The organism is Bradyrhizobium sp. UNPA324, assembly GCF_006658635.1.
GTDB lineage: Bacteria > Pseudomonadota > Alphaproteobacteria > Rhizobiales > Xanthobacteraceae > Bradyrhizobium > Bradyrhizobium nanningense.
This window is the reverse complement of the sequence record NZ_LFJD01000004.1, coordinates 3,538,067-3,592,610: the sequence shown is the minus strand read 5'-3', so window position 1 is coordinate 3,592,610 and position 54,544 is coordinate 3,538,067. Positions and strand designations below refer to the sequence as shown.

General features: G+C 64.8%; 60 protein-coding genes, 1 pseudogene and 1 riboswitch (2 of these 62 cut by a window edge). Of the genes and pseudogenes, 33 read left to right on the top strand and 28 right to left on the bottom strand.

The features are described from left to right. The 7 genes from UNPA324_RS17435 to UNPA324_RS17405 form a co-directional block, all read left to right on the top strand. A protein-coding gene (locus UNPA324_RS17435; protein WP_164936423.1) for a c-type cytochrome crosses the window boundary here: on the top strand, positions 1-363 show its 3' portion. The gene continues 330 nt to the left of window position 1, outside the view; only the last 363 of its 693 coding nucleotides appear in the window; its start codon lies beyond the left edge, outside the window; it ends in the stop codon at positions 361-363. A 26-nt stretch (positions 364-389) separates the two neighbouring features. Continuing rightward, positions 390-824: a DsrE family protein gene (locus UNPA324_RS17430; protein ID WP_164936455.1), complete on the top strand. Its 435-nt coding sequence runs from the start codon at positions 390-392 to the stop codon at positions 822-824. 15 nt (positions 825-839) lie between these two features. Continuing rightward, entirely contained in the window at positions 840-1,745 is a 906-nt protein-coding gene (locus UNPA324_RS17425) for an alpha/beta hydrolase (RefSeq protein ID WP_128920773.1), read from the top strand. A 10-nt stretch (positions 1,746-1,755) separates the two neighbouring features. Next, positions 1,756-2,199, top strand: coding sequence for a DsrE family protein (locus UNPA324_RS17420; RefSeq protein WP_128920774.1), 444 nt, complete (start codon positions 1,756-1,758; stop codon positions 2,197-2,199). Positions 2,200-2,294: 95 nt separating this feature from the next. After that, positions 2,295-3,386, top strand: coding sequence for a YeeE/YedE family protein (locus UNPA324_RS17415; RefSeq protein ID WP_128920775.1), 1,092 nt, complete (start codon positions 2,295-2,297; stop codon positions 3,384-3,386). Between the two features lie 105 nt (positions 3,387-3,491). After that, on the top strand, positions 3,492-4,043 hold the full coding sequence (locus UNPA324_RS17410; protein WP_128920776.1) for a YeeE/YedE thiosulfate transporter family protein: 552 nt from the start codon (positions 3,492-3,494) through the stop codon (positions 4,041-4,043). A gap of 10 nt (positions 4,044-4,053) precedes the next feature. Continuing rightward, the gene (locus tag UNPA324_RS17405; RefSeq protein ID WP_128920777.1) at positions 4,054-4,599 is read left to right on the top strand and encodes a YeeE/YedE thiosulfate transporter family protein; all 546 of its coding nucleotides are present in this window, start codon (positions 4,054-4,056) and stop codon (positions 4,597-4,599) included. Positions 4,600-4,641: 42 nt separating this feature from the next. Here the strand turns inward: UNPA324_RS17405 and UNPA324_RS17400 are convergent, their stop codons facing one another. Beyond that, positions 4,642-4,959, bottom strand: coding sequence for an ArsR/SmtB family transcription factor (locus UNPA324_RS17400; RefSeq protein ID WP_128920778.1), 318 nt, complete (start codon positions 4,957-4,959; stop codon positions 4,642-4,644). A gap of 103 nt (positions 4,960-5,062) precedes the next feature. On the opposite strand from UNPA324_RS17400, the gene UNPA324_RS17395 reads away from it, so the two are divergent. Next, a complete protein-coding gene (locus tag UNPA324_RS17395) occupies positions 5,063-5,884 on the top strand; it encodes a helix-turn-helix domain-containing protein (RefSeq protein WP_128920779.1) in 822 nt (273 codons plus the stop codon). Positions 5,885-5,953: 69 nt separating this feature from the next. Beyond that, entirely contained in the window at positions 5,954-6,619 is a 666-nt protein-coding gene (locus UNPA324_RS17390) for a DsbA family oxidoreductase (RefSeq protein ID WP_141935194.1), read from the top strand. Here UNPA324_RS17390 and UNPA324_RS17385 read toward each other — a convergent pair. From UNPA324_RS17385 to UNPA324_RS17360, 6 genes are all read right to left on the bottom strand, one after another. Continuing rightward, on the bottom strand, positions 6,597-7,796 hold the full coding sequence (locus UNPA324_RS17385; RefSeq protein WP_128920971.1) for a GNAT family N-acetyltransferase: 1,200 nt from the start codon (positions 7,794-7,796) through the stop codon (positions 6,597-6,599). The two genes, UNPA324_RS17390 and UNPA324_RS17385, sit on opposite strands and share 23 nt — an antisense overlap. Positions 7,797-7,901: 105 nt before the next feature. Beyond that, positions 7,902-8,393 (bottom strand): DUF6789 family protein, encoded by a 492-nt coding sequence (locus tag UNPA324_RS17380; protein ID WP_128920781.1) that lies wholly within the window; start codon positions 8,391-8,393, stop codon positions 7,902-7,904. Positions 8,394-8,412: 19 nt separating this feature from the next. Beyond that, positions 8,413-9,852: a cytochrome c oxidase accessory protein CcoG gene (gene ccoG / locus UNPA324_RS17375; protein WP_128920782.1), complete on the bottom strand. Its 1,440-nt coding sequence runs from the start codon at positions 9,850-9,852 to the stop codon at positions 8,413-8,415. 37 nt (positions 9,853-9,889) lie between these two features. Then, positions 9,890-10,093, bottom strand: coding sequence for a YgaP family membrane protein (locus tag UNPA324_RS17370; RefSeq protein ID WP_097658086.1), 204 nt, complete (start codon positions 10,091-10,093; stop codon positions 9,890-9,892). A 26-nt stretch (positions 10,094-10,119) separates the two neighbouring features. Next, complete coding sequence (trxC, locus tag UNPA324_RS17365; RefSeq protein WP_128920783.1) at positions 10,120-10,563, bottom strand: thioredoxin TrxC; 444 nt, start codon at positions 10,561-10,563, stop codon at positions 10,120-10,122. Continuing rightward, positions 10,560-11,846 (bottom strand): NAD(P)/FAD-dependent oxidoreductase, encoded by a 1,287-nt coding sequence (locus UNPA324_RS17360; protein ID WP_141935193.1) that lies wholly within the window; start codon positions 11,844-11,846, stop codon positions 10,560-10,562. The genes trxC and UNPA324_RS17360 overlap by 4 nt, the downstream gene beginning before the upstream one ends. 115 nt (positions 11,847-11,961) lie before the next feature. On the opposite strand from UNPA324_RS17360, the gene UNPA324_RS17355 reads away from it, so the two are divergent. The 4 genes from UNPA324_RS17355 to UNPA324_RS17340 all read left to right on the top strand — a co-directional run bounded on the left by UNPA324_RS17355 (position 11,962) and on the right by UNPA324_RS17340 (position 16,973). Beyond that, positions 11,962-12,261: an ArsR/SmtB family transcription factor gene (locus tag UNPA324_RS17355; RefSeq protein ID WP_430641897.1), complete on the top strand. Its 300-nt coding sequence runs from the start codon at positions 11,962-11,964 to the stop codon at positions 12,259-12,261. Positions 12,262-12,389: 128 nt separating this feature from the next. After that, on the top strand, positions 12,390-13,385 hold the full coding sequence (locus tag UNPA324_RS17350; protein ID WP_430641892.1) for an efflux RND transporter periplasmic adaptor subunit: 996 nt from the start codon (positions 12,390-12,392) through the stop codon (positions 13,383-13,385). Further along, positions 13,382-16,606 (top strand): efflux RND transporter permease subunit, encoded by a 3,225-nt coding sequence (locus UNPA324_RS17345; RefSeq protein ID WP_128920786.1) that lies wholly within the window; start codon positions 13,382-13,384, stop codon positions 16,604-16,606. The genes UNPA324_RS17350 and UNPA324_RS17345 overlap by 4 nt, the downstream gene beginning before the upstream one ends. Before the next feature lie 10 nt (positions 16,607-16,616). Next, entirely contained in the window at positions 16,617-16,973 is a 357-nt protein-coding gene (locus UNPA324_RS17340; RefSeq protein ID WP_141935192.1) for a carboxymuconolactone decarboxylase family protein, read from the top strand. Between the two features lie 80 nt (positions 16,974-17,053). Here the strand turns inward: UNPA324_RS17340 and UNPA324_RS17335 are convergent, their stop codons facing one another. From UNPA324_RS17335 to UNPA324_RS17325, 3 genes and pseudogenes are all read right to left on the bottom strand, one after another. After that, a complete protein-coding gene (locus UNPA324_RS17335; protein WP_128920788.1) occupies positions 17,054-17,386 on the bottom strand; it encodes a hypothetical protein in 333 nt (110 codons plus the stop codon). Between the two features lie 137 nt (positions 17,387-17,523). After that, a pseudogene (locus UNPA324_RS35735) lies at positions 17,524-17,778 on the bottom strand (PaaI family thioesterase); the annotation flags it as partial. Between the two features lie 81 nt (positions 17,779-17,859). Further along, positions 17,860-18,264, bottom strand: coding sequence for a hypothetical protein (locus UNPA324_RS17325; RefSeq protein ID WP_128920789.1), 405 nt, complete (start codon positions 18,262-18,264; stop codon positions 17,860-17,862). A 163-nt stretch (positions 18,265-18,427) separates the two neighbouring features. On the opposite strand from UNPA324_RS17325, the gene UNPA324_RS17320 reads away from it, so the two are divergent. After that, a complete protein-coding gene (locus tag UNPA324_RS17320) occupies positions 18,428-18,652 on the top strand; it encodes a hypothetical protein (protein WP_128920790.1) in 225 nt (74 codons plus the stop codon). A gap of 232 nt (positions 18,653-18,884) precedes the next feature. Here the strand turns inward: UNPA324_RS17320 and UNPA324_RS17315 are convergent, their stop codons facing one another. Beyond that, positions 18,885-19,127, bottom strand: coding sequence for a PilZ domain-containing protein (locus tag UNPA324_RS17315; protein ID WP_164936424.1), 243 nt, complete (start codon positions 19,125-19,127; stop codon positions 18,885-18,887). A 182-nt stretch (positions 19,128-19,309) separates the two neighbouring features. On the opposite strand from UNPA324_RS17315, the gene UNPA324_RS17310 reads away from it, so the two are divergent. After that, positions 19,310-19,603, top strand: coding sequence for an HdeA family protein (locus UNPA324_RS17310; RefSeq protein ID WP_164936425.1), 294 nt, complete (start codon positions 19,310-19,312; stop codon positions 19,601-19,603). Between the two features lie 103 nt (positions 19,604-19,706). Here UNPA324_RS17310 and UNPA324_RS17305 read toward each other — a convergent pair whose 3' ends face one another. Beyond that, a complete protein-coding gene (locus UNPA324_RS17305) occupies positions 19,707-20,171 on the bottom strand; it encodes a PaaI family thioesterase (protein WP_141935191.1) in 465 nt (154 codons plus the stop codon). Between the two features lie 361 nt (positions 20,172-20,532). On the opposite strand from UNPA324_RS17305, the gene UNPA324_RS17295 reads away from it, so the two are divergent. Together UNPA324_RS17295 and UNPA324_RS17290 are read left to right on the top strand one after the other, a co-directional pair. After that, a complete protein-coding gene (locus UNPA324_RS17295) occupies positions 20,533-20,832 on the top strand; it encodes a hypothetical protein (protein WP_128920794.1) in 300 nt (99 codons plus the stop codon). A gap of 104 nt (positions 20,833-20,936) precedes the next feature. Continuing rightward, positions 20,937-21,191: a hypothetical protein gene (locus tag UNPA324_RS17290; protein WP_128920795.1), complete on the top strand. Its 255-nt coding sequence runs from the start codon at positions 20,937-20,939 to the stop codon at positions 21,189-21,191. A gap of 26 nt (positions 21,192-21,217) precedes the next feature. Here the strand turns inward: UNPA324_RS17290 and UNPA324_RS17285 are convergent, their stop codons facing one another. Further along, complete coding sequence (locus tag UNPA324_RS17285) at positions 21,218-21,451, bottom strand: DUF6894 family protein (RefSeq protein ID WP_128920796.1); 234 nt, start codon at positions 21,449-21,451, stop codon at positions 21,218-21,220. A 169-nt stretch (positions 21,452-21,620) separates the two neighbouring features. Beyond that, entirely contained in the window at positions 21,621-21,887 is a 267-nt protein-coding gene (locus UNPA324_RS17280; RefSeq protein WP_430641893.1) for a hypothetical protein, read from the bottom strand. Between the two features lie 185 nt (positions 21,888-22,072). Between UNPA324_RS17280 and UNPA324_RS17275 the strand changes: the two genes are divergently transcribed. Further along, complete coding sequence (locus UNPA324_RS17275; RefSeq protein ID WP_128920797.1) at positions 22,073-22,381, top strand: DUF2798 domain-containing protein; 309 nt, start codon at positions 22,073-22,075, stop codon at positions 22,379-22,381. A gap of 606 nt (positions 22,382-22,987) precedes the next feature. On the opposite strand, the gene UNPA324_RS35180 is transcribed toward UNPA324_RS17275, so the two are convergent. After that, complete coding sequence (locus tag UNPA324_RS35180) at positions 22,988-23,155, bottom strand: hypothetical protein (RefSeq protein ID WP_164936426.1); 168 nt, start codon at positions 23,153-23,155, stop codon at positions 22,988-22,990. 149 nt (positions 23,156-23,304) lie between these two features. Next, entirely contained in the window at positions 23,305-23,505 is a 201-nt protein-coding gene (locus UNPA324_RS17270) for a hypothetical protein (RefSeq protein WP_128920798.1), read from the bottom strand. Positions 23,506-23,954: 449 nt separating this feature from the next. Between UNPA324_RS17270 and recA the strand changes: the two genes are divergently transcribed. Then, a complete protein-coding gene (recA, locus tag UNPA324_RS17265) occupies positions 23,955-25,043 on the top strand; it encodes a recombinase RecA (RefSeq protein WP_128920799.1) in 1,089 nt (362 codons plus the stop codon). A 50-nt stretch (positions 25,044-25,093) separates the two neighbouring features. Beyond that, positions 25,094-25,519 (top strand): hypothetical protein, encoded by a 426-nt coding sequence (locus tag UNPA324_RS17260; RefSeq protein ID WP_141935190.1) that lies wholly within the window; start codon positions 25,094-25,096, stop codon positions 25,517-25,519. Between the two features lie 137 nt (positions 25,520-25,656). On the opposite strand, the gene gcvP is transcribed toward UNPA324_RS17260, so the two are convergent. From gcvP to gcvT, 3 genes are read right to left on the bottom strand one after another with little or no spacing between them, the layout of a single operon-like run. Further along, the gene (gene gcvP / locus UNPA324_RS17255) at positions 25,657-28,542 is read right to left on the bottom strand and encodes an aminomethyl-transferring glycine dehydrogenase (RefSeq protein WP_141935189.1); all 2,886 of its coding nucleotides are present in this window, start codon (positions 28,540-28,542) and stop codon (positions 25,657-25,659) included. A gap of 18 nt (positions 28,543-28,560) precedes the next feature. Continuing rightward, the gene (gene gcvH, locus UNPA324_RS17250; RefSeq protein ID WP_128920802.1) at positions 28,561-28,929 is read right to left on the bottom strand and encodes a glycine cleavage system protein GcvH; all 369 of its coding nucleotides are present in this window, start codon (positions 28,927-28,929) and stop codon (positions 28,561-28,563) included. Positions 28,930-28,939: 10 nt separating this feature from the next. Then, the gene (gene gcvT / locus UNPA324_RS17245; RefSeq protein WP_141935188.1) at positions 28,940-30,085 is read right to left on the bottom strand and encodes a glycine cleavage system aminomethyltransferase GcvT; all 1,146 of its coding nucleotides are present in this window, start codon (positions 30,083-30,085) and stop codon (positions 28,940-28,942) included. A gap of 147 nt (positions 30,086-30,232) precedes the next feature. Further along, positions 30,233-30,323: riboswitch (glycine riboswitch) on the bottom strand. 247 nt (positions 30,324-30,570) lie between these two features. Here gcvT and alaS point away from each other — a divergent pair. Further along, entirely contained in the window at positions 30,571-33,252 is a 2,682-nt protein-coding gene (gene alaS, locus UNPA324_RS17240) for an alanine--tRNA ligase (RefSeq protein ID WP_181769422.1), read from the top strand. 4 nt (positions 33,253-33,256) lie between these two features. Next, positions 33,257-34,489, top strand: a complete 1,233-nt coding sequence (locus UNPA324_RS17235; protein WP_141935186.1) for a cyclic nucleotide-gated ion channel — start codon at positions 33,257-33,259, stop codon at positions 34,487-34,489. A 15-nt stretch (positions 34,490-34,504) separates the two neighbouring features. On the opposite strand, the gene UNPA324_RS17230 is transcribed toward UNPA324_RS17235, so the two are convergent. Next, the gene (locus tag UNPA324_RS17230) at positions 34,505-35,005 is read right to left on the bottom strand and encodes a DUF3455 domain-containing protein (RefSeq protein WP_128920806.1); all 501 of its coding nucleotides are present in this window, start codon (positions 35,003-35,005) and stop codon (positions 34,505-34,507) included. A gap of 104 nt (positions 35,006-35,109) precedes the next feature. Then, positions 35,110-36,324, bottom strand: a complete 1,215-nt coding sequence (locus UNPA324_RS17225; RefSeq protein WP_128920807.1) for an NADP-dependent isocitrate dehydrogenase — start codon at positions 36,322-36,324, stop codon at positions 35,110-35,112. Between the two features lie 349 nt (positions 36,325-36,673). On the opposite strand from UNPA324_RS17225, the gene UNPA324_RS17220 reads away from it, so the two are divergent. Further along, positions 36,674-37,873: a TrmJ/YjtD family RNA methyltransferase gene (locus UNPA324_RS17220; RefSeq protein ID WP_141935185.1), complete on the top strand. Its 1,200-nt coding sequence runs from the start codon at positions 36,674-36,676 to the stop codon at positions 37,871-37,873. Positions 37,874-38,011: 138 nt separating this feature from the next. On the opposite strand, the gene UNPA324_RS17215 is transcribed toward UNPA324_RS17220, so the two are convergent. From UNPA324_RS17215 to mddA, 3 genes are read right to left on the bottom strand one after another with little or no spacing between them, the layout of a single operon-like run. Continuing rightward, positions 38,012-38,761 (bottom strand): PaaI family thioesterase, encoded by a 750-nt coding sequence (locus UNPA324_RS17215; RefSeq protein ID WP_128920809.1) that lies wholly within the window; start codon positions 38,759-38,761, stop codon positions 38,012-38,014. Between the two features lie 10 nt (positions 38,762-38,771). Next, positions 38,772-39,749, bottom strand: a complete 978-nt coding sequence (locus UNPA324_RS17210; protein WP_128920810.1) for an NADPH:quinone oxidoreductase family protein — start codon at positions 39,747-39,749, stop codon at positions 38,772-38,774. Beyond that, positions 39,746-40,516 carry a methanethiol S-methyltransferase gene (gene mddA / locus UNPA324_RS17205; protein ID WP_128920811.1) on the bottom strand — a complete coding sequence of 257 codons (771 nt, stop codon included), beginning with the start codon at positions 40,514-40,516 and terminating at the stop codon, positions 39,746-39,748. The genes UNPA324_RS17210 and mddA overlap by 4 nt, the downstream gene beginning before the upstream one ends. 147 nt (positions 40,517-40,663) lie before the next feature. On the opposite strand from mddA, the gene UNPA324_RS17200 reads away from it, so the two are divergent. Then, complete coding sequence (locus UNPA324_RS17200; protein ID WP_141935184.1) at positions 40,664-42,205, top strand: bifunctional AfsR/SARP family transcriptional regulator/alpha/beta hydrolase; 1,542 nt, start codon at positions 40,664-40,666, stop codon at positions 42,203-42,205. 173 nt (positions 42,206-42,378) lie between these two features. On the opposite strand, the gene UNPA324_RS17195 is transcribed toward UNPA324_RS17200, so the two are convergent. Beyond that, complete coding sequence (locus UNPA324_RS17195; RefSeq protein WP_128920813.1) at positions 42,379-43,023, bottom strand: TetR/AcrR family transcriptional regulator; 645 nt, start codon at positions 43,021-43,023, stop codon at positions 42,379-42,381. 246 nt (positions 43,024-43,269) lie between these two features. On the opposite strand from UNPA324_RS17195, the gene UNPA324_RS17190 reads away from it, so the two are divergent. The 3 genes from UNPA324_RS17190 to UNPA324_RS17180 are packed head-to-tail and all read left to right on the top strand — an operon-like array spanning position 43,270 to position 45,912. Continuing rightward, on the top strand, positions 43,270-43,812 hold the full coding sequence (locus UNPA324_RS17190; protein WP_128920814.1) for an OsmC family protein: 543 nt from the start codon (positions 43,270-43,272) through the stop codon (positions 43,810-43,812). Positions 43,813-43,847: 35 nt separating this feature from the next. Next, the gene (locus tag UNPA324_RS17185; RefSeq protein WP_164936428.1) at positions 43,848-44,981 is read left to right on the top strand and encodes an acyl-CoA dehydrogenase family protein; all 1,134 of its coding nucleotides are present in this window, start codon (positions 43,848-43,850) and stop codon (positions 44,979-44,981) included. Positions 44,982-45,033: 52 nt separating this feature from the next. Further along, complete coding sequence (locus UNPA324_RS17180) at positions 45,034-45,912, top strand: sulfurtransferase (RefSeq protein ID WP_128920816.1); 879 nt, start codon at positions 45,034-45,036, stop codon at positions 45,910-45,912. Between the two features lie 117 nt (positions 45,913-46,029). Here the strand turns inward: UNPA324_RS17180 and UNPA324_RS17175 are convergent, their stop codons facing one another. Next, the gene (locus UNPA324_RS17175; RefSeq protein WP_128920817.1) at positions 46,030-47,979 is read right to left on the bottom strand and encodes a sigma 54-interacting transcriptional regulator; all 1,950 of its coding nucleotides are present in this window, start codon (positions 47,977-47,979) and stop codon (positions 46,030-46,032) included. Positions 47,980-48,139: 160 nt separating this feature from the next. Between UNPA324_RS17175 and UNPA324_RS17170 the strand changes: the two genes are divergently transcribed. From UNPA324_RS17170 to cynS, 4 genes are all read left to right on the top strand, one after another. Continuing rightward, the gene (locus UNPA324_RS17170; protein ID WP_128920818.1) at positions 48,140-49,519 is read left to right on the top strand and encodes a CmpA/NrtA family ABC transporter substrate-binding protein; all 1,380 of its coding nucleotides are present in this window, start codon (positions 48,140-48,142) and stop codon (positions 49,517-49,519) included. A 166-nt stretch (positions 49,520-49,685) separates the two neighbouring features. Next, entirely contained in the window at positions 49,686-50,525 is an 840-nt protein-coding gene (gene ntrB / locus UNPA324_RS17160) for a nitrate ABC transporter permease (RefSeq protein WP_128920819.1), read from the top strand. Positions 50,526-50,530: 5 nt separating this feature from the next. Then, positions 50,531-51,463 (top strand): ABC transporter ATP-binding protein, encoded by a 933-nt coding sequence (locus UNPA324_RS17155; RefSeq protein WP_141935183.1) that lies wholly within the window; start codon positions 50,531-50,533, stop codon positions 51,461-51,463. Positions 51,464-51,527: 64 nt separating this feature from the next. Beyond that, on the top strand, positions 51,528-52,010 hold the full coding sequence (gene cynS / locus UNPA324_RS17150; protein WP_128920821.1) for a cyanase: 483 nt from the start codon (positions 51,528-51,530) through the stop codon (positions 52,008-52,010). Between the two features lie 131 nt (positions 52,011-52,141). On the opposite strand, the gene UNPA324_RS17145 is transcribed toward cynS, so the two are convergent. Further along, complete coding sequence (locus UNPA324_RS17145; protein WP_128920822.1) at positions 52,142-52,465, bottom strand: DUF1476 domain-containing protein; 324 nt, start codon at positions 52,463-52,465, stop codon at positions 52,142-52,144. 311 nt (positions 52,466-52,776) lie between these two features. Here UNPA324_RS17145 and purC point away from each other — a divergent pair, with 311 nt between their 5' ends. Both purC and purS read left to right on the top strand, forming a co-directional pair. Beyond that, complete coding sequence (gene purC, locus UNPA324_RS17140) at positions 52,777-53,544, top strand: phosphoribosylaminoimidazolesuccinocarboxamide synthase (RefSeq protein ID WP_173015815.1); 768 nt, start codon at positions 52,777-52,779, stop codon at positions 53,542-53,544. Between the two features lie 12 nt (positions 53,545-53,556). Then, positions 53,557-53,796, top strand: a complete 240-nt coding sequence (purS, locus tag UNPA324_RS17135; RefSeq protein WP_014494125.1) for a phosphoribosylformylglycinamidine synthase subunit PurS — start codon at positions 53,557-53,559, stop codon at positions 53,794-53,796. Between the two features lie 148 nt (positions 53,797-53,944). Here purS and UNPA324_RS17130 read toward each other — a convergent pair whose 3' ends face one another. After that, positions 53,945-54,544: the 3' portion of a magnesium and cobalt transport protein CorA gene (locus UNPA324_RS17130; RefSeq protein WP_128920823.1), read on the bottom strand. Its footprint extends 417 nt past the window's final position; only the last 600 of its 1,017 coding nucleotides appear in the window; its start codon lies beyond the right edge, outside the window; it ends in the stop codon at positions 53,945-53,947.

The window sequence follows — 54,544 nt, the reverse complement described above, 5'->3', positions numbered from 1 at the left end:
GTGGGCTCGTACTGGCCCTACGCCTCCACCGTGTTCGACTACGTCCGTCACGCCATGCCTTATGGCAATACTAGCTCCCTGTCCGTCGATGAATATTATGCGCTAGTCGCCTACGTCCTCTATCTGAACGACGTCATTACCGACCAGAACTTCGAGCTGAACAAGAAGACCCTTGCCACGATCAAGATGCCGAACGAGCAGGGTTTCGTGATGGACGACCGCGCCACCAGCGAGAAGTCGTTCTGGCAGAAGGACCCTTGCATGAAGGATTGCATCGCGCCGGTGAAGATTACCGGGCGCGCTGCCGCCGTCGACGTGACGCCAGAGGAAGGCAAGGAGAAGAAGTCGCGGGGCGTGGAGTGAGAACCGGCCGGGCGAGCCGCCGCACGCTGCTGCATGCGGCCCTCGCTGCCGGCTTACTCGCCACAATCCATCCGACCGTGACCCAGGCGGCCGAACCTCACAGGCTCGCGCTGCAGATCAGCGACGACGATCCGGTCAAGATGCGCGCCGTTCTCGATGTTGCGGCCAACGTCTCGCGGCATTATTCCGGGCAGGGCGAGGACGTCGAAATCGCAGTGGTTGCCTTCAATGGCGGCCTCGACATGCTGCTCGAGGACCGTTCGCCGGTGAGGGAGCGCCTGGTGAATTTTCTGAAATCGATGCCCAATGTAAGCTTTCTGGCCTGCGGCAATACGCTGGAGACGCTGGCGGTGAAGGAAGGCAGGCGGCCTCCGCTGCTCGAAGGCGTCAGCGTCACGCAGGTCGGGGTTGCCGCGCTGATGGATCTTGCCGAGAAGAACTGGACGATTGTCCGGCCGTAGGGGAGATAGCCGACGATGCGATGGTTGATGGGACTGGCTATCGTGCTCGCGCTCGCAGGGCCCGCATGTGCGGCCGAGCAGGAGCTGGAACTGTCGGTCGAGGGCCGCACGACGCTCGCGACGCTGCGCACGCCAGCCTCGATGGGGCCGGACACACCACTCGTCGTGATGACCCACGGCACGCTCGCGCACAAGGACATGGAGGTCATTCAGGGTGTTGCCAAGGCGCTGGAGCAGCGCGGCATCGCTTCGCTCGCCCATACGCTGTCGCTCGGGCTCGATCGCCGCAAGGGCATGTATGACTGTGCGGTGCGGCACGACCACCTGACCGACGATGCGGTTGCCGAGATTGGTGCGTGGGTGACACGTGCGAAAGACATGTCGCGACTCGTTTTCGCGCTCGGTCATTCGCGCGGCGGCAACCAGGTCGCGCGGTATCTCGCAGCAAGCGAGACCCCGCCGGTGGCGGGTGCGGTGCTGCTGGCGCCCGTGACCGCAGAAGCCGAGGCGGATTTGCGCGCCTCCTACGCGAAGACCTATGGCAAGCCGCTCGATCCGTTCCTGGAGCAGGCGACCAAGGCGGTCGCGGCGGGCCGCGGCGGGGAGTGGATGGACGTGCCTGGCTTCATCTATTGCCGCAACGCCGTGGTGACCGCACGCGCCTTTGCGTCATTCTATGCCGCCGATGCCGGCCAGGATACCGCCGCGCTGGTGGCGCGCACAAAGCTGCCGGTGCTGGTGTTCGCCGCGACCAAGGATAGCGTCGTCCCCGACGTGGCAACCGCCTTTGCGCCGCTGACCGGTTCGAGCGGCGGCAGGGTGCAGCTCGACACAATCGAGGATGCCGATCATTTCTTCCGCGACCTGTTCGCGGAAGATGTTGCCGACCGCATCGCCGAGTTCATCAAGCAGACACGATAGGAGGGGGACCATGCAGCGTCGATCCATGCTTCGCGCGAGCTTTGCCGGACTATTTGGTGCCTTCGCGGTGCGCCAGGCGTCCGCGGCGACGGAAACGCCCGCGCGGCAGCGCGTCGCCTATCACCTCGCCGATGCCGATCGTGTCGTCTTCGTTCTGGGCAATCTGCAGAATCATGTCGACGGCGTCGGCGGGCCCGGCAAGGCCGACATCAGGTTGGTCGTGCATGGACCGGCGCTGCGCGCCTTCCACGCCCTCGCGGCCCAGGACCACATTGTTGCGATGATGACGAAGCTCGTCGACGCCGGCGTCGGCTTCGATGCTTGCGCCAATACGATGAAGGCTCAGGGCGTCAAGCTGGACGATCTCACGCCCGGCTTCGTCGTCGCCGAGAAGGGCGGCGTGGTGCGGCTCGCCGAGCTGCAACAGCAGGGATTTGCGTACTTGCGTCCCTGAATAGGCGTGGGCTGCGCCCCGGGGCTTGATCTCGCTCATATAGCGCGGCCGCGCCTGGCGATAGATTGGCAAGTCCAGGGAATACCGAGGCGGCCGTGCTGACGACACTCATCGATCTCATGGGGGAAGACCGGCTGTCATGGCTGGGCGGCCTCCTGGTCGGCGGCCTCTTTGGATTCTTCGCCCAGCGCAGCCGCTTTTGCCTGCGCGCAGCCGCCGTCGAATTCTCCCGCGGCGCGGGCGGGCCGCGCCTTGCGGTGTGGCTTTTGACCTTCGCCGCCGCGCTGGTGGGCACGCAAGGCTTGGTCGCGCTCCGCTGGCTCGACGTGTCCGAGGCGCGGCAACTCGCGCAGCAGGGAAGTATCTCCGGTGCGCTGCTCGGCGGAGTGATGTTCGGCTGCGGAATGATCTTGGCGCGGGGCTGCGCCAGCCGGCTGCTGGTGCTCTCGGCCAACGGCAATCTCAGGGCGCTGCTGTCGGGCCTGGTGTTCGCGGTCACCGCTCAGGCTTCCTATCGTGGCTTGCTGTCGCCCGCGCGCGAGTGGGTGACCAATCTGTGGCTGGTCGACGGTGGCCCGTCACGCGACATCATGGCGATGTTCGGGGCCGGCACGCCCGAAAAGCTCGCCTTCGGATGCGTGTGGCTGATTGCGGGGCTGTCCTTCGCCTTCCGCAGCCGGCTGCCGCGCCGGCTGATCCTTGCTGCGCTTGCAACCGGAGCAGCCGTCGTCGCCGGCTGGTTCTTCACCTACCAGCTGTCGCAGGCCTCCTTCGCGCCGGTGACGCTGAAGAGCCTCACCTTCAGCGGACCGTCGGCCGAATTGCTGATGCTGGTCCTGAACAGCTCGCAGCTCCGGCTCGGCTTCGACCTCGGCATTATTCCGGGCGTGTTCCTCGGCTCGTTCGCCGCAGCGGCGCACGCGGGCGAGCTGAAGCTGGAAGGATTTTCGGACGGGCTCGGCATGCGCCGTTACCTGCTCGGCGCGGTGCTGATGGGGTTCGGGGCGATGCTCGCCGGCGGCTGCGCGGTCGGTGCCGGCGTGACCGGTGCCTCGGTCTTCGCGCTCACCGCCTGGCTCGTGCTCGGCGGCATGTGGCTGGGGGCGGGTCTCACGGATTTGATCGTCGACCGCGGCGGCATACCGCAAGCCCGACCGGCGACGAGCTCGCCTGCGCCGGGAATCTGAAAATAGTTTAGAGATTGCTAAATTGTAATTTCTGAATATGATATTTGCTGGTGCAGGCTGATTGCGTCGCAACGATGCTGGCCCGACGCTTCCGGAGAAACGCACATGACCACCATCACGGAAAGCTACGTTCGCGAAGCGCCGCGCACGGCGCGGATTGACTGGTCGCCTTATCTGGTCGGTGCGGGAATTGGCCTGCTGAGCTGGATCGCCTTCGCCGTGTTCGGCGATCCGCTCGGCGTCACCACGGCCTATTCGCGCATCGCCTCCCTGTTTGCCATTCCCGTGATCGGTCCTGAGGCTGTGGCACAGAACGCCTATTGGAAGAGCATGCCGCTGAAGTGGGACTACGGCGTCTGGTTCCTCGTCGGCATTCCCGCAGGCGCATTCATCTCCGCGGTGATGTCGGGGACGTGGCGGCTCGAACTCGTGCCTGAAGTCTGGCAGGAACGATTCGGACCGTCGATCGCAAAGCGTTTCATCGGCGCGTTCCTCGGCGGAGCCGTCATCATGTACGGTGCGCGGCTTGCGGGCGGCTGCACCAGCGGACACGGTATCTCCGGCGGGTTGCAACTCGCGGTGTCGAGCTGGCTATTCCTGGCGGTGATGTTCGCCACCGGGCTCGGAATTTCCGCGCTCATGTTCCGCAAGCAGTGAGGGACCTCCGGTGACAGCGATGATGACAATCCTTGGTCCGCTCGTGATGGGCGCAGCCTTCGGCTTCCTGCTCCAACGCGGCAAGGTGACCAACTGCAATGTGATCGAGAACCAGTTCCGCCTGCGGGATTTCACCGTGCTGAAGGTGATGGGCACCGCGATCGTGGTCGGCGGGATCGGTGTGCTGCTGCTGGTCGATACTGGCAACACGAAATACTACGTGAAGGATGCCAACATGCTGGCGGTCGCGCTCGGCGCCGCCCTGTTCGGCGTCGGCATGGTGGTTTACGGCTATTGCCCGGGAACGGCGCTCGGCGCCATCGCAACCGGCAGCGTTCATGCCTTGGTCGGTGCGCTCGGCATGGTCGCCGGGGCCATCCTCTACGCCCTGAGCTTCGATTGGTTGAAGGCGCACGTGCTCAACGTCTGGGCGCTGGGCAAAGTCCGTCTTCCGGACGTGACGCACGTTCCCGACATCGCCTGGTTCGCCGCACTTGCCGTCGGCGCCGCGTTGTTCTTCTGGTGGGTCGAATCCGCGGAAGCCAGGCGGAAGTGAATGGTGCAAGTCACTGCGATCCGGAATTGTCCGGGCCGCAGGTCACCGTCTTGGCGTCTTGCAGAATAGCCTGTGCAGCGTCGAAAACAGCTCTTCGATCCGCCGGTCTGCGATACGGTACCACATCGTCTGACCGTCGCGCCGGCAGGCAACGATGCGTTCGGTCTTCAGCTTCGTCAGGTGCTGCGATAGCGCCGACGCGGAAAGGCCGACATCCTCGGCGAGCGCGCTCGCGCTGATTTCGCCATATTCGACCAGCTTGCAGACGATGAGCAGACGATGCTCATTGGCGAACATGCGCATCAGGGTGGCTACCTCCTTTGCCTGCCTTTCGAGTTCGCTGGTGTTCATTCGGCGCATGACGGTGTTTCATTAGCATTTCCGTGCCGGCGGTCAAAAGGGACGGAAATCATGACCTCCCAGGTAATGGAAGGGCCGATATCTGCGTGCTAGATTTTCGGCCATGAACGCACATGCATCCACGGCACGTACCGAACGCAGCCAACCGGTCCATATCGGCGACCATTTGCGGGAATGGCGGCAGCGCCGCCGCATGAGCCAGCTTGATCTGGCGGGCGAAGCCGAAATCTCGGCGCGTCACCTGAGTTTCGTCGAGACCGGCCGCGCCGCCCCCTCGCGCGATATGGTGCTGAGGCTCGCCGAACGCCTCGACGTGCCCTTGCGCGAACGCAACGTGCTGCTGGTCGCGGCCGGCTATGCGCCGGCATTCCAGCAGCGGCCGCTGGAGGATCCCGCCTTGAAATCAGCCCGCCAGGCCATCGATCTCGTGCTTAGGGCACATGAGCCCAATCCCGCGCTCGCGGTGGACCGGCACTGGAACCTGGTCTCGGCCAACCGCATGGTGGCGCCGTTGCTCGACGGCATTCCGCAGCATCTGCTCGGCCAGCCCTTCAACGTGCTGCGGCTCGCCTTCCATCCCGAGGCGCTGGCGCCGCGCACGGTCAATCTCGCGGAGTGGTGCGGGCACCTCCTGGAGCGGCTGCACCGGCAATGTGAAGCAACGGCCGATCCTGAATTGATCAGGCTCTACAACGATCTCAAGAGCTACCCCATTCCGGCGCGTGCAGGGCCGCTGTCGAGCGACAATGTCGCGATCCCCTTCAAGCTGCGCCACGAGGGGGAGATCCTAAGTTTCTTCTCCACCACCATGGTGTTCGGCACGCCGGTCGACATCACGCTGTCGGAGCTGGCGCTGGAGACGTTCTTTCCGGCCGACGAGCGCACCGCCGAGCGGCTCAGGCAGATGGCAGCAGCCATGACTTAGCGCCCTTGCCTCGGAGCGGGTTCGGCTTATCTTCGAACCAACCCGTATTGCCCGAAGGAGGTGCCTGCCATGAGCACGCTGAAGCCGCTCCAGATCGACGTCGTCTCCGACGTGGTGTGCCCCTGGTGCTATATCGGCAAGCACCGGATCGAGAGCGCGCTGGCACTAGTTCCGGACGTCCCGGTCAAGCTCAATTTCCGCCCGTTCTTCCTCAATCCCTGGGTGCCGCGCGAGGGCATCAGCCGCGAGGCCTATCTCACCCAGAAGTTCGGCTCGGTCGAGGCCTATAAGGGCATTGCGGGGCGCGTCGTTGCGGCCGCAAGCGAGGATGGCCTCGTCTACAGGCCCGAGCTGGTCGCGCGCCAGCCCAACACCACCGACTGCCATCGCCTCATCCTGTGGGCGGAGGCGATCGGCAAAGCACCCGAGATGAAGCAGCGCCTGATGGAGCTGTATTTCCGCGACGGCGGCGATCTCACCGACGTGAACGTGCTGGTGCAGGCGGCCGCCGATGTCGGCCTCGATGCCGAAGACGTGCGCAAGCGCCTCGCCACCGACGAGGACGTCGCGCGCGTTTCGGCGGACGCGCAGGAAGCCGCCGAAAAGGGCATCTCCGGCGTGCCGACCTATGTGTTCGCGCAGAAATACGCGGTCTCCGGCGCGCAGGATCCGACCCTGCTCGCGAAGGCGATTCGGCAGGTGTCGGCGGAGATCAACGCCCAGGCGGCGGAGTAGCTTTCGCTGATTTGCGGAGCCGGCGAACCAGGCGTCGCGCGGTCTCGTGCGCGGCGTTAAGGCCGACCAGCGCTCCGTGAATGAGCGCGACGACCGGATCGTTCCGCCGCAGCGGGATCAGCACGTCGCCGACCGCGAAGCGTCCGCGCCAGATCGGGTTGATCATCGGGTGATCGGCGCTCGCGGTGGAATCCGCACTGGCAATGGCGGGATCCGCGCAGAGATGGCGGGTGAGGTCGAGCGTGAGCTGCACGCCCGGCGAATATCTTGCAAAGCGCTCGTCGATGCCGAGCTTGAAGAAGAAGGCGCGGTCCTGGTGACGCAGCACGATGCCGGCAGCGACCGGCGTCGTGCCAGCGCGAAGCGTGATGATCTCGCACTGCGCGGTCTCTGCCAGCGCCGGCACGGCGCGGCGAATGAAAGCCGCATCGCCCGCATGCTGAACCAGCGCGGTGCGGCGCTCGCCTTTCCAGCCGCTGGCTTCGAGCTGCAGGAATGTTTCGAGCGCGGGTCCGATCTCGCCGGGCCGGCGTGCGACGTCGAACGTAACAGGGCCTTGCTCTCCAAGGCGGTGGCGCTGACGGCGCAGCTCCTTGAGCTTCTTGGCACCGAGTGCATCGCGCAGCAGCGTTTCGTCATCCTGCGTCGCATCGAGGCTGGCGCGGAGGTAGGAGGACAGTACGCGCGGCTTCAGGCCGTCGCGGTTCAAGGCCTGCTCGAGCGCATTCATCGCGGCGCCGTCGAGCGCGACATCGTTCAGCACGAGCGCATGCGCACCGGCCTCGCGCGCGCGCTGCAACAGGCCCGTGGCCGCCTCGATCGGGGCGTCGCGATCGATCAGCGGGCTGCACAGCGTGCCGTAGGGATGCGCGCTCACCAGCGCGGGCAGGGGAATCTTTAGGGCACGCCACAGCGAGATCACCGGCATCAGCCCGATCAGCGGCGTCGAAGAGCCGTCGAATGCGGGCAATGCCGAGGCTTCGGTGCGGCCACGTGCGGTGGCGCTGACGGCGAGCTCCCAGGCGGGCAGGTAATATCCATTCGGCTCGGCCGCGCGCTGCGCGAGTGCGCGCCACTGGCCGGTATCGATCGTCGTGAGCGGGACGCGCGCGCGCGCGGCTCCGGCTTCCTTTGCCGATGCCGGATTGATCGCCGCCTGCTGCGCGATGTCGACCACGTCCCGCCGTCCCCAATCACGCGGGCTGAGCCCGTGTTGCGCGGTCATGCTAGCGCAAAGAATGGAAAATACCGTTGGGGCGCCGTTTCAATTCGAATGATAGCGTTAACCGCGCGTTGACCACAACCGGCCCGGTTCGGAATGCAGCGCCGAGAACGCGATGCCCATGAACGTGCTGTAGGCAAGCACCATCGCAAGCGAGAACGCGGCGGGAAGTACGCCTAGTCCCAGGTCGGAGGCGAACAACCCTCTTCCGAGTATGGGGAAGTAGAGCAATCCCATCGCGATCCAGCCCATGATGCCGAAGAGGAAGCCTTTCATGACCGCGTTGTGGCCGGGCAGAAGATGATAGGTGGAACGGAACAGGATGCCGAGCACGAGCGTGCCGTTAACGAACGACATCGCCCATGGCACGGCGGGGTGGACTGGGCCGCCGCCCAGCCAATGGCCAAGGCCGAGCTGAAGATCTTGATACGGATGGAAGGTTGGAAGCCAGTTCATCCACCGCTTCAGGAACATCACGCCAGAGTGCGCGGCGTTGCCGCACAAGCCGGCCGCCACGGATTTCCAGACATGATGGACAGCTATGTGCTGCATCGCTCGTTGGTCGACCCCTTCATCGTTCTGACGGCACGAAGTGGTCGCGCGCGGTCGCGGTCTGGCCGCTAGCAATCTCGGTCGCCTCGATCTCGATGTCGGTGGCCGCCTTCGGCATCTGCGCGGGCGCGACCTGCACCGACATCCGGATCTCTCGGGTCTGATCCTGCCCGACCTCGACGATCATGCGGCCGTCGGGCTTTCGTTCGACGCCGGCGATGCGCACGCTCGCGCCCGGCAAGTCCTTGACCTCGATTGCGAAGGATCGCGTTGCGCCCTTGTTCAGCAGACGCACCGTGTAGTCGTTGCGCACCCCGCCATCGGCCAGTTGGACGAACAACGGATTGCGCTCATGCAGGACGTTGATGCTCATCGTGCTACGGGTCGCGAGCGTGTAGACCATGATGCTGCCGACGACGGCGATGGCTGCGGCATAGACCAGCGTGCGCGGCCGGACGATGCGATAGAGCGGCGGCTTGCCCTCGCGCCGGCGCTGCATGTTGATGTCGGTGTCGTAGCCGATCAGGCCTGTGGGCCGGCCGATCTCGCGCATGACGTTGTCGCAGGCGTCGATGCACAGGCCGCACTGGATGCAGCCGAGCTGGATGCCGTGCCTGATGTCGACGCCGGTCGGGCAGACATTGATGCACTGGTGGCAGTCGACGCAATCGCCGGCGAAATCACCATGGGCACGGGCAGCTTCCGCCTTTTTCACCGACATGCGCGGCTCGCCGCGGTCGCGGCGATAGGTGACGTTGAGCGCCCATTCGTCGGTCAGGGCCGCCTGGATGCGCGGCCACGGGCACATATAGATGCACATCTGCTCGCGGGCGTGGCCGGCGAAGACGTAGGTCGTTGCGGTCAGGATGCCGATCCAGAGATAGGCGATGAACGGGGCCTGGAACGTGGCGAGCTCCTTCACCAGCGTCGGCGCGTCGTCGAAGTACAGCACCCAGGCGCCGCCAGTCCACCAGGCGATCATGATCCAGAGGAAATGCTTCAGCGCGACCTTTCGGACGTGGTCGAACGTCCAGTAGCGTTTGTCGCCCTGCATGCGCTCACGGCGGTCGCCCTCGACCCAGCGCTCCACGGCGTAGAACAAGTCGGTCCACACCGTTTGTGGGCACAAATAGCCGCACCACAATCGCCCTGCGACCGCGTTCATCAAGAACAGCGTCATCGCCGCGATGATGAGCAGACCGGTGAAGTAATAGACCTCCTGCGGCCATAACTCGATGAAGAAGAAATAGAAGCGGCGATGCGGCAGGTCGATCAGAACGGCCTGGTCGGGCAGGCCGGGGCCGCGATTCCAGCGCACGAACGGCAAGAGATAGTAGGCCCCGAGCGTGACGCAGAGGATCGCCCATTTGATGCGGCGGAACGGCCCGTGGACCGACTGCGGATAGACCTTCCTACGCTTCTCGTAGAGAGGTCCCTCAATAAAGGTGTCGTCGGTCATGGCAAATTCCCCCGCATCACAGGCCGCATTCGCGCGTTCAGGAGAACGCGCAGCCGCTGCTCAGGCCCAGCTTCCTGAACACGATCGCCGCCGGGCAGAAGCCCGTGAACGAGGCCTGCAACATGTTCAGCCCGGCGAAGGCCGTCAGCAGGTACCAATACGCATTCACATAGGTGCCCAGTGCGAGACCGAGCAGGACGACGCATCCCGCAAAGGCGAGAACGGCTTTATCGACATTCATGGCAGGCTCCTTCTTCTTGCGAACTTTTACGAACGGGTCAGGTTGGCTTCGGTCCAGGCGACGAGGCTGCGCGTATCCATCGCGCCGGCATGGCGGGCGATCTCGCGGCCGCCGCGCATCAACAGCAGCGTCGGAATGCCGCTGATGTTGAGCCGCGACGACAATGCGGGTGCGTTGTCCGAATTCAGCTTCAAGAGCCGCACGCCGGGCTCGAGCTGTTGCGCCGCGCGCTCGAACATCGGCGCCATGGCGCGGCAGGGCCCGCACCATGGCGCCCAGACGTCGACGAGCACGGGAATGTCGCTGCTGGCGACATGGCGGCCGAAGGCGGCTTCGTCCACCTCGATCGGTTGGCCGGTGAACATCGGCTGGTGACAGGCGCCGCAGCGCGCACCTTCCGGTGCGCGCTCGGCCGGCAGGCGGTTGATGCGCCCGCAATGTCCGCAGACGATCTGGCGTGTCGTGCTCATGTGCCGGTTCGGACCTCCTTGATCTTGGCGATGTTCAGCCTGTCGAGCAGGAAGCGCTCGTAGAACGGCTCGCTCTCGCCGCGCCGCATCTTGCGCAGGAAGTATTTCTCGAAGGCGACCTTGGCGAAGTGCACCCATTCGCCCTTGGACGACCAATTGACGTTGCGCGGCGGGATCTGCGGCTGCGCGAGGAAGGCGACCCCGGAATCGCCGAAGTCGGCGAGGCAGATCGCGTTCCAGGTCGGCTGCGCCGTCGGTGCCTTGCCGCGGAGCAGGGCGCCGATGTTGATCGCGGTCGCCGTCACCATGGATTCGATCATGAAGCCGGTCTTGGGGACGCCGACCGGCACCGGTGTCGCGCCGACCGGCGCGATCGCGACGCAGACGCCGACTGCAAACACGTTGGGGAAGGCGGGGTTCTGCTGATGCTTGTCGACGATGACGAAGCCGCGCGGGTTGGTCAGCTTCTCGATGCCGCGCACCGCCTCGACGCCGCGAAAGGCGGGCAACATCATCGAATAGGCGAATGGCAGCTCATGAGCCTTGCGAGACGTGCCATTGTCGGAAAACTCCTCCACCGTCATCAAGCCGGGGGCGACATTGTCGACGCGGGCGTTGGTGATCCACTTGATGTGCTTCTCGCGCATCTCGCTTTCGAGGAGACCCTTGGTGTCCCCGACGCCGTCGAGACCGAGATGGCCGATATACGGCTCCGAGGTGACGAACGTCATCGGGACCCGGTCGCGCAGCTTCCGCCGGCGCAGCTCTGTCTCCAGGATAAAGAGGAATTCGTAGGCCGGGCCGAAGCAGGAGGCGCCCTGAACAGCTCCGATCACGACTGGACCGGGATTGGCCGCGAGCTTCTCGAAGGCTTCACGGGCATGTGCAGCGTGATCGACGTGGCAGATCGACTGGGTATGGCCCTGCGGCCCAAGACCAGGGATTTCGTCGAAGGCAAGTTCAGGACCGGTCGCCACGACCAGATAATCATAGTCGATCGATGTGCCGTCGCCGAGCTCGACACGGTTCTCTGTCGGGTGGACGCGCTTTGCCCCCTGCGTCAGCAGCCGCACGCCCTTGCGCTTCATGACATCCGCGAGATCGATCTCGATCTCTTCGCGCTTGCGCCATCCGACGGCAACCCAAGGGTTCGATGGGACGAAATGATAGACGGCGCCTTGCGAGATGACGCTGACGCGATCCTCCTTTCTCAACTGGGGCAGCAATTCATAGGCCATCAGCGTTCCGCTCAGACCGGCTCCGATTACGACAACTTCCGCCATGGGTACCTCCGTTGGACCAGGCTGCTTCGCCAGTTCAGTTCCGGCCGTCGTGCAGCGCTTGACTATATATGCGTAAGTTCGTATATACGCAAGTATGAAGATGAATGCTGAAGTTATGGAGCGGGCGGCGGATCAGGCGAGCGAGCTGCTGAAGGCACTCTCGAACCGTCACCGTCTTCTGATCATCTGCCAGCTGATCGACGGCGAGCGGTCGGTCGGCGAGCTGGCCGAGTTCCTGAACCTGCGGGACTCCACGGTGTCGCAACATCTTGCGCTCCTTCGCAAGGATGGCCTGGTGTCCGCCCGGCGTGAGGCGCAGACGATCTTCTATTCGATCGCCAGCGAGCCGGCGCGCGAGGTGTTGAAGACGCTCTACCAAGCGTTCTGCGCGCCGAAGTCCGCCAGGACCAGATGAAACCTAGGAGCGCTCGGGGGAGGGTGCCTTGAGCAAGATCAACGCGCCCCATTCCGATGCAGATGAAATGAGCCGCGCAGCAGCGTGGTGATGGTTTGATCATGACACGGAATCGTTCCATGCGATGTATGGCGAGATATTTGGGCTTATTGGCCGTCTTCGCGGCAATCGGCCTGTCTGGAACACCGGTGACGGCGGCCGAGACACTCGTCGTCACGCCGCAACCGATCACGGACGAAAAGGCCGTATTCGCCACTGTCGAGAGTATCAGCGTGGTTCCGGCGCGCGGACGTATCGGCGGCACGGTGGCCCAGCTCAAGGTCAGGGAAGGGGATCGCGTTGCCGCCGGCCAGGCGATCGCGACCATTGGCGACGACAAGCTCGTGCTGCAGATGAAATCGCTCGATGCGCAGATCGAGGCGCTGCAGGCGCAGGCGAACCAGGCCCAGCTCGACTTCACCCGGACCGAAGGTCTGGTCGAGCGCGGTATCCTGCCACGGATCAAGCTCGACGAGCAGCGCACCGCGCTCAACGTCGCCGAGAACGGCCTGCGAGCCAAAACCGCCGAACGTGCGGTGATCAACGAGCAGCTCAACCAGGGGCAGGTGCTCGCGCCGGCGGATGGTCGCGTGCTGAAGAAGCTCATCACGGTGGGATCCGTGGTGCTGGCGGGCGATCCGATCGTCACCGTCGCCCAGCAGAATTTCAAACTGCGGCTTCGCGTGCCGGAGCGGCATGCACGCTTCCTCAAGGCGGGGGACAAGATTCGCATCGACGGCGCGGAGTTCGCCGGCGAAGCCGCCAAGTCGGGCGTGATCGACCTCGTCTATCCGCAGATCGAGGAGGGTCGCGTCATTGCGGATGCGACCGTGGAGGGGCTCGGCGAATATTTCGTCGGCGACCGCTTGCGGGTCTGGGTCGCCGGCGGAACGCGAACAGCCTTCGTCGTCCCTTCGAACTATGTGACGACCCGATTCGGCATCGACTACGTCCAGCTCCGGAAAGGCGACGAGACGATCGACGTGCCGGTGCAGCGCGGTCGCGACATGCCGATGCCTTCGCTTCCCGACGGCCTCGAAATCCTGTCGGGCATCCGGGCCGGTGACCAATTGGTGCGGCCGTGAATCTCGGTCTGTCAGGACGGTTGACCCGGTCGACCATCGCATCGCCGCTGACGCCGCTGTTCCTGCTCGGGGCCCTCGTCGTGGGGCTGATCGCCGTCGTGGTGATCCCACGCGAAGAGGAACCGCAGATCAGCGTTCCCATGGTCGATATCCGCGTCAATGCCGACGGCCTGCGCGGGCCGGACGCGGTGGAGCTGGTGAGCAAACCGCTGGAATCGATCGTCAAGGGCATCGACGGCGTCGAGCATGTCTACAGCCAGACCGAAGACGACCGCGTCATGGTCACCGCGCGTTTCCTGGTCGGCACCAAGTTCGAAGATGCCATCCTGCGGGTGCACGAGAAGATCCGCGCCAACCTCGACCGCATTCCCGTCGGCATTCCAGAGCCGCTGATCGTCGGGCGGGGTATCAATGACGTTGCGGTGACGGTGTTGACATTGTCCCCGAAGCCCGAGGCCGCCAGCCGCTGGACCGACAAGGACTTCTTTGAGCTCGCCGACAAGCTGCGCGCGGAGCTGATGAAGGTCGACGACGTCGGTCTAACCTACATATCCGGTGGCGCGGCGCAACAGATCCGGGTCGAGCCCGATCCGGAGAAGCTGTCGCTGTTCGGCGTCACGCTTCAGCAGCTCGTGGCCAAAGTCAAGGACGCCAACCGCTCGTTCCTGGCTGGGCAGGTTCGCGATGCCGGCATCGTGCGCAGCGTCGCGGCGGGGCAGACGCTGTCCGGCATTCCCGACATCGGATTGCTGCTGATCACGAGCCGCGACGGCCGGCCGGTCTACGTCAAGGACGTCGCCTCTGTCGTGGTCGGTCCGAGCACCATCGAGCATCGGGTCTGGACGGATTCGCGCGACGCCGCCGGGCAGTGGGCGCGGACGCCAGCCGTCAGCCTGGCGTTGGCCAAGCGGGCCGGTGCCAACGCGGTCGTCGTGTCCGAGAATATCGCGGAGCGCCTCGAAGGATTGAAGTCGCGCCTGATCCCTGGAGATGTCCAGGTGACGGTGACGCGCGACTATGGCGAGACCGCCAACGAGAAGGCCAACGAGCTGCTGTTCCATCTCGGTCTTGCGACCGTGTCAATCGTCGTCCTGATTGCGATCGCGATCGGCTGGCGCGAAGCGCTGGTGACCTTCGTCGTGATTCCCACCACGATCCTGCTCACCATGTTCGCCGCTAACCTGATGGGCTACACCATCAACCGCGTCAGCCTGTTCGCACTGATCTTCTCCATCGGCATTCTCGTCGACGACGCCATCGTCGTGGTCGAGAACATCGCGCGGCACTGGGGCATGCGCGACGGCCGGCCGCGACTGCAGGCCACCATCGAGGCGGTGGCGGAGGTCGGCAACCCCACCATCGTCGCGACGTTGACCGTGGTCGCCGCGCTGTTGCCGATGCTGTTCGTGTCGGGCCTGATGGGCCCCTATATGGCGCCGATCCCGGCCAACGCGTCGGCCGCCATGCTGTTCTCGTTCTTCGTCGCGATGGTGGTCGCGCCCTGGCTGATGCTCAAGCTCGCGCCGAGCGGCGATGTTGCCTCAGCGCATGGGGAGCACGATGAAGGCCGGCTCGGCCGGCTCTATCGGCGCTTCGCCGCGCCGATCGTGCGGAGCAAGCGGTCGGCCTGGATCTTCCTGCTCGGTGTCGGCATCGCAACGCTGCTGTCGATGACGCTGTTTGCGACCAAGTCGGTGACGGTCAAGCTTCTGCCGTTCGACAACAAGTCCGAGATCGCCGTGGTCGTCGACCTGCCGGAAGGAGCAAGCCTGGAGGCGACCGAGCGCACGCTGTTCGGTGCGGCCGAGATCGCGCGGCAACTACCGGAGGTCACCTCGCTGCAATCCTATGCCGGCACGCCGGCACCCTTCAATTTCAATGGTCTCGTGCGTCATTATTACTTGCGCCAGAGGCCGGAGCTGGGCGAGCTGCAAGTCAACCTGGCCGCACGCGGCGAGCGCAAGCGCGCGAGTCACGAGATCGCGCTCGAGCTGCGCGAGAAGCTGAAGGCGCTTGATCCGCCAGGGGGTACCAGCATCAAGGTGGTCGAAGTGCCGCCCGGGCCCCCGGTGCTTTCGACGCTGCTCGCGGAGGTCTACGGTCCCGATGCGACCACGCGCCGTGCGGTCACGGCCGAGCTCAAGAAGGTTTTCGCGGAGGTGCCGTTCATCGTCGATATCGACGATTCCATCGGCGAGAAGCGGCCACGGCTGCGGCTCTCGATCGACCAGGACCGGCTCGAATTCTTCGGCGTCGAGCAGCGCGACGTCTACGACACCATCCAGGCGCTGTTCGGCGGCATCTCGATCGGCTATTCGCATCGCGGCGAGGACCGCAACCCGATCGAGATCGCGGTGCATCTCGGAAAGCGCGATCTGGTCTGGGACGAGGCGCTGGCCTCGACGCCGGTGCCGGCCAACACCTTGCCCGGCAGCAAGACGGTGGTCGAGCTCGGTCAGGTCGTGAAGGCGGCCATGGAGGAGGGCTCGCCGACGATCTTCCGCCGCGACGGCCGCTTCGCCGACATGGTGATGGCCGAGCTCGCCGGGCGCTTCGAGGCGCCGCTTTACGGCATGCTCGCGGTTGCCGATCGTGTGGATGCCCATGACTGGGGCAAGCTGCCGAAGCCTGTGATCAGCCTGCACGGCCAGCCATCGGACGAGTCGCGTCCCACGCTGCTGTGGGACGGCGAATGGGAGATCACCTGGGTGACCTTCCGCGACATGGGCGCCGCCTTCGGTGCAGCCATCCTCGGCATCTACGTGCTGGTCGTCGCCCAGTTCAGGAGCTTCCGTCTGCCGCTGGTCATCCTGACGCCGATTCCGCTGACGCTGATCGGCATCCTGATCGGGCACTGGCTGCTGGGTGCGCCGTTCACCGCGACCTCGATGATCGGCTTCATCGCGCTCGCCGGCATCATCGTGCGCAACTCGATCCTGCTGGTCGATTTCATCAGGCACAGCGGGGGGGACGGCAAATCGCTTCGCGAGGTGGTGCTGGAGGCCGGCGCGGTCCGCTTCAAGCCGATCCTGCTCACCGCGCTTGCGGCCATGATCGGAGCTGCGACCATCCTGCTCGATCCGATCTTCCAGGGATTGGCGATCTCGCTGCTGTTCGGGCTTGCCTCGTCGACGCTGCTCACCGTGCTGGTGATTCCCGCGATCTATATCGCCCTGCGCGCTCCGCGCGAGGCGGCTCCGACCACAGCCAAATCCAGCTAACGAGGATCCGATGGACAAGAACTACGTCGACATCACCAGGAACATCTCGGCCAACCTGAAGAAGCTGCGGAGCGACATTCCCGATACCTTGAAGGGATTTTCCGCCCTCGCCCAGGCCGCGACGCGTGACGGCGCGCTGGACAAGAAGACCAAGGAACTGATGGCGCTGGCGCTCGGCGTCGCCGCGCATTGTGACGGCTGCATCGGCTTTCACGCCGAGGCGCTCGTCAAGCTCGGTGCGAGCCGCGAGGAGATCGAGGAAACGCTAGGCATGGCCGTCTACATGGGCGGCGGGCCGTCGCTGATGTACGCCGCCGATGCGATTGCGGCCTACGAGCAGTTTCAGCGGCAATCGGTTGTCGCCTGATTTCCCCCTGTCCGGCATGCTGACACGCGGCCGGGACCGGACGAGTCGCCTCGACCGGTCCAGCCTATCGGCTTCATCAACTACCAGCGGTCGTCGCCGACACCGACGCCCACGCTGACGCCGGGAGCACGGATGCCGACGCCGGCACGCGGACCGTCGTCCCAGTCGCGATAGGTGCGACGCTCGTAATAGCGCTCGCGAGGCATCCTGGCGTAGGAGTCGCGCACGATCACGCGCGCACCGCTGCGGGTGCGATAGCAATTGCCGGCATCGTCGCAGACGAGCCGAACTTCCTGAACGAGATCAGGGTTCATGTATTCGCTGGTCGTATAGATATCCGCAGCCTTGGCGCCCGTTGCGGCAGCCAGTGCGCCGACGCCTGCCAGCAGCGCAATCGTGAATGTCCTCATCATGTCCTCCTCGAAACTGCCCTCGGCGGTAACAAGAAGGGGAGGCGGCGATCGTTCCCGGCCGCGATGCTCGTTTTTCCCGGAACCGGCTCCTTGCCGCGATTTGTTCCTCTTGTGCTTGTTCCTCTTAACCAGGTCGTGAAGATGAGGCACGTGGTGGTGCCATGGGCGAGCAATCGGCCCTTGGCATCCGTCACGCGACCTTCGGCAGTTCCAATGCGACGGCCGCAATTCAGGATCTTGCCCTCGGCCGTGATCGGGCCGGTCTCCGGCGTGATCGGCCGCAGCAGCGAAATCTTGAACTCGAGCGTGGTCTGGCCGATCCCCTTGTCGAGCGTCGACTGGATCGCCAGCCCCATGCAGCGGTCGAGCAAAGTGGCCGTAAGCCCGCCATGCGGTATCGCAGGGCCAGCTTGATCCGATGGCCAGGTCCGAAAACGACCGAAGGGACTGTGGCTTCGTTCCGCGATGGAGATCTAGATCGGCTCGTACGCCTCGGTCCCGCAAATGTCGTCGGCTTCCGCGCGCCGGCGGTCGATGACCTTCCCGCCGGCGATCGTCACGATGTAGGTCTGGGCGCCGAGCGAGGTGCCGGTCGCGGAGGTGAGCTGCGCGCGGACGCAAGCGGTCCAGCCCGGTCCTCGCACCTCGCGATGGGGCGGGGCGACGCGCACCTCGCGCGGATAGGAGGTCGTGAGGAAAACGACATCGATCTGCTCGCGCACCAAACGCTTGACGTCGGGAGGCGCTTCGGGCAGCGGTTGCTCGGCCTCCTTCATGCGCATGAACTCAGGCACAGGCGCGCGGCTGTCGGCAAAGCCGCAGGCACCGAGCGCGAGCGCGCCGGCGAGCAGCGCCGCATGAGCAACAATTCGTAACATCCGTGAAAGTCCCCTGCGGGCCAACAGATAGGCACGAATGCGGTCCGGCGAAGTCCTTGCCGATCAAGATTTGCTGAGGCCTCGAACTGGGCCTTGGACCCGCGGCATTTGCTATCCCGCGATTGCAGGCTAGTTTGTACCCCAGACAAAGGGGATTGCATCAATGAGGATTTTGGCCATCGCGGCCGCCGTGCTGGCACTGACGGCCGCCTCGGCCCAGGCGCAGGGCCGGCGCCCGCCCCAGGACGCGGCCAAGCCTGCGGACAACAAGCCCAAGGTCGACGAGAAAGCCTACAAAGCTGCGCTCGAGCGCATTCCTGAGCCCAAGGACAAGTACGACCCATGGGGCGGGGCCCGCCCGAGCGAACCGGCCAAGAAGCTGAAATAGGGCAGGCGCGCTCCGGCCCGGGTCCTCCAATTTCGCACCGGCGATCTCGCGGCGCCAATCTTCGTCCCGCGAATCGTTACGTTTGCCGCGGCCTCACTTACGGGATCGCCGACGAGGCGTCCGCGATCGCCGCGCGCGTGATCGCAAGCCTGCGATGGCGTTGGCGTCGTCGTGTCGCGCAATCATCATCGTATTGTGGATGCGATGCGAACGCTCGTTCACATCGCGCGCGCTATTGCACGAAGGCGAGGCCGACGCGCTTGTCACTGCGCCAAACTGTGCGACACTTCCGCACGAAGTCGTCGCGCGCGATCGAGAGCGTGAACGATTGCGGCAACGTGACGGGAGCGTCGAGGTCGATCGCCGCGCCGCCTTCCGACATGTTGCGCACCGTGCAGGCGATGCCGTTGTTTTCGAAGGTGATCGTTCCACCCTTGAAAACACGGTGACGCTGCGCTGTACGCTTCTCGATCATTCGCGTCGATCCATCACGATGATTGTGGAGTAATGCATAAAAATTACGTTGAACTGAACTCAATGCCGCCGCTGCTCGCACGGCGATTCAGACTTCGTTTACGATGTTCGAGCGGAGAGTTTCTCCGACGATTTTCCCGCAAGCCTTACTTTTATGGCGTTACGGCGCCGATGGAGATTCCGATGAAGACCACGCTTTCGCTTCTGTTCGCCGCAGCGCTCTCGCTGTCGTCGATGCCTGCCCACGCCGTCAAATGGGACCTTTCGACCATGAGCTGCAAGCAGTTCCTCGAGAGCGGCGAAGACAACATCCAGGTCGTGCTGACCTGGATGGACGGCTGGTACAAGGGCGACGAGGACAACGCGATCATCGACACCGACGTGTTCATCGAGAACGCCAAGAAATTCGGTGCCTATTGTGGAAAGAATCCGACATCCAGCATCGTCACCGCGGCCGACGAAGTGCTCGGCAAGTAATTTGACCGACGCGTGACTGCAATCGCGTTTTGGTCTGCTTCGACGCGATCGTGATGGAGAGCCGCGGTGCGCTTTGCGCTCACGCGGCTCTCGTTTCTTAAGGTCAGCCCGGCAACATCGCGAATGCGCTGGACACCATCGCGACCGGCTTGTTGTCGGTCGCCGAGAGCAGCGTGACGCGGCCAAAGCTCATGGTGCGCCCGAGCCGCACCACGCGCGCGTCCGCCAGCACGTCCGACGAGGACACCGCGCGCATGAAATGCGTGGTCTGATCGACCGTGGTCATCGGGCGGTAGCCGCGATTGGCCGCGAGGTTCGCGATCACCATCGCGGTGTCGGCGAGCGCCATCAGGGCCTGGCCGCAGACCACGCCGCCGTTCCGGCACAGCCGCTCCGAAAACGGCATGCGCAGGATCGCCCCCGGCTGCCAGTCCGGTACATCCGCCGGCTGCGCGTGCTCGAGGCGCTCGACCGCGAGGTTGAGATCCTGGACCCAGGGCGCAAAAACCTCGCCGAGGATGCGTCTGGCGTCGGGGAGGCCGAATTCGGCTTCTGGCTGCATTTGCATTGCTGTCGCACTCTCCTGGATTGCCGGATGTTTCGCCGCATTGTGCGCGCATCGGCCCGGCAAAGTCACCCGGTCTCGGGGCGGTCCCGTCGGCTTGAAAATGCCTGACTTGGCCCGGTATGATGGCTCGCTTGGGAACGGGTGGATGATGTTGCGTCGGTGTGTCCTCGTCTTTGGTATGGTTGCACTCGGCCTCGCGCTGAGCGGGTGCACCAGGTGCGGTCCGATCTGGGACGACTGGCTGCATGGGCCCAAATCGTGCCGATCGGATCGGCTCTAGCGGGTCCCGGCCCCGGCCGGCGGCGACGAGGGCGACACGGCACGGGCGATCCGTGCCTCACGGATGATCAAGGAGTAGACGATGAAGCTTTTCCGTATGGCGGCGGTGGTGCTGGCCGTGCTGGCGGGACCTGCCTACGCGCAAATGCCCAATCTCAATTTGCTGCAGGATGCCCCGAGCAAGACGCCGGAGGAGAAGGCGGCCGAAGCCGAGCGTGACAAGGCCTACAAGGAAACGCTGAAGAAGATTCCGGATTCCAAGGTTTCCAACGATCCCTGGGGCGGCATGCGCTCCGATCCGCCGAAGCAGCCGGCGGCGCCGAAGGCATCGGCCGCAACCAGCGGGCCGAAGAAGTCCAAGAGCGGCACCGCCGCCAACTGACGGCTGCTCCGTTCGGGGCGGCACAAGCCTTCGGACGGGACTCCTCTTCAGCCGGCCGGCGCCCTACATTTGTCCCTGAGCGTAGTGCGTAGAGGAGGCAGGACATGGCCGATCGTCCGCGGGACCTCGCCGAGCGGATGGCGCGCCGGCGCAAGGCGGCCGGCAAGCCCGGCCAAACGGTCGGCGACGGCTATCTGCGCGAGACCTTCACGCTGCCGCGCGCGGCGGCGCGGGAACGGGCGCAGGCCTTCTTCGCCCGCTATCCCAAGGCCGGCTATATGAGCGCGGTCGAGACTTGGCGCGAACTGCCCGGCGGCGACATCGAATTCACCATGCGGCGGCTGCCGAGCGCGGACTAGGGTTTGGCCTGCTTGAGGGGCTCTTGCTAGTCGAGGGTTTCGGCGACGATGCGGATCCGGAACACGGGCTCCTTGACCTCGTCCAGCAGCTCCATCTGCCATTCGGAATTTTGCTGGAGCTTGCGGGCAATGCCGGCGGTCATGTCGGCGCAGACGCTGGTCATCTCTTTCCAGGCCGAATCGCGATCGGCAAATTCCGTCGCCTGGTCGGCGCAGCCGGAATAACGGCCATTCCGGATACGAAAGAAATAGAGCGGCATGGCGGGTACCGATCGCGCGTGATGACCTCGCCCCCAAGGCCACGGGCGCGCGCAGTCCAATCCCAAACCAGCGTCAGATCAATTCCGGGCGGCTACGGATGATGTCGCCGTAGGGGGCTGCCCGCTGCGGCGGTGCTGTGCGCACGCCACCCGCGCCATCATCGGCCCTTCATTTGGCCGGTTCAGGCCGTCGCCCGGCCGATCTCTTCAGCTCCCGATCGATCCGCAGCTGCACGCGCCGGATCGCCAGCAGATCGATTTTCGTCTCGGTCTTGCCCGTCTTGATTTGCTCGCCGATGCGGAACTGCCATTGCCAGATTCCGGGAATCGCCGTCTTGGCGACGGTGAACTCGATGCCCCTGTGATTCATGGTGACCTCCCACGATTCACTTCCAAGATGGCAAACAAATTGGCTGCCATCATATTCCCGGGACAAGGAAAATTCTGTTCGTGAGCTGTCAGTTGCCCCGTGGTTCTCCGACCATGAACAGAGTTCCTGAGCTGCGTCCGGTTGTGTTCGCGCATGGTCAGAACACGTCCCCAAGGCGATTCGCGTAGAGGGGCGGTTCCGCCGGCATACGCCTTGCTTGATCTCATGACGGCAAGCAACATGGGCCCGTCATGCTCGGCATTCCCCGCCATTACAGTCATTTCGTCTTCGGAATCATCCAGTCCGGACTGACCTCGCTGATCGCGGCGGGGATCGCCAGCTTCCCCGCGGCCAGCGCGATGATCTTCGTCGGTCACTGGATGACGTCGTGGCTGATCGCCTGGGCCGCGATGCTGCCAATCGTGCTCCTGGCCGCGCCCGCAATCCGCGCCTTCGCGCTGCGTCTGACCCGGGAGGAGAGGGATCCGCGAGCCGGCAGCCAGCATGAAAAAGCCCCGCCTGGGGAGAGCCAAGCGGGGCAGCAAGTCGTTGGAGGCTGAGGTGCTGGGCTGCAACACCATAGCCGCATCATCCTAGCCGGCTCCGCTTACGGCAGCCTGACAGGCGGCAGGTTTCCGGGCCCGATGGCCGAGGCCGCAGACTGACCCCGCACCCGTCCCAATTTCGACATCCGTTGGCACAACTGCGGACACACAGGTCAGCAAGATTTCATACCGTTCGGCGCAGCCATGGGGGAAACGTGGCACGCCGACAACGGGGTGGCATCATGGATAACGTAGAGCGGTCATTTGCCGCCGCGACAGCGGCTGGCTTCGTGGTGCTGGTGATCGGCCTCGTGCTGCTGGCGCTGCTATAGGACCGGCGCGCGGGTGGCAGCCGTGCCCCGCGATGATCGCGGACACGGGCAATGCGCCAATCTCAAAACTGGAAAACAACCCCATGCACAGTAGGTCGCATGGAAATTCTGGCGTTCTTCCAGTAGCTTAATTGTGGTGTTTAGATACCGTCATCATGCGCGACCGGCTGTGGTGGGCAGGCACGTCGTCCCGCTGTGCGGTGACACGCCCTTGCGGATCAGTCGACCGCGCCGGCTGCTGAAGTGCCGTCGGCCGGCGCGTCGTTGTCGGCCGGCCCCCTGCCGACCTTTAGTGGATCTTGATTTCGTTCAGAGGCAGATGGAGCTCGCTGGCGCGCTCTTCGCGGTCCTTCTTGCGGAACTCGTTTTCCTTGCGCTCGAACTTCATCATCTCCTCATGCGCCGCCTCCAGCAGGGGTTTGCGCCTGATCGTTTCGCGGTGCTTGTTATCCGTCATGTGAGATCCCCAGAGTTGCGGTCTCATCCTGGAGAAGGCCCGAGACCGCGAAAAGGTTCGATGCCGCACGATTGCGGAATTACGACGACCAGACCATGCGTCTTCGATGCGCGTCAGCGCGGCCGGGGAGGGATGTTGCGGCCGTGCTGCTATTTCGGCGGTTGCAGCCCGGCGGATTTGACCCAGTCCTGAAGATGATTTGCCAACTCGGCCTGGCGCGCCTTCTTGAGAAGGGCGTCCCGCTCGGGGCCGGGAGGCAGCCTGGCGGCGTCCTCCTTGACCTGCTTCACCCATGCGGAGAGCCGGTCTTGAAGGGTCAGTTGTTGCTTGAACCGTCGCCGCTTGAGCATGGCACGCTCTTGTCCGTGCGAGAAAGGCGGGCGCGCAATCGGCGTTCTCATCACCGGTTGCTGCCGCGGTCCCTCGCGGGTGATGATGGATTAGGATCCAAAAACGGAACGGCGTCTGTTCAATTGTGCGCACAGCGCGCAGGGTCGAGCCGGTTGGATTGAAGGTCGAAGTGGATAGGGCAGCCAACGGGGGCACGCGGAACCTTCGTCCCGGTCAGAATGTGGGATCATCATTGCGGGGGCTGTTTGCTCGCGGAGAGCCCCGCCGAGAATTAGGACATTCCGAATTAAACCTTGGGGGGACTAGGGGCCGAAATACGGACAGCCGCCGCATTTCCAAAAGAACATATTGCGAACCTAGAACAAATAGGGTACATTGCTTTTATCGCCGCGCCGCCTCGCAACCGTTTGTCCCTCACGCGAATCCTCGCCATAAGGAGCACGACCCAATGTCCGCCACTGCCCTGCGTATCGTCGAAGGATCTTCCATGGACAAGAGTAAAGCTCTGGCCGCCGCGCTCTCCCAGATCGAGCGCCAGTTCGGCAAGGGCTCGGTGATGAAGCTCGGCAAGAACGATCGCTCGATGGATGTTGAGGCGGTCTCGTCCGGGTCCCTCGGGCTCGATATCGCGCTCGGCATCGGCGGCCTGCCCAAGGGGCGTATCGTCGAGATCTACGGGCCGGAATCCTCGGGCAAGACGACCTTGGCGCTGCACACGGTGGCGGAAGCGCAGAAGAAGGGCGGCATCTGCGCCTTCATCGACGCCGAGCACGCGCTCGACCCGGTCTATGCCCGCAAGCTCGGGGTCAATATCGACGAGCTCCTGATCTCCCAGCCTGATACCGGCGAGCAGGCGCTGGAAATTTGCGACACGCTGGTGCGCTCGGGCGCAGTCGACGTGCTGGTGATCGATTCGGTTGCGGCGTTGGTGCCGAAGGCCGAGCTCGAGGGCGAGATGGGCGATGCGCTGCCGGGCCTCCAGGCCCGCCTGATGAGCCAGGCGCTGCGCAAGCTCACGGCCTCGATCAACAAGTCCAACACCATGGTGATCTTCATCAACCAGATCCGCATGAAGATCGGTGTGATGTACGGCTCGCCTGAGACCACGACCGGCGGCAACGCGCTGAAGTTCTATGCCTCCGTCCGACTCGACATCCGTCGCATCGGTGCGATCAAGGAGCGCGACGAAGTGGTCGGCAATACCACCCGCGTCAAGGTGGTGAAGAACAAGCTGGCGCCGCCGTTCAAGCAGGTCGAGTTCGACATCATGTACGGCGAGGGCGTTTCCAAGATGGGCGAGATCCTCGATCTCGGCGTCAAGGCCGGCATCGTCGAGAAATCAGGCGCCTGGTTCTCCTATGACAGCCAGCGTCTCGGCCAGGGCCGCGAGAACTCGAAAGCGTTTTTGAAGGCCAACCCCGACATCACCGCCAAGATCGAGACCGCGATCCGCCAGAACTCCGGCCTGATCGCCGAGCAGATCCTGGCCGGCACGCCCGAGCGCGACGCCGACGGCGAAGAGCCTGCGGACGAGTAAGCCTCAAGCAGTCAAGATTTTCGCGAGGAGCGGGCGCTGAAGACGTTGAGTTGCCGACGTCGTCAGTGCCCGTTTCTTTTGGTGGTAGAAGAGATACCGGATCATTTTGTGATGCCGGGATCGTCGTGAGTTGGAATCAACCCGAGGTTATTGCTGCTCGCCAGATTATTATCCAGATGGCGAAAGGCATACTTTCTGGAAGCGTATCCCCGGTGCAAGGCGCCAGGACAATTGCGAGGCGCAGATTCACGGCACGCCTCGAAGACGATCCCGATATCTTGCCTTTTGTCGGAATTGCTTCGGAGACCGAAGCCTTGCCGCTCGGACGCGAAAGGGTGCACTGGCAGGCGCAGGCGCTCGCTGATCTCCAGGACAAGATCGACGAATCCCAAGCTTGGGCGCTCACAGTCGCAAGCGCCCGTTGCCAGAGCCTTGTGGCCCGCTCAGGAAGCCTGATGTGTTGGCCCGAGGGCTAGACGAGCCGTAGGGTGGATGCCGAAAGCTTAATCCACCTCTGTTCGTCTCCGCGGAAACCGAAGCGGTGGGTTACGCCGGCGGACAGCGCTTCGCGCCGCCGCCTGCTAACCCACCCTACGAAACCTTCCGCCGCGGCTTACTCCGCGGCTTGCGCGTAATCGCTCACCGGCGGGCAGGAGCACACGAGGTTGCGGTCGCCGTAGACGTTGTCGACGCGCCCCACCGGGCTCCAGTATTTGTCGGTGCGCGAGGTGCCCGCGGGGAAGCAGCCTTCGCTGCGCGTGTAGGCGCGCTTCCAATCGTCATCGGCGATGTCGTGCACGGTGTGCGGGGCGTGACGCAAGGGCGAGGCCTCGATCTTGAAGCGGCCGGCCTCGACCTCGGCGATCTCCTTCCGGATCGCGATCATGGCGTCGCAGAAGCGGTCCAGCTCGGCCTTGGATTCCGACTCGGTCGGCTCGATCATCAGCGTGCCCGGCACCGGGAAGCTCATGGTCGGGGCGTGGAAGCCGTAATCGATCAGGCGCTTTGCGATGTCGTCGACGGTGACGCCGGACGTCACCTTCAGCGGCCGCGGATCGACGATGCACTCATGGGCGACGCGGCCCTTGGCGTTCTTGTAGAGCACCGGGAAATGCGGATCGAGGCGCGCTGCGATGTAATTGGCGTTGAGAATCGCGATCTCGGTCGCGCGCTTCAGGCCTTCGCCGCCCATCATCAGGATGTAGATGTAGGAGATGGTCAGGATCGACGCCGAGCCGAACGGCGCGGCCGAGACCGGGCCGACCGGCGCATCCGCTTGCGTCGCGGGGTGGCGATTTTCAGGATGACTTGGCAGGAACGGGGCGAGATGCGCTCTTACGCCGATCGGGCCCATGCCGGGGCCGCCGCCGCCGTGCGGAATGCAGAAGGTCTTGTGCAGATTGAGATGGCTGACATCGGCGCCGTAATCGCCGGGCCTGGAGAGGCCGACCTGCGCGTTGAGATTGGCGCCGTCCAGATACACCTGGCCGCCATGGCCGTGCACGATGTCGCAGATCTCGCGGATATGCTCCTCGAACACGCCGTGGGTCGAGGGATAGGTGATCATGACCGCGGCGAGGTCGTTCGAGTGCTTCTCGGCCTTGGCGCGGAGGTCATTGACGTCGACGTCGCCGTTCTTCTCGCACGCGACCACCACCACGTCCATGCCGACCATCGCGGCCGAAGCCGGATTGGTGCCGTGAGCGGAGGAGGGGATCAGGCAGATCTTGCGGTGGCTCTCTCCGCGCGAGGCGTGATAACCGCGGATCGCGAGCAGACCGGCATATTCGCCTTGCGCACCGGAATTCGGCTGCAGCGAGATCGCGTCATAGCCGGTGATGTCGCACAGCCACTTCTCCAGCCGCGCGAACAGCGCGTGATAGCCGCTCGCCTGCTCGCGCGGCACGAACGGATGCAGCGTCGCGAACTCCGGCCAGGTCAGCGGCATCATCTCGGTGGTCGCGTTCAGCTTCATGGTGCAGGATCCCAGCGGGATCATGGCGCGGTCGAGCGCGAGGTCGCGATCACTGAGCTTGCGCATGTAGCGCAGCATCTCGGTTTCCGAGCGATGCGCGTGGAACACGGGGTGGGTGAGGAAAGGGGTGGTGCGCTTCAGCGCCTCCGGCAGCAGCGCCTCGCGCGTGGTGGCGTCGATCTCGGCGTAGGACAACGTGCCGCCGAACGCGCGCCAGACCGCTTCGACCGTCGCCGGCGTCGTGGTCTCGTCGAGCGCGATGCGCAAGCTGGTGTCACCGATGCCGAGATTGATCTTCTCGGCGGTCGCGCGCGCGACGATCTCGGCGCCCTTGGCACCGGCATCGACGCTCAGCGTGTCGAAGAAGGCCTCCGACTGCGGCGCAAAGCCGAGCTTGCGCAGGCCGCTCGCGAGCACGGCGGCGCGGCGATGCACGTTGCGCGCGATCTGCGAGAGGCCTTCGGGGCCGTGATAAACCGCATACATCGAGGCGATCACGGCGAGCAGCACCTGCGCGGTGCAGATGTTGGAGGTCGCCTTCTCGCGGCGGATATGCTGCTCGCGGGTCTGCAGCGCGAGGCGGTAGGCGGGTGCCCCGCGAGAATCCACGGAGACGCCGACGATGCGGCCGGGCAGGGAGCGCTTCAGCGCATCGCGCACCGCCATATAGGCGGCGTGCGGTCCGCCATAGCCCATCGGCACGCCGAAGCGCTGCGCCGAGCCGATCGCGATGTCGGCACCGAGCTCACCGGGCGAGGCGATCAGCGTGAGCGCCAGGAGATCGGCGGCGAGGATCGCGAGCGCGCCCTTGGCCTTCAGCGCTGATATCGCGGGTCTGAGGTCGCGCAAAGCGCCCGAGGAGCCCGGATATTGCAGCAGCGCACCGAGCACATCCGCCTTGTCGAGATCGGTGAGGGGATCCCCGACGATCAGCTCCCAGCCGAGCGGCTCGGCGCGGGTGCGCATTACCGCCAGCGTCTGCGGATGCACGTCCTTGTCGACGAAGAAAGCTTGCGCCTTCACCTGCGAGTGCCGTTCGGCCAGCGCCATGGCTTCGGCGGCGGCGGTGGCCTCGTCGAGCAGCGAGGCGTTGGCGACATCGAGCCCGGTGAGGTCGCAGATCATGGTCTGGAAGTTGAGCAGCGCTTCCAGCCGGCCCTGGCTGATCTCGGGCTGATAGGGCGTGTACGCCGTGTACCAGGCCGGATTTTCCAGGATGTTGCGCTGGATCACCGCGGGCAGGATCGTGCCGGAATAGCCTTGGCCGATCAGCGAGGTGAAGACCTGGTTCTGTCGCGCGAGCTCGGCCATATGCGCGATCGCCTCGGTCTCGCTGAGCGGCTTGCCGAGATCGAGCGGGGCGGCCTGCCGGATCGAGGCCGGCAGCGTGTCTGCGATCAGGGCGTCGACGCTTTTGGCGCTGACGGCCTCTAACATTGCGGTGACATCGCGCGCCGAGGGGCCGATATGGCGGCGAACGAAACTGGCGGCGGTGTCGCCGTTGGTCTTGCGGTGCGCGGTCATCGCTTGCTCCATCGCTCTCTACGCCGTGTGCGCCTTGTAGGCGGCTTCATCCATGAGGCCGCCGAGCTCGCTTCTGTCGGCGATCTTGATCTTGAAGAACCAGGCCTTGCCTTGCGCGTCGGAGTTCACCAGCGCCGGCTCGGAAGCGAGCTCGGCATTGGTCTCGAGCACCTCGCCGGTGACAGGCGCGTAGACGTCGGAGGCGGCCTTCACCGATTCCACGACCGCGGCGGCTTCCGCCTTCTTGAGCGCACGGCCGATCTTGGGCAGTTCGACGAACACGACGTCGCCGAGCTGCTGCTGGGCATAGTCGGTGATGCCGACGGTCGCGACATCGCCGTCGATCGCCAGCCATTCGTGGTCGGAGGTGTACAGCGTCGTGGTCATTGTCGAATCCTCAGCGTTTGTAGGTGTTTTTGACGAAGGGCATGGCGGCGACTGCGAGCGGCAGACGCTGGCCGCGCACCTCGGCGACGAGTCTTGTGCCCAGCGCGCTCAGACTCGTGGGCACGTAGCCCATTGCCACCGGCGCATTCAGGCTCGGGCCGAAGCCGCCCGATGTGACCTTTCCGATCGGCTCGCCCGCATTGGCGTCGGCAAACAGCAGCGCGCCCTCGCGCACCGGCGCGCGGCCGTCGGCGCGCAGGCCGACGCGGCGGCGGGATGCGCCGTTATCGAAATGAGCGAGGATTTTTTCGGCGCCGGGGAAGCCACCGGCGCGCGCGCCGCCGCTGCGGCGGCTCTTCTGCACCGACCATTCCAGCGCGGCCTCGACCGGCGTGGTCGCGGTGTCGATGTCGTGGCCGTAGAGGCAGAGGCCGGCCTCTAACCGCAGGCTGTCGCGGGCGCCGAGGCCGATCGGCAGCACCTCGGGATTGTCCAGCAGCATTTTGGCGAGGCGCTCGGCATCACCAGCGGGAACCGAGATCTCGAACCCGTCCTCGCCGGTGTAGCCCGAGCGGGAGACGAAACAGGCGATGCCGGCGACCTGATGCGGGCCGGCATCCATGAACTTCATCGATGGCGCCTCCGCACAGAATTTCGCCAGCACCGATTCTGATTTCGGGCCCTGCAGCGCGATCAGCGCGCGGTCGGCAAGGGACTCGATGATGCAGTCACCGGAGAGATGCGCGCGCAGATGCGTCTCGTCCGCGTCCTTGCAGGCGGCGTTGACGACCAGGAACAGATGGTCGCCGAAATTGGCGGCCATGAGATCGTCGAGAATGCCGCCGTCCGCATTGGTGAACTGGGCATAGCGCTGCCGCCCCTCGGCAATCGCGGCGATGTCCTGGGGCACCAGCCGTTCCAGCGCGCGGGCGGCGTCCTCGATCCTCCCCGACTTCGGCCGGAGCGCGAGCTGGCCCATATGGGAGACGTCGAACAGGCCGGCGGAAGCTCGGGTATGGAGGTGCTCTTTCAGCACGCCCGCAGGGTATTGCACGGGCATGTCATAGCCCGCGAACGGCACCATCTTGCCGCCGAGGGAGACATGAAGCCCGTGAAGGGGGGTGCGTTTCAGGGAGTCTTGGTCGTGCGCTAGCATCTTTAGGGGCCCTCGGCGGTTCCCCGGGGACGATTCCCCTGAGGACACCAGTCGAAGCCCCATCTGTCGCTGTGCCTGAGAGTATTATCCCGTCGGCGGACGCTGGTCCGGGCCTACGCCCGTCAGCGCCTCTTTCCAGATGCTGTCAAAGCCACGCGGTCCTTTTGCCTGAGAGTTTCCGGGGCGGTTGCTCCTTCGGCGCCGGCTGCCTAAAGCCGGTCTCTCCCGACGTGGCCGTACGATACAGATGGGTACAGACCACAGGCCAGCCAAGCCTGTCAACGCGTCCGCTTGCCCTATCAACGGGATTGGCAACGGGAATTGAGCGGTTGCGGCAACCCTCTGATCTGCTTGCAGATCTCCTTGCACACTTTCTGGACAGGGAAGCTGGCCTTGTCTAAAAGCGCTTTGGCCCGCAGATATCAGCCTTAACGTTACGGTTTGGATGGCGAGAAGCGGGTCCAAGCACACCCGATTGGATGAACATGAGCGGCGTCAACGAGATCAGGTCGACCTTTCTGAACTTCTTTGCCGAGAACGGCCACGAGATCGTGGCGTCCTCGCCACTCGTGCCGCGCAACGATCCGACGTTGATGTTCACCAATGCCGGCATGGTGCAGTTCAAGAACGTCTTCACCGGCGTCGAGAAGCGACCGTACCAGCGCGCCACCACCTCGCAGAAATGCGTGCGTGCCGGCGGCAAGCACAACGACCTCGACAATGTCGGTTACACCGCGCGCCATCTCACCTTCTTCGAGATGCTCGGCAACTTCTCGTTCGGCGACTACTTCAAGGAGCGTGCGATCGAGCTCGCCTGGACGCTGATCACCAAGGAGTTCGGGCTGAAGAAGGACAAGCTCCTCGTCACGGTCTACCACACCGACGACGAGGCCGCGGGCCTGTGGAAGAAGATCGCCGGCTTCTCCGAGGACCGCATCATCCGCATTCCGACCTCGGACAATTTCTGGGCGATGGGCGACACCGGCCCGTGCGGCCCGTGCTCGGAGATCTTCATCGACCGCGGCGAGCACATCTGGGGCGGGCCTCCGGGCTCGCCGGAAGAGGACGGCGACCGCTTCCTCGAATTCTGGAATCTCGTGTTCATGCAATACGAGCAGGTGACGAAGGAGGAGCGCGTCGGCTTGCCGCGCCCCTCGATCGACACCGGCATGGGCCTGGAGCGCATGGCTTGCATCCTGCAGGGGGTCGAGAGCGTGTTCGAGACCGACCTGTTCCGCCATCTGATCGAGGCGACCTCGTCCGCGCTCGGCAGCGGGCCGACTGAGCAAAATGTCGCCTCGTTCCGCGTCATCGCCGACCACTTGCGCTCCTCGGCCTTCCTGGTCGCCGATGGCGTGCTGCCCTCGAACGAGGGCCGCGGCTATGTGCTGCGCCGGATCATGCGCCGCGCGATGCGCCATGCGCAGCTGTTAGGGGCGAAAGAGCCGCTGATGCATCGCCTGGTCTGGGCGCTGGTGCGCGAGATGGGCCAGGCCTATCCCGACCTGATGCGCGCGGAGAATCTGATCGAGGAAACGCTGCGGCTGGAAGAGACCCGCTTCCGCAAGACTCTTTCGCGCGGCTTGGCAATTCTCGACGAGAAGAGCGCGTCCTTGACGAAGGGCGACATGTTCGACGGCGACGTCGCCTTCACGCTGTACGACACCTACGGCTTCCCGCTCGATCTGACGCAGGACGCACTGAAGTCGCGCGGCATCGGCGTCGACCAGGCCGCGTTCACTGACGCCATGGAGCGGCAGAAGGCCAAGGCGCGCGAGTCCTGGAAGGGCTCTGGGGAAGCGGCGTCCGAGGCGATCTGGTTCCCGCTGCGCGAGAAGCTGGGTGCGACCGAATTCCTCGGCTATGAGACCGAGAGCGCCGAAGGCGTGGTGTCGGTGCTGGTGAAGGACGGCGCCGAGGTCACCAGCCTGAAGGCCGGCGATACCGGCGCGATCGTGCTGAACCAGACGCCGTTCTACGCGGAATCAGGCGGCCAGGTCGGCGACACCGGCGTGCTCACGGGCGAGGGCGGCATCAAGTTCCGCGTCACCGACACGCAGAAGAAGCTCGGCGATTTCTTCGTCCACGTCGGCAAGGTCGAGAGCGGCGAGCTGAAGCTCGGCACCGCGCTGCAGCTCGAGGTCGATCATTCCCGCCGCTCCTCGATCCGCGCGCATCACTCGGCGACGCATCTCATTCACGAGGCGCTGCGCCAGGTGCTCGGCGACCACATCGCCCAGCGCGGCTCGATGGTCGCGCCGGACCGGCTGCGCTTCGACTTCGTGCATCCGAAGCCGATCACGGCGGAGGAGCTCGCCCGTGTCGAGGACATCGCCAACGACGTGGTGCTGGAGAACGACGAGGTCACCACGCGCGTGATGGGCGTGGATGAGGCCCGCGAGGCCGGCGCACGTGCGCTGTTCGGCGAGAAATACGGCGACGAGGTCCGCGTCGTCTCGATGGGCAGGACAGCGCGCGAGCGTGGCGCCAATACGCTTGGCTGGTCGGTCGAGCTCTGCGGCGGCACCCACGTCAAGCGCACCGGCGACATCGGCCTGATCACGCTCACGAGCGAGAGCGCGGTGGCCTCCGGCGTGCGCCGTATCGAGGCGCTGACCGGCAATTATGCGCGCAAGCATGCCAACGACACCATGGCGCTGGCGAAGACCGCGGCGAACGAGCTGCGCACCTCGCTCGACGACGTGCCGGCGCGCATTGCCGCGCTGATGGAGGAGCGCAAGAAGCTCGAGCGTGAGCTGTCCGATGCCCGCAAGAAGCTGGCGATGGGCGGCGGCGCTGCCGCCGGCAGTAACGGCGCAGCCGCGGGCGTGCGCGAGGCCGGCGGCGTCAAGCTGATGGCCCGCGCGGTCGAGGGCATCGAGATGAAGGATCTCAAGAGCCTCGCCGACGACGGCAAGAAGCAGATCGGCTCCGGCGTCGTCGCGATCGTCGGCGTCACCGAGGACGGCAAGGCCGGTGTCGTGGTCGGCGTCACCCAAGACCTCACCGCGCGCTTCAACGCCGTGAACCTGGTGCGCGTCGCCTCCGAGGCGCTCGGCGGCAAGGGCGGCGGCGGCCGGCCCGACATGGCGCAGGCCGGCGGTCCTGATGGTGCCAAGGCGACCGAGGCGCTGGCTGCGATCGAAAAAGCGATGGGGGCTGCGTGAAGCCATGCGCCCCGTTCTGCGAGGGCGTCGGCTTCGCGATCCCAATATGAGGGATCGCCTCTACGAATTGCTGGAGCACGACCCGCTGGCCTATTCGGCCGGGTCGCGCTTCATCCAGATCATCATCGGCGTCATCGTGCTCAATGTGGTCGCGATGGTCCTTGCTTCGGTGCCGGAGCTGGACGCGCGGTTCGGCGCGCTGTTCGAAGCCATCACCATCCTGTCCGTGATCGTGTTCGCGCTGGAATATCTGGCGCGGCTGTGGACCGTGGCCGGCCACACTCCGCGTAAGGGGTCCGCGCTGTCCGACCGGCTCGGTTACCTCTTCTCCACGCTCGGCCTCATCGACCTCATGGCGTTCCTGCCCGCTGCCATCGTGCTCGCCGTCGGCCGGCATGCGACGCTGGCGGCGCTCGGCGTGCTGCCGTTCTTCAAGCTGGTCCGCTATTCGCCGGCGATGCGCTCGCTGCTCGCCGCCGTGCATGCCGAGCGGCGCGCGCTGATCGGCTGCATCGTCATCCTGACCGGCGCTGTCTTGACCTTCGCCTCGCTGCTCTACGCCATCGAGCGCGACGTGCAGCCGGACAAGCTCGGCACCATCCCGCACGCGATGTGGTGGGCGATCGTGACGCTCGGCACCGTCGGCTATGGCGACGTCGTGCCGGTGACGCCGCTCGGCAAGCTGATCTCGACATTCGCCATCATCTCAGGCTTCGCCATGATCGCGCTGCCGGTCGCGATCATCTCCACCGCCTTTGCCGAAGAGGTGAAGCGGCGCGATTTCGTCGTCACCTGGGGCATGCTGGCGCGGGTGCCGCTGTTCTCGCATCTGGCGGCCGCGGAGATCGCCGACATCATGCGGCTGTTGCGCGCGCGCACCGTCGAGCAGGGCGAGGTCCTGGTGCGGCGGGGCGATGTCGCGTCGTCGATGTATTTCATCACCGCCGGCGAGGTCGAGATCGCGCTGCCGAGCCAGCATGTGCGGCTTGCCGACGGCACCTTCTTCGGTGAGATCGCGCTCTTGCACAAGACCAAGCGCAGCGGCACGGTGACGGCGACGCGCAAGACGCGCCTGTTGGTGCTCGACGCCCAGGATTTTCACGCTCTGATCGCGCGCATGCCGACGCTCGCCGACCACGTCCACACCACCGCCAAGGCAAGGCTTGCCGATAGCGGCGATCTCGCCGCGGCAGAACTTGCGCAGGCGGAGAAGGGCGGCGGGGGCGAGACGAGCTGACGTCGCGGCCGCGTCTCAGCCCTTCTTCAGGAAAACATACTCCGCCGAGTAGGGCGCGCTTCTGAACTCGCCGGCCTTCTCGCATGCGCCATCGAGCTTGCCGCCATGGGTGTTGATGCGCTGGATCGTAGTGACCGGCGTCAGCGTACCGCTACCGCGGCGGGCGGTGACTTCCAGCTTCAGCCAAGCGATATCGATCGCCGTCGCGCCCGGCGTGTTGCCGGCGGCCTTGCCGACCACCGCACTGCCGTCGGCGAGTTCCCAGTTCGGGCCGGCATAGTGCCGCCCAATCGTCTTGCCGTCGGACAGCAGCGTCGCGATCGGCTCGCGGAAGGCCCAGGCGAGCTTGCCGTCGGGGCCGGCCTTGCACTCATAGACCTGCGCGCCTTCGGCGTGGACGCTGAGCACGACGCTCTCGCCGGGCGCGGCGATGGCCTCGGGAAGCGGCTCCGCGGCTGCGGCCGGCCCGATCAGGGCCGCGAGCAGCATTGTGGGGACAGTAAGCTTGATAGACATGATCGTATCTCCGCGCGAAGGCCTCAAAAAAGAAACGGGCCGCGCTTGAAGGGCGCGGCCCGTGATGATGTCTGGCCCAGTCGGGCGGAATTGCGGATGGCCGATTAGGCCGCCAGCGCCTTCGTCAGGTTTTCCGCGACCTTGTCGAGGAAGCCGGTGGTCGAGAGCCAGCGCTGGTCGGCGCCGACAAGCAGCGCGAGGTCCTTGGTCATGTAGCCTTGTTCGACGGTGTCGACGCAGACCTTCTCCAGCGTGTTGGCGAACTTGGCGAGCTCGGCATTGTTGTCGAGCTTGGCGCGGTGGGCGAGGCCTCTCGTCCAGGCGAAGATCGACGCGATCGAGTTGGTCGAGGTCTCCTTGCCCTTCTGGTGCTCGCGATAGTGGCGGGTCACCGTGCCGTGGGCGGCCTCGGCTTCCACCGTCTTGCCGTCGGGGGTGAGCAGCACCGAGGTCATCAGGCCGAGCGAGCCGTAGCCCTGGGCGACCGTGTCGGACTGCACGTCGCCGTCGTAGTTCTTGCAGGCCCAGACATAGCCGCCGGACCATTTCAGCGCCGAGGCCACCATGTCGTCGATCAGGCGGTGCTCGTAGGTCAGGCCCTTCGCCTCGAATTCCTTCTTGAACTCGCGGTCGTAGATGTCCTGGAAGATGTCCTTGAAGCGGCCGTCATAGACCTTGAGAATCGTGTTCTTGGTCGAGAGATAGACGGGGTAGTTGCGCAGCAGGCCGTAGTTCAGCGAGGCGCGGGCGAAGTCGATGATGGAATCGTCGAGATTGTACATCTCCATGGCGACGCCGGCCCCGGGCGCCTTGAACACTTCCTTCTCGATCACGGTGCCGTCCTCGCCGACGAACTTCATCGACAGCGTGCCCTTGCCCGGGAACTTGAAGTCGGTGGCGCGGTACTGGTCGCCATAGGCGTGGCGGCCGATGATGATCGGCTTGGTCCAGCCGGGAACCAGGCGCGGCACGTTCTTGCAGATGATCGGCTCGCGGAAGATCACGCCGCCGAGGATGTTGCGGATGGTGCCGTTCGGCGACTTCCACATCTGCTTGAGATTGAACTCCTTCACCCGGGCTTCATCAGGGGTGATGGTGGCGCACTTGACGCCGACGCCGACCTTCTTGATCGCCTCGGCGGCGTCGATGGTGACCTGATCGTTGGTGTGGTCGCGGTGCTCCATGCCCAGGTCGAAATACATCAGCTCGACATCCAGGAACGGGGTGATCAGCTTGTCCTTGATGTACTGCCAGATGATCCGGGTCATCTCGTCGCCATCGAGTTCGACGACGGGATTGGATACCTTGATTTTTGCCATGATCGGGGAAGCCTCTTGGGAACGGCGCTTGCGGCGCACCACGTGAATATCCGCCGCCTCTTAGCACCGGACCGCGGCGGGCGAAAGCCAAGGGATTATGCACTTTTAGCCGATCCAGCCCCCACAGATGGGAAGCCGGGCCCGGCCGCGCCGGGCGGGCAGGGATGAGGTTTCCAGCGAGATTCAAAAGTCGAATCCAACCCGTTATTTCCCTTGAGAATTTTGTCAGGACAGGCAAACGACAGGCGGACAACCCGGCCGGCCCAATGCGAACCTGATAGGCCGGCTTGAATCAATTCCTGAGAGCGCCTTGCCAAGGCCTTGAGAGACAGAGTGAAAGCAAAGCGAGATGTCGGGGACTGACAAGAGCAAGGCGGGGCTTTCCCTCGACGGTCCCATCGTGATCCTGGTCGAGCCGCAGCTCGGAGAAAACATCGGCATGGCCGCGCGTGCCATGGGCAATTTTGCGTTGTCGGCGCTGCGCATCGTCAACCCCAGAGACGGCTGGCCCAACCTCGCCGCCCAGCGCGCCGCGGCCGGCGCGGACCATATTCTGGAAAAGGTGGAATTGTTTGGCACGGTGGAAGAGGCGGTCGCCGACCTCGACCTCTTGTTCGCCACCACCGCGCGCCCCCACGACCAGGCCAAGCCGGTGGTCGGACCGGAGGCTGCGGCTAGCGAGATCGCCGGGCACGTCGCGACCGGCGGCAAGGCCGGTATTCTGTTCGGCAGGGAGCGCTGGGGGCTGACCAACGAGGAGGTCGGGCTCGCCAACCGCATCGTCACCTTCCCGGTCAATCCGGGCTTCGCCTCGCTCAACCTCGCCCAGGCCGTGCTGCTGGTCGGCTATGAATGGTTCAAGCTGATGACGTCGGGCGAGTTGCCGCACGCGATGCCGGAGCGCTCCGAGCGCGCCTCGCAGCACCAGATGCAGGCTTTCTTCGACAACCTCGTACGCGAGCTCGACAAGGTGGAATTTTTGCGTCCCGCCGAGAAGCGCGACACCATGGTGGTGAACCTGCGCAACATCTTCACCCGGATGGAGCCGACCAAGCAGGACATGCACACCCTGCACGGCGTGGTGATGGCGATCGCGGAGGGGCGCAAAGGCCCGGCCAAGGGCGGCGTGCTCGACGGCGAGCAGGCAACGCGCCTGCGCGCGCTTCTCGCCGAGCAGGGGCAGGGCGGCGGCGTCTCCGACAGCGGCTCGACCGTGCGCGGCCTCGCCCGCCTGCTCCGCCGAAACCCGACCGACGCCGAGCGCCTGCTTTGGCAGGCCCTGACCCGCGACCGCCGTTTCGCCGGCCAGTTCAAGCGCCAGACTCCGGTGGGGCGTCACATCCCGGACTTCGTCTCCTTCCCGCACCGGATCGCGATCGAGCTGGTCAACCCGGGCGAGGGCGACGCGATCGCTGCGGACCGCGCGGGGCGGCGGAGCTGGCTGGAGGCGCGGGACTATCGGGTGCTCGACATTCGCGCGGCGGATGTGGAGCGCGATCTGGAGGCGGAGTTGGTGCGGCTGCAGGGGATGATGGGGCACAGCGCGTAGGTTGCGTAGCGCGAAGGTTTCGTAGGGTGGATTAGCCGAAGGCGTAATCCACCAAAATCTGGCGCGGCGACCGAAGTGGTGGATTACGCCCACGGACCGCGCTGTGCGCGGGCCGCGAGCTAATCCACCCCTACGCACTTAGCGTCCGAGCTGCACCTTCCGTTCTACCGCGATCCATGTCGTCTTCGCCACAGCCAGCAACTTCCCGGCTTCATCATGCAGCGCGGCTTCGGCCGTGCGCTTGCGGCCGTCGCGGCCGGTGGGCCAGGCGGTGATGATGCAGGGCTCGCCGGGGCGGGGGCGGGCTTCGATGCGGGCTGACATCCGTCCGAGCAGGAGCGGGGTGTTCTCGAAGCTGCCGCTCCGTGAATCGTAATTGCAGGCAAAGCCGGTGGGGCAATCGAGCGCGGACCAGAGAAATTCGGGCGCGACGAGGCCATCCTCGGCGGCAAGATTCGGGTCGGGTGCCCAGCTCGCGGCGAGAACGGGGGTCTGCGCATAACGGCGGAGCGGGCCGGCGAAGATGCGCAGGCCATCGCCTTTCGTCCTTGCGGGACCGCAGACGAAACAGTTCGGCAGCGGATGCTCGTGCGGCCTGAACAACGCGAGCAATTCGGCCGTGCGCGCTTCCGGCAGGCTGGCGATCTCGACCCGCGCAAGCTCGACGCTCGCGGCGCGGCCGGTGGCGACGGCCTTGCCGCCGTCGCGAAGCTCCCATGTGCCGTCATTCGTCGCGATGGCATCGAGCGGCGTGTCGAGGGGCGGCGGCGCGCGTAGCGTTACCTCCGCAGGTCCGGGAATGTGCCGGGCCAGCCGGCCGCAGACATAGCCGCCGTTGCCGGAGTTCGGAGGGCCGCAATAGCGCTTGTCGATGATGATCTCTGTCATGGTGCGCACTCTACCTGATCCTGAGCACAATTCGTCCTTGAACGGTCCGGTTGGCCACGGCGCGCATGGCCTCGGTCACCTCCTCCAAAGGGAGGACGCGGTCGATGTGAGGGCGGATTTGTCCGCCGGCCAGCAATTGCACGAGCGACTCGTTCATGCGCGCCGCCTCCGCGGGGAATTTTTCCGCCCAGGCGCCGACAAAGACGCCGATGATGGAATAGTTCTTCAGCAGCGGCAGGTTCATCGGCAGTGACGGAATCTCGCCGCCAGTGAAGCCGATCGGCATCAGCCGTCCGCCCCAGGCCATCACACGGGCCATCTGCTCGAATATCGCGCCGCCGAGATTATCGAAGCCGATGTCGATGCCATTGCCGCCGGTGATCGCCTTGATCCGGTCGCGCAGATCTTCGCTGCGATAGTTGACGACCGCGCCGGCGCCATAGCCGCGAACCAGGGCCGCCTTGTCGTCGGAGCCGACGCCGGCGACGATACGCAGGCCCAGATGGCGGGCGAGATCGACCACGGCAAGTCCAACACCGCCGGCTGCCCCCGTGACGAACAGCGTTTCGCCACGCTGCGCTCGTGCCCGCTCGACCAGCGCATAATAAGCCGTGCCGTAATTATGCAGGAAAGCCGCTGCGGTCTCGAACGAGACGCCGTCGGGCAACCGCACGCACTTGGATTCCTTCGCAATCATCCGTTCGGCGTAGCAGCCGGTCCAGCTGCTGCAGGCTATGCGATCACCGGGCGCGAACTTGGTCACCTTGTTGCCGGTTGCGACAACGGTTCCGGATGCCTCCGTGCCCGGCACGAAGGGCGTCGGCGGCCGCATCTGGTAAAGACCGGAAACCAGCAGCTGGTCCATGAAGCTTACCGAGGCCGCATGGACGTCGATGAGAATATCGTGAGCGGCGGGCTGGGGCACATCGATCTCACCGAGGCGCAAATCGCCAGGTCCGGTGAACGAGTGGCAGAGAATGGCTTTCATCGCGGCGCTCCGACAGGCCGACGATCTTCGTTGCGGCGGCGCGCGAACAGACCTGGCACGAGCATCGGAACGCGCCGGCGATATTCTTGATACGTCGCCCCGAACACGGCGATCAGGTCGCGCTCTTCGAACTGCAATGCGACCAGGATGTAGGCCGTGTTGGCGAGCGCGAACAGCAGATGGCCTCCGGTCATCGCGGGCGTGGCCCAGAACGCGAGTAGAAAGCCGAGCATGATCGGATGCCGCACGACCTTGTAGAGCAGCGGCGTCCGGAACGACTGGCGGGGCATCTCGGCCCCCCGCAACGCGAGAAAAGCCTGGCGCAAGCCGAACAAATCGAAATGATCGATCATGTGGGTCGAGGCGAACGCAATCAGCCAGCCGAGCCAATGCACGGAGGTCAGCAACCAGGCCGCAATTCCGCTTGCCTGCCAGACCGGTGCAGGGATCGGCCGCCACTGCCAGAACAGCAAGAGAAGGATCAGGCTGGAGAGCAACACATAGGTGCTGCGCTGACAGGCCGCGGGAATGAATTCGGCCAGCCATCGCTTGAAGGCCGGGCGTGCCATGACGCTGTGCTGGACGGCGAACAGGCTCATCAGCAGCAGGTCGACGACGATGGCCTCGCCAACATTCGAAGCCGGGCCGACGTCGATGGACTTCGCCACGACATAATTGCCGACGAAACCGAGCGCGTAGAGAAATGAAACCGTGAAGATGGCATAGCTCACGAGGCCGTAGAGCAGGATTGCGAGACGGGTGAACATGGTTTTTCCTATTGTCCTGATGGCAACGGTGCCGCATGCAGAGCCCGAGCGCTCGCTGGCGAGCAGGCTCGATCCGGCCCGACCGTACCCGCCGGACCGTCCCCTGCGCGTCCCCCGGGGGACGCAAGCCGGAAGAAGAGGATTTCCATGACGGCTTTCTCGCTGGAGACGTTCGGGTTCCCCGAGGTCTACGCCGACGGCCGCCCGATCAAGCTGGCCTTGCGCAAGGGGCTTGCGCTGCTGGTCTATCTCGGGGAGGCCAAGGGCGTCGTCGCGCGCGAAATCATGGCCACGCTGCTGTGGCCGGAGACGCCCCGGGTGACCGGCCTTGCGCGCTTGCGGCGGCTGCTTCACCGCGTCGAGCTCTCGCTTGGCCAGTCGGTGTTCGAGACCGACCGCACCAGTCTGCGATGGTCGCCGGACGTCGAGCTGAACCTCGACTCGCGTCGGTTCGAGGACGCCTGCGATCGCAGCGCGTTCGAACAGGCCTGCCTGATTTACCGGGGCGACTTCCTGGCGGGCTTCGCTCCGGAAGACTGCCCCGAGTTCGACGACTGGGCGTTCTTCCGCCGCGAGGCGCTGCGGGGGCGGCTGGTGCATGCGCTGGAGCGCCTCGTGCAGGACAAGAACGCGGCCGGAGATCATTTTGCCGCGACAGCACATGCACAGCGTCTGGTCGAGCTCGATCCGCTCAGCGAAGTGTATGGCCGGCACTTGATCCGCAGCCTGCTGCTGGCCGGCGACCGTAGCGCGGCGGAGCGGCATCACGCGGCGCTGACGCAGCGGCTGCGGGACGAACTCGGCGTCGCGCCGGAGGCTGAGACCGAAGCGCTGATGAGTCCGGCTGCGGCACCGCACGCCGCTCCGATGACGCGCTACGTGAAGGGCGCCGGGGTGCATCTGGCCTATCAGACCTATGGCAGCGGCCCGCTCGATATTTTGGTGATGCCCGGCTTCGTGTCGCATGTGGAGCGCGCCTGGGAGAGCCCTGCGAGCCGGACGTTCCTGGCGTCATTGATGAAGCTTGGGCGTCTCATCGTGTTCGATCGTCGTGGCATCGGGCTGTCCGACCGGGTCGGATCGGCGCCTGGTATCGACGTCACCGCCGAGGATATCGGCACCGTGCTGCGCGCGGCGGATTCGCGCCGCGTCGTGCTGTTCGGCGCGTCCGAATGCGGGCCGGCTTGCGTCAAGTTCGCGGTCGAAGAACCGCGACGTGTCGCCGGGCTCATCCTGTTCGGCGCGCTGGCCAAGGGCTGCTGGTCAGAGGACTACCCGCATGCATTGCGCGCCAGTCAGTATGACGCCTGGAGCAGGCATCTGATCGCGCAATGGGGCGGACCGGTTGGAATCGAGACCTTCGCGCCCAGCCTTGCGGGCGATCCCCAGGCGCGCGCTTGGTGGGCCGGACTGCTGCGCGCGGCGTCCAGTCCCGGCGGCATCTCGGCCGTGCTCGAGGCGTTCCGCGACGCCGACGTGAGGCGCCTTCTACCTGAGATCACCGTGCCGACGCTGGTCCTGCACCGGCGCGGCGATCAGGCTGTGCGGATCGCTGCCGGTCGCGACATTGCGAGCCGGATCAAGGGCGCAGAGTTCGTCGAGCTCGACGGCAACGATCACTGGTTCTTCGCCGGCGATCAGCAGCCGGTGCTCGAGGCGATCAGGGGATTTGTCGAACGCATTCTTTAGGGTGGGTTAGCCGTAGGCGTAACCCACCATCTCTCTCGCGGCGACGAAAGTGGTGGATTACGCTTCGCTAATCCACCCTGCGCACGAAGTGCCGTAGCCCGGATGAGCGGAGCGATATCCGGGAAGAGGTCCCGCATGTCGCTCCGCTCATGCGGGCTAAGAGACCGGAGGAATCACACCGCTTCCAACTGCTCCGCGCGCTTCTTCTTTGACTTGGATTGGCCGAGCAGGGGGCCTGCCGTGAGCGCCGCCGTATCGGCCACGCCAGGGTCGCGCGAGATCATCGCGGCGACGATGGCGCCGTCGATGAGCAGGCCGAGCTGGTGCGCGAGCACGGCAGGCTCACTCGAGCCCAGCTCGCCGGCGAGCTTCTCGATGTGGCCGAGCACGATCTTCTTGTGCTTTAGCGCGATGTTGCGGAACTGCTTGGCGTCCTTGTCGTGCTCGCCGACCGCGTTGATGAAGGGGCAGCCGTAGAAGCGTTCCTCCGCGAACCAGCTCTTCAGCGCCGGGAAGATGCGCGTGAGCTTGGCCTGCGCGTCGCCGCCGCCTTCTTCCATGGCGGCGATGAACCATTCGCGCCACTGCTTGCCTTCGCTTTCCAGCACCGCGTTGACGAGATTGGTCTTGGAGCCGAACAGCTTGTAGAGCGTGGTCTTCGCGGTGCCGGCCTCTTCGATGATCGCATCGATGCCGGTGGCGTTGATTCCGTTCTTGCAGAACAGATGCGAGGCGGCGCTGAGCAGGCGCCCGCGCGCGGATTCGTCGTCGCCAGCGGCGGCGTGGGGCGAGGTCTTCTTCGATGACGTCTTTGCCATGATGATGAACTTACCCGCAGCCGCGCGGTATCATCAAGCCGCATCTGTTTCGCGCCGAAAAGATTCGCACGGCAAGCCGCATCTGCATCGCCTTTGGGCAAACTGCGGCTGATCAGTCCCCAGGCAGTCATCGCTAAGCGGCTCCATTACCTCGCATTTCGTTTTCGGCCCCCTTTGGCACGCCCTATGCAAGGAAACAGACCGTTCGGTATCCTGCCGTTTTCCACGGCTGCCAGGGAGAAGATGATGACTGCCGTCGTTCAAAAGACAGTGCTGACGGGGTGCCTTGCGCCCATCGACAAGAATGGCCTCGAGCAACTGATTGCGAGCGGCAAAGCCAACCCGAAGATCGTCAAGACCTTGAAGTGCAAGACGGTCGCGGAAGGAAAATTCCGCCACGCCAACTACATCCGCAATCTGCCGCCCTACATTGTCGACGAGCCGCCGGGCCTGTTGGGTGACGACACCGCGCCCAATCCGTCGGAAGCCTCGCTCGCCGCGCTCGGCTCGTGCCTTGCCGTCGGCCTGCACGCCAACGCCGTGCACCGCGGCTGGATCGTCAACAAGCTCGAGCTCGAACTCGAGGGCGACCTCAACATCACCGCGGTCTGGGGCACCGGCGACACCTCGGACAAGCCAGTCGGCTTCACCGACGTCCGCGTCAAGGTCGACATGGCGTGCGAGGGCATTGCGCAGGACGAGATCAACGCGCTGGTCGCCCATGTGAAGAAATGGTCGCCGGTCGCCAACACTTTCACCCGCCCGGTCAATCTCGAGGTCGGCATCTAGCCGACGGCAACCAGGACAAGGTGCGGGAGACGATCATGGGTTCACTGGCTTTATCGCGGGTCGACGTTTTGGATCAGCCCGCACCGTCCATTGCAGGCGAGGTGGCGCGGATTGCGCGGGAGCAGCTCGCGCCGCTCGCCGCCGGCATCGACGACGGTTCGGTCTATCCGGCCGACGTGCTTCGCAAGTTCGGCGAGATCGGCGCCTGGGGCAGTCACATGCCTCATGAGGGACCTGCCGACCTGCGCTGCGCGATCCAGGCGATGGCGGCGATCGGCGAGGTCTGCGGAGCGACTGCCTTCATGGCCTGGTGCCAGAACACGCTGGTCTGGTACGCCGCCAACTCGACCAACATGAAGCTCGCCAAGCGCTTTGGCGATGCGTTCTCGACCGGCCGTGTGCTCGGCGGCACCGGGCTCTCCAATCCCATGAAGAGCTTCTTCGGCATCGAGAAGCTGAAGCTGAAGGGGCGAAAGGTCGAGGGCGGCTATATCGTGCGCGGTGCGCTGCCCTGGGTCTCCAATCTCGGTCCCGACCATTATTTCGGCGCCATTTTCGAGCGTGAGGACGAGCCGGGCATCGCAAGTGGCGAGCCCGGCACTGTGATGTTTCTGGCCGATTGCTCGGACCCCGCCGTCACGCTGACGCCGTGCAAGCCGTTCCTCGCGATGGACGGCACCGGCACTTATGGCGTGCAGTTCCGCGACGTCTTCGTGCCGGACGAGCTGATCCTCGCCGATCCCGCAGGCCCCTTCGTGAAGAAGATCCGCGCCGGCTTCATCCTGCTGCAGGCCGGCATGGCGCTCGGCCTCATCAAGGACTGCATTAACATCATGAGCGAGGTTGATGGTCCCCTCGGCCATATCAACCGTTATCTGCCGCAGCAGCCGGTGCATTTCGGTGATCTCGCCGCCGAGATCGAGTCCGAGACCATGGCGCTGGCTCGCGATCCCTATAACGAGGAGGAGACCTACTGGCGCAAGGTGATTGCGCTGCGCTTGCGCGCCGGCGAAGCCAGCGTCGCGGCGGCGCATGCCGCGATGCTGCATTGTGGCGCGCGCGGCTACCTGAAGAGTCACCGCGCGCAGCGGCGCCTGCGCGAGGCCTATTTCGTCGCGATCGTCACGCCGGCCACCAAGCAGCTGCGCAAGATGCTCGCTGATTGCTGAGCTTCACGAGTCCACCCCAGAAGACCACTTAACCTCAACGGAGAGGCTGCCAATGACGGACGTTCTGATCTCTGCCAGCGAACTTGCCGATCTCTTGAAGCTCGAACCGTGTGTCGTGATCGACACCCGCAATCCCGACGCCTATGGTGCCGGGCACCTGCCGGGCGCCGTGAACGTGCACGAGATTTTCACGTTTCTTGCGACCTCGACGCCCGAGGGCATCAGCGAGCTGAAGACCAAATTCGCCGACGCCTTCGGTGCCGCCGGCCTCTCCGGCAAGGAGACGGCCGTGATCTACGAGCAGTCGATGAATTCCGGCTTCGGCCAGTCCTGCCGCGGCTACTATCTCCTCGCCATGCTCGGCTATCCCAAGGTCAAGGTGCTGCATGGCGGCTTCGACGCGTGGGCCGCCGCGGGTCTTCCGGTGACGAAGGATGTCCCGGCGCCGGCCAAGGCTTCGTTCGCGATCGTGCCGGAAGCCGGCGAGATCCTGATCGACGCGAAAACCATGCTCGCCGCGGTCGGCAAGCCCGGCATCGCCATCCTCGACGTGCGCGACGTCGACGAGTGGATCGGCGACAGCTCGTCTCCGTACGGCAAGGATTTCTGCCCGCGCAAGGGCCGCATCCCCGGTGCGGTGTGGCTGGAATGGTACCGCATGATGAAGCCGACGGCCGAGGGCCCGCGCTTCAAGTCCAAGGACGAGATTTTGGCGGAATGCGCGACCGTCGGTATCACGCAAGCCACACCCGTCTACCTCTACTGCTTCAAGGGCGCGCGGGCCTCGAACACGTTCCTGGCGCTCAAGAACGCCGGCGTGAAAGACGTGCGGATGTATTTCGGCTCCTGGAACGAATGGTCGCGCGATCCATCGCTGCCGATCGAGCAGGGATTGCCGGTGGCCTCCGACGTCACCACCAAGGCGGCGTGAGCGCGCGCCTCGTCCCTCGAGACGACCGCTTCGCGGTCTCCTCAGGATGAGGCTCAGCGGCATCGGTGTCTGTTGCTTCCGTTGCCGCGCACTCTGCCCTCATCCTGAGGAGCCCGCCTAACGCGGGCGTCTCGAAGGATGGCCCGCATGCGGCGGACGAGGCGTGATTGCCAGCGCCTTGATCCGCGAGGCCAATGTGGTCGGCTTGATATCGAGCATCTCGGCCGCCCCGCCGGGACCGAACACTTTTCCAGCGCAGGCCTCTAATGCGGCTTGAATATTGGCGCGCTCGAGGTCGCGCATTTCCGACGACGTCATGACGGCGGGGCGCGCATCCGCCTTCACGCGCGCGGCGCTGGCCGGAGCTTGCGCGCCGGGGACATCCGGCAGATCGATGCGCAGGCGGCCGTTCTGCGACAGGATCGCCGCGCGCTCGATCACGTTCTGCAATTCGCGGACATTGCCGGGCCAGTCGTAGCGCGTCAGGCGGCGCGCATCGCCTTCCGACAGCCGCAAATTCGACTTCAGCGCCTTGCTCTCGCGCGTCAGGAAATGCTGGGCGAGCAGGGGAATGTCCTCGCGCCGCTCGCGCAACGGGACGGTCTCGATCGGAAACACGTTGAGGCGGAAATAGAGATCCTCGCGGAAGCGGCCGCGCTGCACCTCCTGCTTGAGGTCGCGGTTGGTCGCGGCGATGACGCGGACGTCGACCGCGCGCGTGCGCTCCTGGCCGACGCGCTCGAAATGGCCCTCCTGCAACACGCGCAGCAGCTTGCCCTGCAATTCGAGCGGGATCTCGCCGACCTCGTCGAGGAACAGCGTGCCGCCATCGGCGAGCTCGAACCGGCCGATGCGATCGCGCGTCGCGCCGGTGAAGGCGCCGCGGACATGGCCGAAGAATTCGCTCTCGAACAATTCGCGCGGGATCGCGGCGCAGTTGACGCGGATCAGCGGCCGGTCGCTGCGGGTGGAATCCTCGTGAATGGCGCGCGCGATCAACTCCTTGCCGGTGCCGGACTCGCCGGTGATCATCACCGCCGCGGTGGTCGGCGCCACCAGCTTGACCTGGCGCAGCGTCTTCTGAATCGCCTCGCTTCCACCGATGATGCCGCGCGGATTGGTCTCGATGCGGATCTCCTCCTGGAGGTAGGCGTTCTCCAGCTCGAGCCGTTCGCGCAGGCGATCGACTTCAGTGAGCGCGGCGTGCAGCTTCTCGTCGGCCTCGCGCCGCTGGCTGACATCGCGAAACACGACGACCGCGCCAACCACCACGCCGCGGTCGCGGATCGGGGTGGAGGTGTATTCGACCCAGGCCGGCGAGCCGTCCTTGCGCCAGAATACCTCGCCGTCGACCTGGTGCACGGCGCCGTCGCGGAACGCCGCATAGATCGGGCAGTCGTGGTTGTGATAGTGCCGGCCGTCGTGATGGGTGTGGTGCACGATCGGGTGGATTTCCTTGCCGACCAGCTCCTCGGCGGTCCAGCCAAGCATGCGTTCGGCAGCCGGGTTCACGAAGGTGGTCTTTCCTTCCGCGTTGACGCCGTAGATACCCTCGCCGGCGGCGCGCAGGATCAGCTGGTTCTCGCGCTCGATGTCCTGGAACACGCGCTCGACGCGCTGCCAGGTCGAGATGCCGCCGCGCATATGGTCTTCGGCGGCGGCATCGACATTGCGCCGGCGGCGCACTTCCAGATCGGTCAGCGTGAGCAGCAGCAGCGTACGGCCGTCGTGCGGCAGGAGGCAGCCGGCATGTTCGAGTTGGAGATTTTGGCCTGTCGCGTGGCGGGGATTGAGCGCCGTGGTCCAGTAGGCGCCCTTGTGCAGCACGGCCTGGGTGAAGACGGTGAGGGCCGCAAGATCACCCGCATGGAGCGTGCTCGCCCTGGTCTGCCGCAGCAGCGCGCGGTCATAGCCGAGCAGGGCGCAGGCGGCGGGATTGGCGTCGACGATCTGGTCGCTGAAGGGATCGACCAGCAGCGTCGCCTCGACAGTGGATTCGAAGGCTGTGATGCGCGGGTCGATGGCGGGAGCCACATCGTCGTGGACGGGCATTGGCGTCGTTGCCATTGCGAAATCTCGTAATTGAACTACGAAATGTCGTTTATCACGAGTTTTCGTAGTCGCCAAGCGCGCAGGAAAGTGCAGCATCATCAAAGCACTCCACGTCCGGGCAGCGGTGGCATGCTCCTTGCGTAATTCCTTCTCGCAACGACGCGCAGGAGGGCCGATGTCCACGTTCGACAACCCGTTTGATCCCGATCGCAACCTTCGAGGCGGCTGTGCCTGCGGCCAGCATCGTTCTGCTGCAGAGCACGAGCAGGCGAAAGCGCTGCGCTGCGAACCGGTCGAGAGCGAAGAGAAGCGCTACGAGGGCGTCGTCGCCTCCGCTGTGATGCGCGCGATGTTTCCGCAGGACGTGGCGCGGCGCGCGTTCCTGAAGTCGGTCGGTGCCTCGACAGCTCTGGCGGCGCTGTCGCAGTTCTTCCCGTTGAAGACGGCGACCGAAGTCTTTGCCCAGGCCGGCACACCCGAGAAAAAGGATCTCAAGGTCGGGTTCATCCCGATCACCTGCGCGACGCCCATCATCATGGCAGCCCCGCTCGGCTTCTATGCCAAGCACGGGCTCAACGTCGAGGTGGTCAAGACCGCCGGCTGGGCCGTGATCCGCGACAAGACCATCAACAAGGAATACGACGCCGCCCACATGCTGGCGCCGATGCCGATCGCGATCTCGCTTGGCCTTGGCGCCAACGCGATTCCGTTCGCGGTGCCAGCGATCGAGAACATCAACGGGCAGGGCATCGTGCTGGCGGCCAAGCACAAGGACAAGCGCGATCCCAAGGACTGGAAGGGAATGAAGTTCGCCATCCCCTTCGACTATTCCATGCACAATTACCTCTTGCGCTATTATCTCGCCGAACACGGTCTCGACCCCGATACCGACGTGCAGCTGCGCTCGGTACCGCCGCCGGAGATGGTAGCGAACCTCCGCGCCGACAACATCGACGGCTTCCTCGCGCCCGACAACGTCTGCCAGCGCGCGATCTATGACGGCGTCGGCTTCATGCACCTGCTGTCGAAGGAGATCTGGGACGGGCATCCCTGCTGCAGCTTTGCCGCCAGCCGTGAGTTCATCACAAGCGCGCCGAACAGCTTTGCGGCGCTGACGCGCGCCATCGTCGATGCGACGGCTTACGCGTCCAAGGCGGAGAACCGCAAGCAGATCGCGGAAGCCATCGCGCCGGCCAATTACATCAACGCGCCGGTCACGGTGCTGGAGCAGGTGCTGACCGGCACCTACGCCGACGGACTCGGCGGGGTGAAGACCGACGCCAAGCGCGTCGATTTCGATCCGTTCCCCTGGCAGTCCTTTGCGGTGTGGATGCTGACCCAGATGAAGCGCTGGGGCCAGATCAAGGGCGACGTCGACTACAAGGCGGTCGCCGAGCAGGTGTATCTGGCGACCGACACCAAGAAGTTGATGACCGAGATGGGCCTGTCGCCACCCGCGAGCGCCTACAAATCCTTCGCGGTGATGGGCAAGACTTTCGATCCGGCCAAACCTGAGGACTATCTGGCGAGCTTCAAGATCAGGAAGGGGGCGTGATGGGCGGCGCTCTCTCGTCGTCGTCGTCCCGGCGAACGCCGGGACCCATACCGCGGAACCCATCGAATTTGATCGGTAGGAGCACCGAACAACGAGTCTTCAAACTTCTCCCTGGGGTTATGGGTCCCGGCGTTCGCCGGGACGACATGTGGAGAGGTCTCGCGCAATGACATCCTCCCTCCGTCTCCGCGCCGCCCTCGTTTCGATCTCGCTGCTCGTCGCGTTTCTCGGCGTCTGGCATCTCGCCACGCGCTCGACCGGCACCACGACGACGATGAGCCCGGAATATGCCAAGCTGATGGGCCTGACCGCGACGCAAGGCAAGTCCGCCATGCCCGGGCCGCTCGATGTCGGCGCCAAGCTGTGGGAGCATCTCAAGCGTCCGTTCTACGACAACGGGCCGAACGACAAGGGCCTCGGCATCCAGCTCGCTTATTCCATCGCGCGCGTCGGCACCGGCTATCTGCTGGCCGTGCTGGTCGCGATCCCGCTCGGCTTCTTGATCGGCATGTCGCCGCTGCTGAGCAAGGCGCTCGACCCCTTCATCCAGGTGCTCAAGCCGATCTCGCCGCTGGCCTGGATGCCGCTCGCGCTCTACACGATCAAGGATTCCTCGATTTCCGCGATCTTCGTCATCTTCATCTGCTCGATCTGGCCGATGCTGCTCAACACCGTGTTCGGCGTCGCCGGCGTGCGCAAGGAATGGATCCACGTCGCGCGCACGCTGGAGGTCGGCACCGTCAGGCGGGCCTTCACCGTGATCCTGCCAGCGGCGGCGCCGACGATCCTGACCGGCATGCGCATCTCGATCGGCATCGCCTGGCTCGTCATCGTCGCCGCCGAGATGCTCGTCGGCGGCACCGGCATCGGCTATTTCGTCTGGAACGAGTGGAATAATTTGTCGATCACCAACGTCATCATCGCGATCCTCCTGATCGGAATCATCGGCATGCTGCTCGACCAGATCCTCGCGCGCTTCACGCGCATGGTCACGTTTCCGGAGTAGGCGCCGTGTCCGACAAATTCATCTCCATCGAAGCCATCGCGAAGCGCTATCCCGGCGCGGATGGCGCCACGACCACCGTGTTCGAAAATTTGTGGCTGTCGATGGCGCGGGGCGAATTTGCTTGCGTGATCGGCCATTCCGGCTGCGGCAAGACCACGGTGCTGAACATCCTCGCCGGCCTCGATGTGCCAAGCGAAGGCGCCGTCATCGTCGACGGGCAGGCGATTTCCGGCACCAGCCTCGACCGCGCGGTGATCTTCCAGAGCCATGCGCTGTTGCCCTGGCGCACCGTGCTTGGCAACGTCGCCTACGCCGTCAGCTCGAAATGGCGGAGCTGGGATCGCGCCAAGGTCAAGGCGCACGCGCAGACCTTCATCGATCTCGTCGGTCTCACCGGCTCCGAGCACAAGCGGCCCTCGGAATTATCGGGGGGCATGAAGCAGCGCGTCGGCATCGCGCGGGCGTTGTCGATCACGCCGAAAATGATGCTGATGGACGAGCCGTTCTCGGCGCTGGACGCATTGACGCGCGGCACGCTGCAGGACGAGGTCCGGCGCATTTGCCTTGAGACCGGGCAGACCGCGTTCATGATCACCCATGACGTCGACGAGGCGATCTATCTCGCCGACAAGATCTTCCTGATGACCAACGGGCCCGGCGCGGTGCTCGCGGAGGTCGTTGAGAATCCGCTGCCGCGGGATCGCGGCCGCACCGATCTGCACCGCCATCCGCTCTACTACGCGCTGCGCAACCACATCATCGATTTCCTGGTGACGCGCAGCAAGACCTTTGCCGCCGAGACGCCCGGTCACGATCCGCGTAACGTGCCGCTGGTGCAGATCGGCAAGCCCGGGCTGACGATCGCATCTGATGCCAAACCGGAGCCGTCACGGGAGACGTCATGGCCGGGCTTGTCCCGGCCATCCACGTCTTCGTGATGCGGCCAAGAACGTGGATGGCCGGGACAAGCCCGGGCATGACGAATAAACCAAGGAGACCGACATGAAACGCGAAGACCTCACCGAAAAGCTGCTCGACATCAAGCGCGAGAAGGGCTGGAGCTGGAAGCACATCTGCGACAAGATCGGCGGTTATTCCGAGGTGCTGATAACAGGCGCCATCCTCGGCCAGATGAAATTGACCAAGCCGCAGGCCGCCAATGCCGGCGAGCTGTTCGGCCTGTCGAAGGCGGAAGTCGCCATGCTGAACGAGACGCCGATGCGCGGCATGACCATGCCCCCGACTGACCCCCTGATCTATCGCTTCTATGAATTGGTGATGGTGAACGGCCCGGCCTGGAAGGCCTTGATCGAGGAGGAGTACGGCGACGGCATCATGTCGGCGATCGATTTCGACATGGTGATGGAGCGCTTGCCCAACCCGAAGGGCGACCGCGTCAAGATCACCATGAGCGGCAAGTTCCTGCCGTACAAATATTACGGCGCCAGCGGTAACGTGCCGGAATACGGCTTCAAGGAGGAGTGAGGTTTGGGGGCATTCCGGACGCCGCGTCAGCGGCGATCCGGAATCTCGAGATTCTCAGGTGCGCAATCGCACCATAGCTCGGCCCTCTCGGACCGTCCCGGAATGACGGTGTGTGGAGACGCGCGCGGACCCTATTTCCCCGCCTTCACCTCGGCGGCCGCGACCGCGAGCAGCTCGCTCATCTTGGCGCGAATCGCCTGCTCGGTGACGTTAACGTTCTTGGCGGCGAAATCGGCCGTCAGCTTGCGCAGGACGTCGGCATCGCCGGCCTCCTCGAAGTCGGCCGCGACCACTTCCTTGGCATAGGCGGTGGCGGCATCACCTGACATGCCGAGCTTTTCGGCCGCCCACAGTCCGAGCAGCCGGTTGCGGCGGGCCTCGGCCTTGAATTTCTGCTCCTCGTCGAGGGCGAACTTCTTCTCAAAGCCTTCCTCGCGCTTGTTGATTTCGCTCATGCCTTGTTCCAAATCCCCTGCTGAATGGCGCGGGAGCCTTCCGTTGCGGCGGCCCGGCTGCATGCCTACATAGCTAGCACGAATCGGCAAAACAACGGGCCGTTAAGCCGCAGGCAAGGTGGTATAAGTTGGCGCCGGACGGCCGGATCGATTGTGCTTGGACAGCCAATCGGATAGGTTGCCTGAAGGTCCAGTTCCCGTTCTGTTTCCTCGGGTTCCGGGCCGTTCACGGCAGCTCCGCTGTGGGTCATAAATCCTAGTAATCGGAGCACACCAAATACATGGATTTCAACAAAACACGGTACATCCCCATGAGCCGTCGGCGTCGCATTTATGAAGGCAAGGCAAAGGTTCTCTATGAAGGCCCGGAGCCCGGTACCCTGATCCAGCATTTCAAGGACGACGCCACCGCGTTCAATGCGAAAAAGCATCAGGTGATCGAGGGCAAGGGCGTCCTCAACAACCGGATCTCGGAGTACCTGTTTCAGCACCTCAACGACATCGGGGTGCCGACCCATTTCATCCGCCGCCTCAACATGCGCGAGCAGTTGATTCGCGAGGTCGAGATCGTGCCGCTCGAGGTGGTGGTACGGAACGTCGCCGCCGGCTCGCTGTCGCAGCGTCTCGGTATCGAGGAGGGCACCCAGCTGCCCCGCTCGATCATCGAATTCTATTACAAGAACGACCAGCTCAACGACCCCATGGTGTCGGAAGAGCACATCACCGCCTTCGGCTGGGCGACGCCCCAGGAGATCGACGACATCATGGCGCTCGCCATCCGTGTCAACGACTTCCTCACCGGCCTCTTCCTCGGCATCGGCATCCGCCTCGTCGACTTCAAGATGGAGTGTGGCCGCCTGTTCGAGAACGAGATGATGCGCATCATCGTCGCCGACGAGATCTCGCCGGACAGCTGCCGGCTGTGGGACATCAAGTCGAACGAGAAGCTCGACAAGGATCGTTTCCGCAGGGACCTCGGCGGTCTGCTCGAGGCCTATACCGAAGTTGCAAAGCGCCTCGGCATCCTCATGGAGAACGAGCGTCCGCAGGGCTCCGGCCCGGTGCTGGTGAAGAGCTGAAGGGATTTTGACGTGAAGGCACGTGTCACCGTTACCCTGAAGACGGGCATTCTCGATCCGCAAGGCAAGGCCATCGAAGGCGCACTGAAGTCGCTCGGCGTCGACGGCGTCGCCAGCGTCCGCCAGGGCAAAGTGTTCGACATCGAGCTCGCCGGCGCCGACAAGGCCAAGGCCGAAGCCGCGCTGAAGGAAGCTGCGGACAAGCTGCTGGCGAACACCGTGATCGAGAATTATCGGGTGGAGATCGTCTGATCTGTCCTGAGGAGCGCGCCCTTCGCGCGCGTCTCGAAGGATGAAGGCCGATGCGCAAGAGATGGGCCTGCATGGTTCGAGACGGCGCTTGCGCGCCTCCTCACCATGAGGGTCTAGCAGTCACGGCGTCGTGGGCTGAACGTTTCGCTCACAGCCACCCCGCCCGCCGAAACCGCCAATACAGCGCCCCGCATGCCGTCAGCATCACGCCGAGCAGCATGAAGTAGCCGTACTCCCATTCCAGCTCCGGCATGTGCTTGAAGTTCATGCCGTAGATGCCGGCGAGCGCGGTTGGGATCGCGATGATCGCAAGCCAGGAGGCGAGCTTCTTGGACACGGCCGTCTCCTGCGCCTGGCCGACCAAAAGGCTCGCCTCGAACGCGAACGCCAACACCTCGCGCATGGAATCGATGCGCTCCTGAATGTTGCGGACGTGGTCGGTGACGTCGCGGAACAGCGGCTGCATGGCCTGCCGCACCATCGCCAGCTCGTCATGCTCCAGCCGGCGGCAGACTTCCACCAGCGGCCCGATCGCGTTGCGCAGCCGTAACAGGTCGCGGCGCAGCATGTAGAGCCGCTCGATCTGGGCCTTGCTGATCGGCTTGGACAGTACGTCATCCTCGATGCCCTCGACCTCTTCGTGGATGCTCTCGAGCACGGGCGAGTAATTGTCGACGATGAAATCGAGGATGGCGTAGAGGATGTAATCCTCGCCGCGGGCCAGCGCCCGCGGGCAGCTTTCGCAACG

Coding starts and splice junctions, on each gene's coding strand:
- UNPA324_RS17425 (WP_128920773.1), top strand. CDS start 840: ATGCGATGGTTGATGGGACTGGCTATCGTGCTCGCGCTCGCAGGGCCC.
- UNPA324_RS17420 (WP_128920774.1), top strand. CDS start 1,756: ATGCAGCGTCGATCCATGCTTCGCGCGAGCTTTGCCGGACTATTTGGT.
- UNPA324_RS17410 (WP_128920776.1), top strand. CDS start 3,492: ATGACCACCATCACGGAAAGCTACGTTCGCGAAGCGCCGCGCACGGCG.
- UNPA324_RS17400 (WP_128920778.1), bottom strand. CDS start 4,959: ATGCGCCGAATGAACACCAGCGAACTCGAAAGGCAGGCAAAGGAGGTA.
- UNPA324_RS17395 (WP_128920779.1), top strand. CDS start 5,063: ATGAACGCACATGCATCCACGGCACGTACCGAACGCAGCCAACCGGTC.
- UNPA324_RS17390 (WP_141935194.1), top strand. CDS start 5,954: ATGAGCACGCTGAAGCCGCTCCAGATCGACGTCGTCTCCGACGTGGTG.
- UNPA324_RS17380 (WP_128920781.1), bottom strand. CDS start 8,393: ATGCAGCACATAGCTGTCCATCATGTCTGGAAATCCGTGGCGGCCGGC.
- ccoG (WP_128920782.1), bottom strand. CDS start 9,852: ATGACCGACGACACCTTTATTGAGGGACCTCTCTACGAGAAGCGTAGG.
- UNPA324_RS17370 (WP_097658086.1), bottom strand. CDS start 10,093: ATGAATGTCGATAAAGCCGTTCTCGCCTTTGCGGGATGCGTCGTCCTG.
- trxC (WP_128920783.1), bottom strand. CDS start 10,563: ATGAGCACGACACGCCAGATCGTCTGCGGACATTGCGGGCGCATCAAC.
- UNPA324_RS17360 (WP_141935193.1), bottom strand. CDS start 11,846: ATGGCGGAAGTTGTCGTAATCGGAGCCGGTCTGAGCGGAACGCTGATG.
- UNPA324_RS17355 (WP_430641897.1), top strand. CDS start 11,962: ATGGAGCGGGCGGCGGATCAGGCGAGCGAGCTGCTGAAGGCACTCTCG.
- UNPA324_RS17350 (WP_430641892.1), top strand. CDS start 12,390: ATGGCGAGATATTTGGGCTTATTGGCCGTCTTCGCGGCAATCGGCCTG.
- UNPA324_RS17340 (WP_141935192.1), top strand. CDS start 16,617: ATGGACAAGAACTACGTCGACATCACCAGGAACATCTCGGCCAACCTG.
- UNPA324_RS17335 (WP_128920788.1), bottom strand. CDS start 17,386: ATGATGAGGACATTCACGATTGCGCTGCTGGCAGGCGTCGGCGCACTG.
- UNPA324_RS17325 (WP_128920789.1), bottom strand. CDS start 18,264: ATGTTACGAATTGTTGCTCATGCGGCGCTGCTCGCCGGCGCGCTCGCG.
- UNPA324_RS17320 (WP_128920790.1), top strand. CDS start 18,428: ATGAGGATTTTGGCCATCGCGGCCGCCGTGCTGGCACTGACGGCCGCC.
- UNPA324_RS17315 (WP_164936424.1), bottom strand. CDS start 19,127: ATGATCGAGAAGCGTACAGCGCAGCGTCACCGTGTTTTCAAGGGTGGA.
- UNPA324_RS17310 (WP_164936425.1), top strand. CDS start 19,310: ATGAAGACCACGCTTTCGCTTCTGTTCGCCGCAGCGCTCTCGCTGTCG.
- UNPA324_RS17305 (WP_141935191.1), bottom strand. CDS start 20,171: ATGCAAATGCAGCCAGAAGCCGAATTCGGCCTCCCCGACGCCAGACGC.
- UNPA324_RS17295 (WP_128920794.1), top strand. CDS start 20,533: ATGAAGCTTTTCCGTATGGCGGCGGTGGTGCTGGCCGTGCTGGCGGGA.
- UNPA324_RS17290 (WP_128920795.1), top strand. CDS start 20,937: ATGGCCGATCGTCCGCGGGACCTCGCCGAGCGGATGGCGCGCCGGCGC.
- UNPA324_RS17285 (WP_128920796.1), bottom strand. CDS start 21,451: ATGCCGCTCTATTTCTTTCGTATCCGGAATGGCCGTTATTCCGGCTGC.
- UNPA324_RS17275 (WP_128920797.1), top strand. CDS start 22,073: ATGCTCGGCATTCCCCGCCATTACAGTCATTTCGTCTTCGGAATCATC.
- UNPA324_RS35180 (WP_164936426.1), bottom strand. CDS start 23,155: ATGACGGATAACAAGCACCGCGAAACGATCAGGCGCAAACCCCTGCTG.
- UNPA324_RS17270 (WP_128920798.1), bottom strand. CDS start 23,505: ATGCTCAAGCGGCGACGGTTCAAGCAACAACTGACCCTTCAAGACCGG.
- recA (WP_128920799.1), top strand. CDS start 23,955: ATGTCCGCCACTGCCCTGCGTATCGTCGAAGGATCTTCCATGGACAAG.
- gcvP (WP_141935189.1), bottom strand. CDS start 28,542: ATGACCGCGCACCGCAAGACCAACGGCGACACCGCCGCCAGTTTCGTT.
- gcvH (WP_128920802.1), bottom strand. CDS start 28,929: ATGACCACGACGCTGTACACCTCCGACCACGAATGGCTGGCGATCGAC.
- gcvT (WP_141935188.1), bottom strand. CDS start 30,085: ATGCTAGCGCACGACCAAGACTCCCTGAAACGCACCCCCCTTCACGGG.
- alaS (WP_181769422.1), top strand. CDS start 30,571: ATGAGCGGCGTCAACGAGATCAGGTCGACCTTTCTGAACTTCTTTGCC.
- UNPA324_RS17235 (WP_141935186.1), top strand. CDS start 33,257: ATGCGCCCCGTTCTGCGAGGGCGTCGGCTTCGCGATCCCAATATGAGG.
- UNPA324_RS17230 (WP_128920806.1), bottom strand. CDS start 35,005: ATGTCTATCAAGCTTACTGTCCCCACAATGCTGCTCGCGGCCCTGATC.
- UNPA324_RS17225 (WP_128920807.1), bottom strand. CDS start 36,324: ATGGCAAAAATCAAGGTATCCAATCCCGTCGTCGAACTCGATGGCGAC.
- UNPA324_RS17220 (WP_141935185.1), top strand. CDS start 36,674: ATGTCGGGGACTGACAAGAGCAAGGCGGGGCTTTCCCTCGACGGTCCC.
- UNPA324_RS17215 (WP_128920809.1), bottom strand. CDS start 38,761: ATGACAGAGATCATCATCGACAAGCGCTATTGCGGCCCTCCGAACTCC.
- UNPA324_RS17210 (WP_128920810.1), bottom strand. CDS start 39,749: ATGAAAGCCATTCTCTGCCACTCGTTCACCGGACCTGGCGATTTGCGC.
- mddA (WP_128920811.1), bottom strand. CDS start 40,516: ATGTTCACCCGTCTCGCAATCCTGCTCTACGGCCTCGTGAGCTATGCC.
- UNPA324_RS17200 (WP_141935184.1), top strand. CDS start 40,664: ATGACGGCTTTCTCGCTGGAGACGTTCGGGTTCCCCGAGGTCTACGCC.
- UNPA324_RS17195 (WP_128920813.1), bottom strand. CDS start 43,023: ATGGCAAAGACGTCATCGAAGAAGACCTCGCCCCACGCCGCCGCTGGC.
- UNPA324_RS17190 (WP_128920814.1), top strand. CDS start 43,270: ATGACTGCCGTCGTTCAAAAGACAGTGCTGACGGGGTGCCTTGCGCCC.
- UNPA324_RS17185 (WP_164936428.1), top strand. CDS start 43,848: ATGGGTTCACTGGCTTTATCGCGGGTCGACGTTTTGGATCAGCCCGCA.
- UNPA324_RS17180 (WP_128920816.1), top strand. CDS start 45,034: ATGACGGACGTTCTGATCTCTGCCAGCGAACTTGCCGATCTCTTGAAG.
- UNPA324_RS17175 (WP_128920817.1), bottom strand. CDS start 47,979: ATGGCAACGACGCCAATGCCCGTCCACGACGATGTGGCTCCCGCCATC.
- UNPA324_RS17170 (WP_128920818.1), top strand. CDS start 48,140: ATGTCCACGTTCGACAACCCGTTTGATCCCGATCGCAACCTTCGAGGC.
- ntrB (WP_128920819.1), top strand. CDS start 49,686: ATGACATCCTCCCTCCGTCTCCGCGCCGCCCTCGTTTCGATCTCGCTG.
- cynS (WP_128920821.1), top strand. CDS start 51,528: ATGAAACGCGAAGACCTCACCGAAAAGCTGCTCGACATCAAGCGCGAG.
- UNPA324_RS17145 (WP_128920822.1), bottom strand. CDS start 52,465: ATGAGCGAAATCAACAAGCGCGAGGAAGGCTTTGAGAAGAAGTTCGCC.
- purC (WP_173015815.1), top strand. CDS start 52,777: ATGAGCCGTCGGCGTCGCATTTATGAAGGCAAGGCAAAGGTTCTCTAT.